The organism is Prevotella sp. AM34-19LB, assembly GCF_003468525.1.
Classification (GTDB): domain Bacteria; phylum Bacteroidota; class Bacteroidia; order Bacteroidales; family Bacteroidaceae; genus Prevotella.
Genome location: NZ_QSIG01000005.1, coordinates 1 through 57,671 on the forward strand (window position 1 = coordinate 1; position 57,671 = coordinate 57,671).

44 protein-coding genes and 4 pseudogenes are annotated in these 57,671 nt (G+C 48.2%); 29 read left to right on the forward strand and 19 right to left on the reverse strand.

The window, feature by feature from the left end; translation table 11 throughout:
* The first annotated feature begins 369 nt into the window (after nucleotides 1-369).
* The 21 genes from DW830_RS02460 (at nucleotide 370) to DW830_RS02565 (ending at nucleotide 27,959) form a co-directional block, all read left to right on the forward strand.
* Nucleotides 370-2,187 carry a site-specific DNA-methyltransferase gene (locus tag DW830_RS02460; RefSeq protein ID WP_119248739.1) on the forward strand — a complete coding sequence of 606 codons (1,818 nt, stop codon included), beginning with the start codon at nucleotides 370-372 and terminating at the stop codon, nucleotides 2,185-2,187.
* 4 nt (nucleotides 2,188-2,191) lie between these two features.
* Nucleotides 2,192-5,281, forward strand: a complete 3,090-nt coding sequence (locus DW830_RS02465; RefSeq protein ID WP_119248740.1) for a type III restriction-modification system endonuclease — start codon at nucleotides 2,192-2,194, stop codon at nucleotides 5,279-5,281.
* A 226-nt stretch (nucleotides 5,282-5,507) separates the two neighbouring features.
* A complete protein-coding gene (locus tag DW830_RS02470) occupies nucleotides 5,508-5,960 on the forward strand; it encodes a hypothetical protein (protein ID WP_158573414.1) in 453 nt (150 codons plus the stop codon).
* A gap of 340 nt (nucleotides 5,961-6,300) precedes the next feature.
* Nucleotides 6,301-6,843: a hypothetical protein gene (locus tag DW830_RS02475; RefSeq protein WP_147487180.1), complete on the forward strand. Its 543-nt coding sequence runs from the start codon at nucleotides 6,301-6,303 to the stop codon at nucleotides 6,841-6,843.
* Between the two features lie 394 nt (nucleotides 6,844-7,237).
* A complete protein-coding gene (locus DW830_RS02480) occupies nucleotides 7,238-8,347 on the forward strand; it encodes a phage antirepressor (protein ID WP_233544344.1) in 1,110 nt (369 codons plus the stop codon).
* Nucleotides 8,348-8,364: 17 nt separating this feature from the next.
* Nucleotides 8,365-10,830, forward strand: a complete 2,466-nt coding sequence (locus DW830_RS02485) for a hypothetical protein (protein ID WP_119248743.1) — start codon at nucleotides 8,365-8,367, stop codon at nucleotides 10,828-10,830.
* A gap of 57 nt (nucleotides 10,831-10,887) precedes the next feature.
* Nucleotides 10,888-11,466, forward strand: a complete 579-nt coding sequence (locus DW830_RS02490; RefSeq protein ID WP_233544345.1) for a DUF5675 family protein — start codon at nucleotides 10,888-10,890, stop codon at nucleotides 11,464-11,466.
* Between the two features lie 671 nt (nucleotides 11,467-12,137).
* Entirely contained in the window at nucleotides 12,138-12,599 is a 462-nt protein-coding gene (gene rplM, locus DW830_RS02500) for a 50S ribosomal protein L13 (RefSeq protein ID WP_119248745.1), read from the forward strand.
* Nucleotides 12,600-12,609: 10 nt separating this feature from the next.
* Nucleotides 12,610-12,996, forward strand: coding sequence for a 30S ribosomal protein S9 (gene rpsI / locus DW830_RS02505; RefSeq protein WP_089544421.1), 387 nt, complete (start codon nucleotides 12,610-12,612; stop codon nucleotides 12,994-12,996).
* Between the two features lie 156 nt (nucleotides 12,997-13,152).
* Nucleotides 13,153-13,923: a 30S ribosomal protein S2 gene (rpsB, locus tag DW830_RS02510; RefSeq protein ID WP_119248746.1), complete on the forward strand. Its 771-nt coding sequence runs from the start codon at nucleotides 13,153-13,155 to the stop codon at nucleotides 13,921-13,923.
* Between the two features lie 107 nt (nucleotides 13,924-14,030).
* Complete coding sequence (tsf, locus tag DW830_RS02515; protein ID WP_118312030.1) at nucleotides 14,031-15,026, forward strand: translation elongation factor Ts; 996 nt, start codon at nucleotides 14,031-14,033, stop codon at nucleotides 15,024-15,026.
* 123 nt (nucleotides 15,027-15,149) lie between these two features.
* Nucleotides 15,150-15,767: a fumarylacetoacetate hydrolase family protein gene (locus DW830_RS02520; RefSeq protein WP_089544418.1), complete on the forward strand. Its 618-nt coding sequence runs from the start codon at nucleotides 15,150-15,152 to the stop codon at nucleotides 15,765-15,767.
* A 15-nt stretch (nucleotides 15,768-15,782) separates the two neighbouring features.
* Nucleotides 15,783-19,397 (forward strand): type IX secretion system sortase PorU, encoded by a 3,615-nt coding sequence (gene porU / locus DW830_RS02525; protein WP_119248747.1) that lies wholly within the window; start codon nucleotides 15,783-15,785, stop codon nucleotides 19,395-19,397.
* A gap of 28 nt (nucleotides 19,398-19,425) precedes the next feature.
* Entirely contained in the window at nucleotides 19,426-20,616 is a 1,191-nt protein-coding gene (gene porV / locus DW830_RS02530; RefSeq protein ID WP_119248748.1) for a type IX secretion system outer membrane channel protein PorV, read from the forward strand.
* 86 nt (nucleotides 20,617-20,702) lie between these two features.
* Nucleotides 20,703-21,182: a 2-C-methyl-D-erythritol 2,4-cyclodiphosphate synthase gene (gene ispF, locus DW830_RS02535; RefSeq protein ID WP_119248749.1), complete on the forward strand. Its 480-nt coding sequence runs from the start codon at nucleotides 20,703-20,705 to the stop codon at nucleotides 21,180-21,182.
* 451 nt (nucleotides 21,183-21,633) lie between these two features.
* Nucleotides 21,634-22,821: a glycosyltransferase gene (locus tag DW830_RS02540; RefSeq protein WP_410524481.1), complete on the forward strand. Its 1,188-nt coding sequence runs from the start codon at nucleotides 21,634-21,636 to the stop codon at nucleotides 22,819-22,821.
* A gap of 82 nt (nucleotides 22,822-22,903) precedes the next feature.
* The gene (locus DW830_RS02545; RefSeq protein WP_119248750.1) at nucleotides 22,904-23,680 is read left to right on the forward strand and encodes a glycosyltransferase family 2 protein; all 777 of its coding nucleotides are present in this window, start codon (nucleotides 22,904-22,906) and stop codon (nucleotides 23,678-23,680) included.
* 34 nt (nucleotides 23,681-23,714) lie between these two features.
* The gene (locus tag DW830_RS02550) at nucleotides 23,715-25,160 is read left to right on the forward strand and encodes a lipopolysaccharide biosynthesis protein (protein WP_119248751.1); all 1,446 of its coding nucleotides are present in this window, start codon (nucleotides 23,715-23,717) and stop codon (nucleotides 25,158-25,160) included.
* A 36-nt stretch (nucleotides 25,161-25,196) separates the two neighbouring features.
* Nucleotides 25,197-26,156: a glycosyltransferase gene (locus DW830_RS02555; protein ID WP_119248752.1), complete on the forward strand. Its 960-nt coding sequence runs from the start codon at nucleotides 25,197-25,199 to the stop codon at nucleotides 26,154-26,156.
* A gap of 12 nt (nucleotides 26,157-26,168) precedes the next feature.
* On the forward strand, nucleotides 26,169-26,888 hold the full coding sequence (locus DW830_RS02560; protein WP_119248753.1) for a 2-C-methyl-D-erythritol 4-phosphate cytidylyltransferase: 720 nt from the start codon (nucleotides 26,169-26,171) through the stop codon (nucleotides 26,886-26,888).
* 42 nt (nucleotides 26,889-26,930) lie between these two features.
* Nucleotides 26,931-27,959 (forward strand): NAD-dependent epimerase/dehydratase family protein, encoded by a 1,029-nt coding sequence (locus tag DW830_RS02565; RefSeq protein ID WP_119248754.1) that lies wholly within the window; start codon nucleotides 26,931-26,933, stop codon nucleotides 27,957-27,959.
* A gap of 123 nt (nucleotides 27,960-28,082) precedes the next feature.
* On the opposite strand, the gene DW830_RS02570 is transcribed toward DW830_RS02565, so the two are convergent.
* Both DW830_RS02570 and DW830_RS02580 read right to left on the reverse strand, forming a co-directional pair.
* On the reverse strand, nucleotides 28,083-28,892 hold the full coding sequence (locus tag DW830_RS02570; protein ID WP_119248755.1) for a phosphorylcholine transferase LicD: 810 nt from the start codon (nucleotides 28,890-28,892) through the stop codon (nucleotides 28,083-28,085).
* Between the two features lie 48 nt (nucleotides 28,893-28,940).
* A pseudogene (locus DW830_RS02580) lies at nucleotides 28,941-30,385 on the reverse strand (DUF6080 domain-containing protein).
* An 87-nt stretch (nucleotides 30,386-30,472) separates the two neighbouring features.
* On the opposite strand from DW830_RS02580, the pseudogene DW830_RS02585 reads away from it, so the two are divergent.
* A pseudogene (locus DW830_RS02585) lies at nucleotides 30,473-31,497 on the forward strand (hemolysin activation protein).
* A gap of 7 nt (nucleotides 31,498-31,504) precedes the next feature.
* Here the strand turns inward: DW830_RS02585 and DW830_RS02590 are convergent.
* From DW830_RS02590 to DW830_RS02640, 11 genes and pseudogenes are all read right to left on the reverse strand, one after another.
* The gene (locus tag DW830_RS02590; protein WP_119248758.1) at nucleotides 31,505-33,013 is read right to left on the reverse strand and encodes a DUF6080 domain-containing protein; all 1,509 of its coding nucleotides are present in this window, start codon (nucleotides 33,011-33,013) and stop codon (nucleotides 31,505-31,507) included.
* Between the two features lie 90 nt (nucleotides 33,014-33,103).
* A complete protein-coding gene (locus tag DW830_RS02595; RefSeq protein ID WP_199656045.1) occupies nucleotides 33,104-33,541 on the reverse strand; it encodes a GtrA family protein in 438 nt (145 codons plus the stop codon).
* A gap of 86 nt (nucleotides 33,542-33,627) precedes the next feature.
* Entirely contained in the window at nucleotides 33,628-34,605 is a 978-nt protein-coding gene (locus tag DW830_RS02600; protein WP_119248759.1) for an acyltransferase family protein, read from the reverse strand.
* A gap of 26 nt (nucleotides 34,606-34,631) precedes the next feature.
* Nucleotides 34,632-35,240: an HAD family hydrolase gene (locus DW830_RS02605; RefSeq protein ID WP_119248760.1), complete on the reverse strand. Its 609-nt coding sequence runs from the start codon at nucleotides 35,238-35,240 to the stop codon at nucleotides 34,632-34,634.
* A 47-nt stretch (nucleotides 35,241-35,287) separates the two neighbouring features.
* Complete coding sequence (locus DW830_RS02610) at nucleotides 35,288-36,193, reverse strand: decaprenyl-phosphate phosphoribosyltransferase (protein ID WP_119248761.1); 906 nt, start codon at nucleotides 36,191-36,193, stop codon at nucleotides 35,288-35,290.
* Between the two features lie 35 nt (nucleotides 36,194-36,228).
* Nucleotides 36,229-37,237: pseudogene (locus DW830_RS02615) on the reverse strand (acyltransferase family protein).
* Between the two features lie 85 nt (nucleotides 37,238-37,322).
* Nucleotides 37,323-38,468, reverse strand: a complete 1,146-nt coding sequence (locus DW830_RS02620) for an acyltransferase family protein (RefSeq protein WP_119248762.1) — start codon at nucleotides 38,466-38,468, stop codon at nucleotides 37,323-37,325.
* Nucleotides 38,465-40,408 (reverse strand): phosphoethanolamine transferase, encoded by a 1,944-nt coding sequence (locus tag DW830_RS02625; RefSeq protein ID WP_119248763.1) that lies wholly within the window; start codon nucleotides 40,406-40,408, stop codon nucleotides 38,465-38,467. The genes DW830_RS02620 and DW830_RS02625 overlap by 4 nt, the downstream gene beginning before the upstream one ends.
* 62 nt (nucleotides 40,409-40,470) lie before the next feature.
* Nucleotides 40,471-41,043, reverse strand: coding sequence for a nicotinate (nicotinamide) nucleotide adenylyltransferase (gene nadD / locus DW830_RS02630; protein ID WP_119248764.1), 573 nt, complete (start codon nucleotides 41,041-41,043; stop codon nucleotides 40,471-40,473).
* A gap of 5 nt (nucleotides 41,044-41,048) precedes the next feature.
* Nucleotides 41,049-41,620, reverse strand: a pseudogene (gene gmk, locus DW830_RS02635) (guanylate kinase).
* 160 nt (nucleotides 41,621-41,780) lie between these two features.
* Nucleotides 41,781-42,659 carry a YicC/YloC family endoribonuclease gene (locus tag DW830_RS02640; protein WP_119248807.1) on the reverse strand — a complete coding sequence of 293 codons (879 nt, stop codon included), beginning with the start codon at nucleotides 42,657-42,659 and terminating at the stop codon, nucleotides 41,781-41,783.
* A 91-nt stretch (nucleotides 42,660-42,750) separates the two neighbouring features.
* Here DW830_RS02640 and tsaB point away from each other — a divergent pair, with 91 nt between their 5' ends.
* From tsaB to rseP, 6 genes are all read left to right on the forward strand, one after another.
* Nucleotides 42,751-43,443 carry a tRNA (adenosine(37)-N6)-threonylcarbamoyltransferase complex dimerization subunit type 1 TsaB gene (tsaB, locus tag DW830_RS02645; protein WP_089544395.1) on the forward strand — a complete coding sequence of 231 codons (693 nt, stop codon included), beginning with the start codon at nucleotides 42,751-42,753 and terminating at the stop codon, nucleotides 43,441-43,443.
* Nucleotides 43,444-43,522: 79 nt separating this feature from the next.
* A complete protein-coding gene (locus tag DW830_RS02650) occupies nucleotides 43,523-44,128 on the forward strand; it encodes a DUF4290 domain-containing protein (protein WP_119248765.1) in 606 nt (201 codons plus the stop codon).
* A gap of 49 nt (nucleotides 44,129-44,177) precedes the next feature.
* Nucleotides 44,178-45,488, forward strand: a complete 1,311-nt coding sequence (gene murA, locus DW830_RS02655; RefSeq protein WP_119248766.1) for a UDP-N-acetylglucosamine 1-carboxyvinyltransferase — start codon at nucleotides 44,178-44,180, stop codon at nucleotides 45,486-45,488.
* 85 nt (nucleotides 45,489-45,573) lie between these two features.
* Nucleotides 45,574-46,095 (forward strand): ribosome maturation factor RimM, encoded by a 522-nt coding sequence (rimM, locus tag DW830_RS02660; RefSeq protein WP_117662242.1) that lies wholly within the window; start codon nucleotides 45,574-45,576, stop codon nucleotides 46,093-46,095.
* Between the two features lie 39 nt (nucleotides 46,096-46,134).
* On the forward strand, nucleotides 46,135-47,298 hold the full coding sequence (locus DW830_RS02665) for a 1-deoxy-D-xylulose-5-phosphate reductoisomerase (RefSeq protein ID WP_119248767.1): 1,164 nt from the start codon (nucleotides 46,135-46,137) through the stop codon (nucleotides 47,296-47,298).
* A gap of 82 nt (nucleotides 47,299-47,380) precedes the next feature.
* A complete protein-coding gene (rseP, locus tag DW830_RS02670) occupies nucleotides 47,381-48,763 on the forward strand; it encodes an RIP metalloprotease RseP (protein ID WP_119248768.1) in 1,383 nt (460 codons plus the stop codon).
* A 140-nt stretch (nucleotides 48,764-48,903) separates the two neighbouring features.
* On the opposite strand, the gene DW830_RS02675 is transcribed toward rseP, so the two are convergent.
* The 5 genes from DW830_RS02675 to DW830_RS02695 form a co-directional block, all read right to left on the reverse strand.
* A complete protein-coding gene (locus DW830_RS02675; protein WP_119248769.1) occupies nucleotides 48,904-49,851 on the reverse strand; it encodes a peptidoglycan DD-metalloendopeptidase family protein in 948 nt (315 codons plus the stop codon).
* A 271-nt stretch (nucleotides 49,852-50,122) separates the two neighbouring features.
* On the reverse strand, nucleotides 50,123-50,476 hold the full coding sequence (locus DW830_RS02680) for a hypothetical protein (RefSeq protein WP_119248770.1): 354 nt from the start codon (nucleotides 50,474-50,476) through the stop codon (nucleotides 50,123-50,125).
* A gap of 82 nt (nucleotides 50,477-50,558) precedes the next feature.
* Nucleotides 50,559-52,655, reverse strand: a complete 2,097-nt coding sequence (recG, locus tag DW830_RS02685) for an ATP-dependent DNA helicase RecG (RefSeq protein ID WP_119248771.1) — start codon at nucleotides 52,653-52,655, stop codon at nucleotides 50,559-50,561.
* Between the two features lie 58 nt (nucleotides 52,656-52,713).
* A complete protein-coding gene (locus DW830_RS02690) occupies nucleotides 52,714-53,385 on the reverse strand; it encodes a 2-C-methyl-D-erythritol 4-phosphate cytidylyltransferase (RefSeq protein WP_119248772.1) in 672 nt (223 codons plus the stop codon).
* Between the two features lie 74 nt (nucleotides 53,386-53,459).
* Nucleotides 53,460-54,032 carry a DJ-1 family glyoxalase III gene (locus tag DW830_RS02695; protein ID WP_119248773.1) on the reverse strand — a complete coding sequence of 191 codons (573 nt, stop codon included), beginning with the start codon at nucleotides 54,030-54,032 and terminating at the stop codon, nucleotides 53,460-53,462.
* Nucleotides 54,033-54,119: 87 nt separating this feature from the next.
* Between DW830_RS02695 and DW830_RS02700 the strand changes: the two genes are divergently transcribed.
* The gene (locus tag DW830_RS02700; protein ID WP_119248774.1) at nucleotides 54,120-55,010 is read left to right on the forward strand and encodes an NAD kinase; all 891 of its coding nucleotides are present in this window, start codon (nucleotides 54,120-54,122) and stop codon (nucleotides 55,008-55,010) included.
* A 296-nt stretch (nucleotides 55,011-55,306) separates the two neighbouring features.
* On the opposite strand, the gene DW830_RS02705 is transcribed toward DW830_RS02700, so the two are convergent.
* Nucleotides 55,307-57,334: an alpha-amylase family glycosyl hydrolase gene (locus tag DW830_RS02705; RefSeq protein WP_119248775.1), complete on the reverse strand. Its 2,028-nt coding sequence runs from the start codon at nucleotides 57,332-57,334 to the stop codon at nucleotides 55,307-55,309.
* Between the last annotated feature and the right edge of the window lie 337 nt (nucleotides 57,335-57,671).

The window sequence follows — 57,671 nt, forward strand, 5'->3', positions numbered from 1 at the left end:
ATCTCTCAAAGGTGTACCTGCTTTGATTGCTTCTCTTGGATAATGACCTGTAGGGATCAATACCATCGAAAAACACGCTCTATTAGTGTTCATATCGGCCATTTTAAGCCCTTATGACGAATTGTTTAACATAAACTAAAATTTTAAGATGAAAAAAGATATGCCTTAGAGGGGCTTAGGTGGAGTCGTGATAGCGGTTCTGCCCTCTATGATACACCCCCAAACGGCCGTTCTCGGACGGGCTGGGGGGCAAAACGTGTAGTTAATTTTGACGTACTTCGCCAGCTTCTTGGTGACAACGCAGTAGAAGATGCTCCTGAGGCATACGAGTTCAACTGGGTTGGCAAGCAGGCAGCTCGTGCCGAAGTTTTGAAGCCTATTAAGAAGACGCTGCGTCCTGTAAAGGAGGATAGCGTGGATTGGGACAACACCCAAAACCTTTATATTGAGGGAGATAACCTCGAAGTGCTTAAACTTCTCCAGAAGTCTTATCTGGGTAAGGTAAAGATGATTTATATTGATCCGCCTTACAATACAGGTAGTGATTCTTTCTTATATCCTGATGATTATACTATATCTTCGAATGATTACTCGATTCTGTCTGGAGATATAGATGAATTTGGTAATCGTTTTAGAAAAAATCAAAATTCTAATGGAAGATTCCATTCGGATTGGTGTTCTATGATATATAGTAGACTTCTCGTTGCAAACTCATTGTTATCCCAAGATGGTGCTATATTCATTCATATAGATGAAAATGAAGTACATAATTTACTAAAAATATGTAATGAAGTTTTTGGTGAATCAAATTTCGTCAGTTTGGTTTCTGTAAAAACTAAAGTTGGTGGTGTCTCTGGTAGTTCGGAAGGAAAAACTTTGAGAGGAACTACCGAATATGTGTGTTTATATGCAAAGGATAAAACAAATTTTGTAATGAATCCTGTATTCATAAAAACGAAATTATTTTCTCGAATTAAAAGTTATGAGGAAGAAGGTAAAAGCTGGAAGTATACCTCTATTATATCAAAATTAGAAGATAAAGTGTTAATCAAAGAAGATTCTTCTAAAGGAATGAAATATTTTGGATACAAGTCTCTAGAGACAATGTCTATAACAGCGTTTGCTGAACAAAATCATATATCTGTAGAAGATGTTTATAATAAGTATGCTAATAAAATCTTCCAAACAACAAATGCCCAGAGTAGTATACGTAAAAGTGTTATGAATGAGACTATGGGATTAGATTATCCAATGGTTGGTTGTGAATATATTCCAATAAAAGGGAAAAATGAAGGTAAGCGTATCGAAATACTCTACAAAGGAGAACAAAGAAGAATGATGATGTTCTTGTCTGATTATGTTGAACGTATCGGAGATGAGTACTATTATTTAGATCGTGTTTCAAATTTGTGGGATGATATTGATTACAACAATCTTTCAAAAGAAGGGGGGATTGAGTTTTCTAATGGTAAAAAACCAATAAAGTTAATTCAAAGAATGATAAGTCTTACCACAACTCAAGACGATATCGTTATGGACTTCTTTTCTGGATCTGCTTCTACGGGACATGCAGTTATTCAGCAGAATGCCGAAAAAGAAAAGAACCTTAAATATATTATGGTTCAAATAGAGGAGCCAATTGATGAAACCTCTCAATCTTCTAATGAACATTTTTCAACAATCTGCGAATTAGGCAAAGAACGTCTTAGAAGATCTGGAAGAAAAGTTAAGGAGCAGTTTCCTTTAATGGCGCAGAATCTCGACACCGGCTTCCGTGTCTTCCGTCTCGACGAAGGCAATTACGAAGACGTAAAGCGTTCTCCAAAGGAATTCAAGCAAGACCAGCTCGATCTGTTCCTGAACAATATCAAGGCCGACCGAAACGACCTCGACCTGCTCTTTGGATGCATGCTCGACTGGGGTGTTCAGCTCTCTCTGCCTATGACTCAGGAGGTGGTGGATGGTAAGACCATCTATATCGTGAACGAGGGCGACCTGGTGGCCTGCTTTGCCGAGAACGTATCAGAAGACGTAGTAAAAGCGATGGCAGACAAGATGCCTTTGCGTGTCATTTTCCGTGATAGCTGCTTCGCTCAGGATGCCGACAAGATAAATATCTACGAGACCTTCAAGCAGAAGCTGGATTGGAGCGACCAGGAAGTAGTGAAGAATATTAGAGTGATTTAAGCCTATGAAACTCAGATATAAACATCAACGTTTCCAAACCGAAGCGGCGCTGGCTGTGGCTAATGCCTTTACTGGTCAGCCAAAAAGCGACGGACTGAGCGACCATATCGTGGACCAGGGAGTTAATCAAGACCTTTTTGTAGTAAAAGGCTTTGGCAACAAGAACGTTATCCTCGCCCCGGAAGCCGTCTGCGAGAATGTAAGAGCTATACAGACTGAGCAAGGGCTGAAACCGGTTGAGCAGCTGCAGCAGCTGCAAGGCGTAGGTACCGCCCTCACCATCGAAATGGAGACGGGTACGGGTAAGACCTATACCTACATCAAGACCATGTATGAACTGAATGCCCGCTATGGCTGGACCAAGTTTGTGGTGGTGGTGCCAAGCATCGCCATCCGAGAAGGCGTATTGAAGAGCTTTGAGAGCATGCAGGAGCATTTTGCTCAGGAATACGGAAAGCGCATGCAATACTTTATGTATAACTCCAAACAGCTCAGTAAGATAGATGCTTTTGCCAGCGATGCCGGTATGCACGTGATGATTATTAATACCCAGGCATTCAACGCATCTATGGATGAAGAGAAGTCAACCGATAAGATGGAGAAAGGCAAGTTGAAGAAAGCTGATAAGGCTGCCCGCATCATCTTCGAGCGCCGTGATGAGTTCGGCTCTCGCCGTCCTATCGACGTGCTGGCACAGACCCATCCTATCATGATTATCGATGAACCTCAGTCGGTATTGGGTGTGGACAAGAAGAACAAGACCCGTAAGGGTATTGCCATGTTCAAGCCGCTCTTTACCCTTCTGTATAGTGCCACCCACCGCAAGGGTGATATATATAATATGGTGTATAAGCTGGATGCCATCGATGCCTACAACCAGAAACTGGTGAAGAAGATTGAGGTGAAGGGTATCAGACAGATAGGCAGTACCGCCACCAACGGCTACGTCTATCTGGAGGAAATCGTCATCGGCAAGGGCAATCCGCAGGCTCGCATCAGCTTCGACATCAAGACGCAGACCGGTACGAAGCAGGTTAGCCGACTCGTGGATGAGCGATTCAACCTGAAGGAGCAGAGTGGCGGACTTGCCGAGTATGACAATAACTTCATCGTAGAACGCATAGACGGCAGGCAGGGCTTCGTCCGCTTTCTCAACGGTCTGACTCTGCATGAAGGCGATGCCGTGGGCAGTGTGAACGAAGACTATATCCGTCGTATTCAGATTCGTGAAACCATCCGCACCCATCTGGAGCGTGAGCGCCAGCTGTATGGTCAGCATATCAAGGTGCTCAGTCTGTTCTTCATCGACCATGTGGATAGCTACAAAGTCTATGATAGTGAGGACAGCAAGGGTAAGTATGCCAAGATGTTTGAGGAAGAATATACCCGAGTGCTTTCAGAAATGCTGCCATCATTTACGGATGAAGCCTATCTGCGCTATCTTTCAGACCCTCGCAATGCGGCATCCAAGGTGCATCAGGGCTACTTCTCCATGGATAAGAAGGGCAAGGCGGTGGAATCGAAGGAAAAGCAGGGAGAGAATGAAGAGCGTGCCTTCGACCTGATTATGAAGGATAAGGAGCGCCTGCTTTCGTTGAACGAGCCTGTCCGCTTCATCTTCTCGCACTCCGCCCTGAAGGAAGGTTGGGACAATCCTAACGTGTTCCAGATATGCACCTTGAAGAACTCGGATAATGAAACCAAGAAGCGCCAGGAAGTGGGTCGAGGTATGCGCCTTTGCGTGAATCAGAAGGGTGAACGCCAGGATGCGGATGTATTGGGCGACCATGTGTTTGATACCAATATCCTCACCGTGATAGCCAGCGAGAGCTATGATGATTTCGCCAAGAAACTGCAGACGGAAATGGCAGAAGACTGTGCCGACCGACCAATCATCATCACAGCCAACCTTTTCGAGGGCAGGTCTTATACAATGGCAGATGGAACCAATGGCAAGTTTGACGTCAATCAGGCAAGAGCTATCTATAATGCCCTCATCCGTAAAGATTATGTGGATGATAACGGTGTTTTGACTGCTCAGTATTTTGAGGATAAGCGCAATGACAGGCTCGACTTCGGTAAGGCTAATGATTGGAGGGAGGGCATTATTGCAGCCCTTGATACCGTCTTTGATCCTGCGGCTGTAAGACCGGAGAATGGTAGAAAGCCTAAGCTTGCCAAGTTGCAGAAGGACAATTTTGCCAAGAAGGAGTTCCAGAATCTCTGGAAGCGCATCAACCGCCGCACCTACTATCAGGTAAGCTTTGAAACTTCTGGTCTTGTGAAGAAAGCCATCGAGGAACTTGATGAAAAGTTGAGGGTTACGGAAATCCGCATCGTGGTAGAAGGCGGTTCGATGGATGAAATCAGAGACAAGGAGTCGCTTGAAGCGGGCGTGGCAATGAATCTGGGCGATGTGCGGACCATCCATGTAACGGAAGCTGTGGGCAAGGAAGTGACATACGACCTGATAGGTCAGCTGGTAACGGCTACGGGGTTGACAAGAAAGACCATCGTGGAAATCCTGAAGGGTATCAAGCCGGAAACATTCAGCATGTTCAAGATGAATCCGGAGGAATTCATCATCAAGGCTGGACTGATCATCAACGACTGCAAGGCTCTTGCCGTTATCCAGTGTATTACATACGAGAAACTGAATGATGAGTTCTCTACCGACATCTTTACGGTGGATGCTCTGCGAGGCAAGTTGGGTATCAATGCCATAGAGTCAAAGAAGTCGCTCTACGACCTCGTAGTGCTCGACAGTATGGGTGTAGAGAAGAACTTTGCTGAGTCTCTGGAGCGTCAGGATGACGTGGTGGTTTATACCAAACTGCCTCGTGGCTTCTACATCAACACGCCTATGGGCAAATACAATCCCGACTGGGCTGTGGCATTCCGTGATGGCAGCGTGAAGCATGTTTATTTTGTGGCAGAAACCAAGGGTAATGATATCCAGGGTTCACATCTGCGAGGCATCGAGGGAAGCAAGATAACGTGTGCCCGCAAGCATTTTGCAGCCATCAGCGAGAATGGTTACATTTACGATGTTGTCAAGGATTATCAGGAATTGTATAATGCCGTGACGAAATAGCTGTGGAAATGGTAATAGAATTACCTACCCATCCATAAAAGTCGAGGAGAGGAAGTGTAGTGCTAAAAATGCTCACTTTCTCTCTTTTTTTCTTTTATTTTGTAGTAAAATAAAAATAAAATATTAATCTTTCTGAAAAACGCTCACGCATATTATTCGTAGGTGTGACCTGCGTTTTACTAATTCAATTATTAGTTGTAAATTCGCATAAATTTACATTAAAATGTTGAATGTAGGAGAACATAGAAGAGTGTTAATGCGTGAAAATTTAGCTCAGCTAGATGATCGGATTGATTGGATACAAGAAGAGTGCATCATCTTGTATCTCAACTCTTTAATAGGTGAGAAAGGTGAACAGATATCAGCATATCAGTTTTCTAAAATCACTAATATCAGGCTTTCTACAGTAACCGGAATACTGAATAGAAAAGTAAGGTTCCGATCTTATCAGCAGAGAAGATGGTGCTGCTGTATCCTATATAATTGGGATAGAATCGTTGATGAATTGATCAAACGACATACGGCGGAAGGTAAGAAGTTTGACAAGAGTCAGTTTGAGAAGAATTTCAATGAAGCTTTTTCGCAGTGGATTACTTTTGCGAGAGACTTGAAGCAACTTAACAAATTGGAAGCACATATAGCAAAATACCAAAAGCTTTTTGTGCCTAAAAATAAATAATGAATAACAATAACATTTATCTAAAAAAATCAACATGAAACGAACTAATACACTTACCTAGGGAAGACTTGTCTACCGGCATCGAGGATGCCACCCTAAGAAGCTCTCCTTGGCTATTCTAGTCTAGCCCTCCGCGTACCAATTAGAGGACCATATCAAGTTTTAGTAATAATTTAAACTACTTAAGATATGGATAGAATATCATTTTTTAGAATTATCCGTTTTTTGTGTAAAAACGGTGGTGTTTGCTTGTACAAGAATGTTGTGTATGTACAGTCTAATAGCAAATATATAGAGAATAATTACGAGAATTCTGATGAAGACACAAAACCACATACTGATGAGTAGAAATTTCCATTTTGCAGGTTCCGTAACCTATATAGAGAACTATTATGAGAGTCATGAACATCAACATAAGGATTCCGATGATTCTTCTGAAATGAAGAATGATACCGATGAAGTTGTTTTTGAACAGAGTGTTAAGGTGAAGTGTGCTTCATCTTCTGCGGGAAGAAGTGCCGAGAATCTCTTTTCTACTCCTGAGGGTGAAAAGGATGTGGGGCTTACGGGGAAGATGGCGGATGCTTTTGTGAAATATCTCAAGCTGCATCATATTTCAGACAGTCAGCTTTCCACTTCCGATGGTTTGTTGAACAAGAGTGTGGTGGCGTTTTTCCAGCGTTGGTCTAATCAGGGCTATGTGAACGCTGGTGTTCCTAATGGTTCATCCATTACTCGTTTTCTGCACGATGATTGTCATCTGGAACTGGGTGTTACCCAAAAGTCGTATGGCAATTATATCAGAAAGAAGATCAATGACGGGAATGTAGATTATGAGGTAGAGGGTTTTGTGGAGGATTTCGCAAAGTCTCACAATATATAGAATCTTGCGCCGAATGATAGACTTCATTTGACGTAAAGAAAATAATTATATCTCTATAAAGTATTGATATAGAGGGGCAAGATGATGGTTTTGCCCCTTTCTTGTTTCCGCCGAATTCAATTTGGCGCATTCGGCGGATAAGGCGTAACGGAGTATTCTTTCTACTTTTGCCCCAGATTTCAGAACGATACCGGTTCTGAGGTCTGGGGCTTTTGCGTTTTCTATCGCCAGGATGCTGGGATAGGTTTCCTGCCATGTTGTAAGTGGCGCAGCGTATCAGCCCATCGGTCTTTGACAAGGTTGATACATTTTTTTATTGTGGAAACTTTTAGTGTTTTTTTAACGAAGGTATCCATCGGGTACCTTTTATATATTTACTTAATTTTTTTTGCTTATGATGAATTCAAAAATTCAGAAGGCAGAGGATGGCAAGAATGCCGGCTCTGCCAAGAAGAGTGTGCAGACTGGTAAGAAGGTGGCTGACAAGAAAGAAGCCAACAAGAAGCAGGCTGCACAGGTGGCTGTTTTTGAGAATCCGGAGTTCGGAACGGTAAGAACCGCTACTGATGAGAAGGGCGAGCCTTGGTTCTGTGCGAAGGATTTGTGTGATGTGCTGGGATATAAGAAATCGTCAGACTCTGTAAAACAGCATGTTAGGTATGATGATACCATGAAACGTGGTGTATGGGTAGAGGTGGGCAAGAAGAAGGATGGGACTCCTGCCAAACGTTTAACGCAGATGATCTTCGTAAACGAGAGCGGCTTCTATGCTCTGGTGCTGGGTTCGAAACTGGCTTCGGCGGTGAAGTTCAAGGATTGGGTTACCTCGGTGGTGCTGCCGCAGATTCGCAAGACGGGCGGTTATATCCCGGTGCACGAGGGGGAGAGCGAGGAGGAGACGATTCGCAATGCCGAAGAGATTCTCCGTGCCACCCTAAAGAAGAAGGAGGAACTGCTGGAGCAGCAGAAGAAGCTGCTGCATCAGCAGGAGGTACAGTTGGGGCTTGACAAGAAGCTCATCGGCGAGCAGGATGTGGAAATCAGACGTCTCAACGGCGTGCTGGATGAGCAAACGAGATGGGCTTCCATCCAGGGCGAGAACGTCATCAACCTGGAGAAGCAGGTGGATGGGCTGATGCCGAAGGCGATCTACTCGGATAATGTCTTGGATTCCGTTTCCTGCTTCACCACCACCCAGGTGGCGAAGGAGCTGGGGATTACGGCGCAGGAGCTGAACCGCTCGCTCTGTGCCCTGCATATCCAGTATTACCAGAGCGGGCAGTATATGCTCTATGCGGAGTATGCGCACATGGGACTGGCGAAGAGCCGCACCCGATACAATGCCTTCCTGGATCCGAAATGCGATGGCAGAAAGGAGAAGATGGGCAAGGCGGTTACGCATACCTATCTGGTATGGACCGAGAAGGGCAGGAAGTTTATCCATGATCTGGCCCACAGATTCTGGGAGCTTGCTGAACTGTATGAGGTGAAGAATTTGGGATAATCATTAAAAATGGAAATATGGCGATAAAGCAACAGGTAATGGCTTTAAATCCGGCACGCAAGGGCAATATGGGAAGATTGAATTCTTCCCAGCCCCTGTATGTCTATGACACCCTGATAGCACAGCCGTGGCTGAAGGGTGTGATTGCGCAGATACGTGGGGAGAAGGCTATCCCCGGCGTAGATGCTGGTGATGAAAAGGCGGTGAAGAAGGCACGCGAGGGGCTGAAAAGACAGCTGCCTATCCGTGCCATTCATTATTCCAAGTTCAGGAATAATCACCGCTCTAGTGAGGATGCGGTGCCTGAAAGCTTCCTCTTTCAGACTACCATCGATGTGGATGATGTGGATTATGTGGATGCTGCATTGGAGAAGGCTCGTGAGCTGAACTGCAGCAACACGATATGGAAGGGGAAGCTGCTGCATCTGGAGTATTCGGCTAGAAAGAAGCTGCATATCGATATCCGTATGCCGATGGGTATGACCATCGAGGAGACGCAGAAGGCGTATTGCGAGGCGGCTGGGATTCCCTACGACAAGAGCTGCATCACGCCGGAGAGAATCATCTTTATCACGGATAAGGACTCCGAGATTTATCGCTCGAAGGAGTGGTATGGGGTGCTGCCGGATGAGGAGATTCAAGCCCGCAGAGAGGCTTTCTTGAAGCGTGGGCTTACTATTGATGGAAAGGGGACTCCTTCTGGCGCTGCTATTCAGCCTGCCCAACCTGGTAATAGCCATCGTGCTGATGATGATTATATCAGCCATACTGGAGGTTCTCAGAAAGCTGGCGGACTGGCAGCCCAAGAAGCAGAAAGTGCCAGTGAGAAGAATCTCATAGCCTTCGACCTCTTCCAGGATTCCGCAGGCCTCAAGGGGATGAATATCGATACCATCGGGTCAAGGCATTCTTCCCTGCTCGCTATTATGAGTGCTGGCGCTTCTCGTGTGATGAGTGAGGAGGACCTGATGAAGGTGGTGGCGAGGAGAATGCCGAGCTATTATCAGGAGAATGATTGCCATCAGCTGATTCACGATTTCTATGCGAAATATGGGGATAGCTCCAAGCCGTTTTCGAGGGATGTGATTCGTATCAATGCTACGGCTGAGAAACAGGCTAGCGGAGCTAATCATACAGCTCAGGTTTCCATGTCGCGAGTTCAAGGTAGCAAAGATGAATATCCTGCTCCGCCACCCATGCCCAAGAAGCTTCCCAAGCTCGTGGAACTCCTTGTATCCAAGACTCCGGAGATTTATCAGCCGGCTGTGGCACACGCCATTTTCCCTCCGCTGGCTACCCATCTCTGGAATACCAGATTCAGATATATCGACAATGTGGAGCACGAAGCCACCCTGATGACCTGCCTCCTTGCAGGCACAGGTGCAGGTAAAAGTTGTGTGCAGATGCCGATTTCGATGATCATGGAGGATATCCGTAAGCGTGACCAGGAAAACCTGAAGCGTGAGAAGGACTGGAAAGAGGAGATGATGCGTAAGGGCGCCAACAAGGATAAGCGCAAGAGACCGGATAATCTCATTATACAGGAGATAGATGCGGATATGACCAACCCTGCCTTCGTGATGCGTACGGCAGAAGCCAAAGGCCACTTCCTCTATACTTCGCTCAACGAGATTGACCAGTTTGATGCCCTGAAAGGTATCGGCAACCAGCATTTCCGTATCATGTGCCTCGCCTTTGACCCGGGTAATCAATATGGACAAACACGAGTGGGAACCCAAAGTGTCACCGAGCGAGTAACCGTACGTTTCAACTGGAATGCCTCTACCACCATCCAGAAGGGACAGCGTTATTTCTCCAAGGTGCTGACCGACGGTCCGCTGAGCCGAATCAACTTCTGCACCATTCCCCAAAGAGAAATCGGCGATAAGATTCCAGTGTATGGCACCTACGACGATCAGTTTCGCAAGGAGCTGAAGCCCTATATCGAGAACCTCTGTATGGCTACCGGTTTGATAGATTGCCCCGAGGCTTACCGCTTGGCTGAGATTCTGAGTGAGGAGAATGCGGATTTTTCGCAGGTTACCCAGAACAGAATCTACGAGAACTTCACGTTCCGTGCCAACGTGATAGCCTATCTCAAGGCGTGCGTGCTCTATGTTGCCAACGGCTGCAGATGGGAGCCGGAAATAGAGGATTTCATCCGCTGGAGTGAGCGTTACGACCTGTGGTGCAAGATGCGTTTCTTCGAGGAGGACATCCAGAAGGCGAACAATGTGGGCGAGCATTCCAACAAGCGTGGTCCTTCCAATCTTCTCCAGTCGTTGCCGGATACGTTTACCGAGCAGCAGGTGGTGGAGGCTCGTGCAGCCCTGGGACTCTCGGAAGAGGGGACGGCGCATCTGCTTTCTACCTGGGTCTATAGAAAATACGTGAAACGTGGCAGCGATAACTGTCACAATAACAGTTATCACAGTTTTACGAAGCTGAAATACAGATGTGATGGGCAGGAATTGAGTCAGTAAACCGCCGATGCTTATGATTCACACATTTTAGTCATTCATTAAAATTCTGAATTACTTATGGAAATAGTTTTAGAGCGTATAGCTAAGAAGAATACTTATACCATCGGCCGACTTTATCTGTTGGCTGATGGTGATGTGAAGCGCAAGGTTCTTTCCGGCAAGACAGCCGGTGACAAGCGCAGTTTTGAGCATAGTTTCGATATGGAGAAGTTGTCTAGGGAGAGTTACTTCTGTGACACCCTGGAGCCAACCTGGCGCAACCTGAAGGGGATAGAGCTGAAGCCGGAGGAGGAGAATGCCCGTTTCAGCAGAGAGAGCGGCAAGGTGGCGAGAAAGATTCCGGGCCATACCGCCATCCCCGAGGGTTCGTATCGTGTACTTATCACCAAGTCGCGCCGATTCAAGAAGTGGCTGCCGTATGTGCAGGGTATTCCCGGTTTCGAGGGCATCCGCATCCATGCCGGCAACTATCCCGACGATACCCAGGGCTGCATTCTGGTGGGCGAGAACCGGGTAAAGGGAATGGTGGTGAACTCCCGCATCTGGCTCCATCGTCTGATGAATCGCATCATGCAGCGGAGAATCAAGGGGAAGGTATCTGGATTACCGTCATCTAATGAAGGGATAGTTTCATAGATATGGTAGTAATCGTATTTTTAAGTTCTTTTTCTTTAGATTTTGACCTTGAAAAAAGATGAGTTAGGTGGTAAAAATCGTTTAGGGAGGGGTAATTTTGGCTTAATATATGCTGAAAAAATAGATTTTGCCCCCATATATGATAAAAATTACCCCCTAGCATACGGTTTTTGTTGTACCTTTGCATCAGAAAAAATAAAACGGCGTTGTGAAACGCTTTCATCATCTTTTACTTATACAAGAATAACAATGGGGTTTCGATAGGGGTATCGAAATCCCATTGCTGTTTTTATGCCCTCATATACCTTATTATATATAGAGAACCAAATGGTTTTTAGAGAGAATATTTTGTTTATACTGTGGATGCCCCGGCAGAATGATGCTTGGGAAATGCAAAAAGCCATAAAAACGGATGGAAATAACAAAACACGACAAACTAAGTTAAATTATTATAAAAGATAGGGACTGCGGCTCGTAACTTACACATAATCAAATAAAAATGTGTAATTTTGCAGTCCGATTATTTCGGGGATACACTTAGAGTCCCCTGGGTATGGTGTGTTAATAGCACATCCTGTGGCCGGGATTTGCGGTTAGTGAATCACCTATCCGAAAATTAAGTGAGTAAGAAAAGATTAAAACGTTTTTTAGTAGTAAATTTAAATTTTAAAATGGACACATTAAGTTTCAAGACTATCTCTGTTAATAAGGAGACAGCTAAGAAAGAGTGGGTTGTAATCGATGCAACAGACCAGGTAGTAGGTCGCCTTTGCTCAAAGGTAGCTAAGTTGCTTCGTGGTAAGTACAAGCCAACTTTCACTCCGCACGTAGATTGTGGTGACAACGTAATCATTATCAACGCAGCTAAGGCTGTATTCTCTGGCAAGAAGGAGACTGATAAGGTTTACACACGTTACACTGGTTACCCTGGTGGTCAGCGCTTCAATACTCCAGCTGAGTTGCGCAAGCGTCCTGATGGAATGGACAAGATCCTCCGTCACGCAGTTAAGGGTATGTTGCCAAAGGGCCCTCTCGGTCGCTCTTTGATGGACAACCTCTTCATTTACGATGGCACAGAGCACAAGCATGAGACTCAGCAGCCAAAGGCAATTGATATTAACCAGTATAAATAATTAAGGTAGAATGGAAGTAATTAATGCAATTGGTCGCCGTAAGAGCGCTGTAGCTCGTGTATACCTCTCAGAGGGTACAGGTAAGATCACAATCAACAAGAAAGATATTGAGACATATTTCCCATCAGCAATCCTTCGCTATGTAGTAAAGCAGCCATTGCAGTTGCTCGAGGCTGAGGGTAAGTATGATATTAAGGCAAACCTCGACGGTGGTGGTTTCACCGGTCAGAGCCAGGCTCTCCGCCTCGCTATCGCTCGCGCGCTCGTTAAGATCGACGCTAACGATAAGAAGGCATTGAAGGATGCAGGCTTCATGACACGTGACTCACGTGCTGTAGAGCGTAAGAAGCCAGGTCAGCCAAAGGCTCGTCGTCGCTTCCAGTTCAGCAAGCGTTAATCTTATACATATTTTTATTATATATTCAGATTATTATAGCTGAGCTAACAAGTTTAGTATCTAAATCGGTGAGATTCCATTAATCGGGGACTACTCATCGACTGATTCTAGCTAGAATTCAAAAGAAAGTAAACAACATTTAAACAAGAAAAGACAATGTCAAGAACAAATTTTGACCAGTTACTTCAGGCAGGTTGCCACTTCGGACACCTCCGTCGCAAGTGGAATCCAGCAATGGCTCCTTACATCTTCATGGAGCGTAACGGTATTCATATTATCGACCTCAACAAGACTGTTGCTAAGGTTGACGAGGCTGCTGAGGCCCTCAAGGAAATCGCCAAGACAGGTAAGAAGATCCTGTTTGTCGCTACTAAAAAACAAGCTAAGGATGCAGTTGCCGAGAAGGCAGCTTCTATCAATATGCCATACGTAAACGAGCGTTGGGCTGGTGGTATGCTTACCAACTTCCCTACAATCCGTAAGGCAGTTAAGAAAATGACAAACATCGACAAGCTGTTGAACGATGGTACATTCTCTAACCTCTCAAAGCGCGAGTTGCTGCAGATCAGCCGCCAGCGTGCTAAGTTGGAGAAGAACCTCGGTTCTATCGCTGACTTGACCCGTCTCCCAAGCGCACTCTTCGTTATCGACGTAATGAAGGAGCACATCGCTGTTAAGGAGGCTAACCGTCTTGGTATCCCTGTGTTCGGTATCGTTGATACCAACTCAGATCCAAAGAATATCGACTACGTTATCCCAGCTAACGATGACGCTAAGGACTCAGTAGAGGCTATCCTCTCTGCAGTTTGCGGTGCTATCGCTGAGGGTCTTGAGGAGCGTAAGGCTGAGAAGGCTGACGACAAGGCTGCTGCAGAGCAGAAGGATCAGCCTAAGAAGAAGGCTGCTCGCAAGGACGAGGCTGAGTAATTAGGCAAACGAAAATATACTGGAGCCATTGATTCTGTTTTATGATTCGATGGCTTTAGTACTTTTAAACCAAAGATTATTATTAACTTTTAATATTAGAAAATATTATGGCTGTTTCAATTGAAGATATCAAGAAACTTCGCGCTATGACTGGTGCTGGTCTTGCTGACGTTAAGAAGGCACTCACAGAGGCTGAAGGTGATTTCGATAAGGCAAAGGAGTTGCTCCGTGAGCGTGGTCTCGCTATCGCTGCAAAGCGTTCTGACCGTGAGACTTCTAACGGTTGCGTTCTCGTTAAGAAGGTTAACGATTTCGCTGCTATCATCGCTCTGAAGTGTGAGACTGACTTCGTAGCTAACGGTGCAGACTTCATCAAGTTGACATCTGACATCCTCGACGCTGCTATCGCTGCAAAGGCTCAGACTCTCGACGAGGTGAAGGCTTTGAAGATCGGCGACTCTGATGCTCAGGCTGCTGTTACACAGCGTTCTGGTATCACCGGTGAGAAGATGGAGCTCGACGGCTACTGCGTTCTCGAGGGTGAGAACATCGAGGTTTACGACCACATGGGCAAGCACACTCTCTGTACTATGGTTCAGCTCAACGAGAACAACGAGGAGGCTGGTCACAAGGTAGCTATGCAGGTAGCTGCTATGCGCCCTGTAGCTCTCGACGAGTCTTCTGTTTCTGAGGAGACTAAGAAGACTGAGCTCGAGGTGGCTGTTGCCAAGACTAAGGAGGAGCTCGTAGAGAAGGCTGTTAACGCAGCTTTGAAGAAGGCTGGCATCAACCCAGCTCACGTTGACTCTGAGGATCACATCGAGAGCAACACCAAGAAGGGTTGGTTGACTCCTGAGCAGGCTGAGGAGGCTCGCAACATCAAGAAGACTGTAGGTGAGGAGAAGGCTGCTTCTTTGAACCCAACTATGATCCAGAACATCGCTAACGGTCGTCTGGCTAAGTTCTTCAAGGAGAACTGCCTCGTTGACCAGGAGTTCCAGTTCGGTGATGGTGACAAGCAGACTGTTGCTCAGTACCTCGCTTCTCAGAGCAAGGATCTCAAGATCACTGCTTACAAGCGCTTCACACTCGTTGCTGAGTAATCATTTTGCTCATCGCAACCATTAATTTGACTTATAGTTAAATTAGAATATCCGGGAGTTATGGAGTTAAAGCATTGCTTTGCTTCTAACTCCCATTTCTTTTTTATATATATTTTTGGGGTTATGAAGATATTTGCTATCGGTATGAACTATACCGAACACAATAAATCGCTGCATGGTACGTTATCTAAACCAGAGCGTCCTGTTATTTTTACCAAGGCTGATTCTGCGCTGCTCAACAACGGCAAGCCTTTCTTCATCCCGGATCATCTGGGAAGAATAGAGTATGAGACCGAACTGGTGGTGCGCATCTGCAAGTTGGGCAAGACCATTCCGCAGCGTTTCGCCCACCGCTATTATGATGCGGTGACCGTGGGCATCGACTTTACCGCCCGCGAGATGCAGAAGAAGCTGAGAGAGGCGGGGCAGCCATGGGAGCTTGCCAAGGGATTCGACGGTTCTGCCGCTATCGGAGAATGGGTGGATATCCAGAAGTTCCGCGACATCCAGGCTATCCACTTCCATCTCAACATCAACGGCGAGAATGTGCAGGAAGGCTGTTCGAGCGATATGCTCTACAAGGTGGATGAAATCATCTCCTACATCAGCCAGTATTTTACGCTCAAGACAGGAGACCTGCTCTATACGGGTTGTCCTACAGGATGCGGTCCGGTGAAGATCGACGACCATCTGGAGGGCTATCTCGAAGATAGAAAGGTGCTCGACTTTATGTGCAAATAAAGAATAAAAGAATATATGAATAAGAGTAGAATATGGCAATACCTTTGTCTCGTGGCTGTGCTGGTGCTGATGGCGCTGCCTGCTGCGGCACAGAGATTCTTCAACCTTACCTCGCAGGAGGTGAAGGTGGACTCCATATTGCCTCAATTCGTATATTCTTTGCCTTTGCAGGGTGATTATCAGGATTCTATCTATACGGTAACAGTGAAATATCCGGAGTATGTGGATATGCCTGCTACCGATATTTCTCATTACAACCTACTTTCGGGCGCTGCTCTCCCTGAGCAGGTGGTCATCTGCCAGCAGGTAACCGAATGCCGGAAACAAGGCTTGCTGGTGATTTCCTTTTCTCCTCTCGTCTTCAGGGAGCACAGATATCAGGCGCTGGTGAGCTTCATGCTCGATATCCAGGCGAAGCCGCTGGTGCGTTCGCAGAGCCAGTCGCATCTGCTGAAACGTTCGCAGCAGGAAGCCCGACTGCAGACCCGCAGCGGGGAGGATTCTTCTCCCGCCTATGCCGACCATTCTGTGCTGGCAAGCGGAAAATGGGCCAAGATCAGGGTGAGCGAAACGGGTATTCATCAGTTGACTGCCGATGTGGTGCGCCGTGCCGGTTTTTCGGATATCAGCAAGGTGAAGATCTACGGTTATGGAGGAAATCTCCAGAACGAAGCGCTCTATGCCCAGGATATCCGGGAGACTGACGACCTGAAGGAGGTGCCGCAATATGTAGTGGATGGCAGACATTATTTCTATGCCCGCGGGGCGGTGAGCTGGAGCAGTCCGACGGCTATGGTGCGCACCCGCAATCCCTATTCAGACTATGGCTATTATTTCATCACCCAGAGCGATGAGTCGCCGAGTCTCTGGGCAGATTCAGCCTCTTTCGTCTCTTCCTGCCATCCGATGCCGGAAGATTATCATTCTCTTTATGAAGTAGATGGGTTCAGCTGGATGCAGGGTGGAAGGAATCTCTTCCATCCTACAGCCGTCAGGGTGGGCGATACCCAGAAGGTGGTCATCACCAATCCTACCGGATGCAGCCGGGGAAAGCTGGTGGTGGCTGTTACCGCCGGCACCAACACCAGGGTGCAGATCAGGAAGAACCGGCAGGAACTGGGAACCATAAGCCTCCAATTGCCTACCAATACCAGTAGCAGTGCCTATACGGTAGGCGTGGAAAGGAGCGCCACCTATCCGCTCCAGGATTTCAGAGAGAAGGATACCATCGAGATACAGCCACTCAGCGGTGGACCGGTTCATCTGGATTATGTAGCCGTAACCTGGGAGAAGCCTGCGCCGTTTGCCGGTTTCGGAAGTCAGGTTCCTGCAGCCGAGTATGTGTATGGCATCACTCCGCAGGACCACCATGCCGACGGGGCTGCTGATATGGTGATCATCATCCCAACCTCGCAGAAACTGCTCAGGCAGGCACAGCGGCTCAAGGAATTTCACGAAACCCACGACGGGCTGCGGGTGAACATCGTGCCCGCCGATGAACTCTATAATGAATTCTCCAGCGGTACCCCCGATGCCAATGCCTACCGCCGCTATCTGCGGATGCTGAGCGACAGGGCGGCTACGGCTGCCGACATGCCCAAATATCTCCTGCTCTTCGGCGACTGTGTATGGGACAACCGCATGCTCATGCCAGATTGCAGACTGCTGAATCCGGATGATTACCTGCTCTGCCATGAGAGCGATGACTCGTTCAGCAAGACCACCTGCTACGTGAGCGACAGCTGGCTGGGAATCATCGGCGAAGGAAAGGGAGCCGATCCGAAAACCGAACTGCAGGATGTGGCGGTAGGACGATTCCCGGTGACCACGGCGCAGGAAGCCAAGATACTGGTGGACAAGACCATCAGCTACAAGAAGAACGCCAATGCCGGAGCCTGGCAGAACACCCTGATGTTCATGGGAGATGACGGCAACGAGAATCTCCACATGGCGGATGCCAACGAGGTGGCAGACGATATCGCCTCGCTCTATCCGGGCTATCTCATCAGAAAGGTGATGTGGGATGCCTATACCCGACAGACCTCCTCAACGGGAAATACCTATCCCGAAGTTGCCAGTATCATCAGACAGCAGCAGATGGCGGGTGCCCTGGTGATGGATTATGCCGGACATGGCAGCGAGACCCAGATTTCGCATGAAAACGTGCTCAAGATCACGGATTTCGAATCGTTCAGAAACGAAAACCTGCCACTGTGGGTGACGGCATCCTGCGACATCATGCCTTATGACGGTACGAAATCTACCATCGGCGAGGCTGCCCTGCTGAATGAAAAAGGTGGAGCTGTGGCATTCTACGGTACCACGCGTACCGTGTTTGCCCAGCAGAACAAGTATATGAACCGTGCCTTCCTGCGCAGGGTGCTGAGCCGGGAAGACGGCAAGCCGCTGGCGATAGGCGAGGCACACCGGCTGGCTCAGAACGACGTGATGCTGGGCAATGTGATGGCGGGCGAGATAGACCGCTCGGAAAACCATCTGCAGTATGCCCTGCTCGGAGATCCTGCCCTCTCGCTCAACCTGCCGATGATGAAGGTAGTGGTGGATTCCATCAACGGCATCTCCTGCCAGCGCACCGATACGGTTCCGCTGCTGAGAGCCGGAGACATAGCCAGAATTGCGGGACATGTGGAGACGGATGTGGATTTCCAGGGGGTGGTGACGGCTACGGTAAGGGATTCCAGGGAACTGGTTACCTGCAAGCTGAATGATGCCACTGCCGACGGTGCCTCTTCCGCCTTCCAGTATTACGACCGCCAGAAGACGCTCTATCAGGGGGCTGACAGCGTATCCGGCGGAAAGTTTGCCTTCTGCTTTGCCGTACCTAAGGATATCAACTATTCGGGTGATGCCGGACTGATGAATCTCTATGCCGTCAGCAACGACAAGGGGCTGCGGGCGAATGGAGAAAGCGCACGGTTCAAGGTGGGCGGCAGCGTGGTGGCAGAAAATGACTCCATCGGTCCGTCGGTATTCTGCTATCTGAACTCGCCAACCTTCGTGGATGGCGGCAATGTGAATACCACCCCTTATTTCGTGGCAAGGATATCAGACAAGGACGGAATCAATGCCGCAGGAAGCGGACTCGGCCATGACCTGAAGCTGGTGATAGACGGAGAACTGTCGAAGACCTACAATCTCAACGATTATTTCTCGTATGATTTCGGAACCTATACCAGCGGTTCCACCTGCTACAGTATTCCGGAACTCCCGGCAGGCAGGCATCAGCTTACCTTCACGGCATGGGATATCCAGAACAACAGTTCTACCACCACCCTCCACTTCAATGTGGTAAGCGGTCTGGCTCCATCGCTCTTCGATGTGGGCGTGACGGAGAATCCTGCCCGCAGCACCACCACTTTCATCGTTTCTCACGACAGGACGGAGAGCCGGATGGATGTGGTGATTGAACTCTATGATACTTCGGGCAGACAGCTCTGGCGCCATGCCGAGAGCGGAGTACCGGCTTCTGAGGTCTATACCGTGAAGTGGGATTTATCGGTAGATGGCGGTCGCCCTCTGGGTACGGGCATCTATCTGTATCGGGTCAAGGTTTCATCGGATGGCAGCAGCTATGCCTCCAAGACCCGGAAACTGATCATTATAAAATAGAAAATATCATCATATAAAATAATGTAGTATGAATAGAATCGTCAAGATATTCGCAACCGGTTTCCTCTCGGTATGGGCGCTGACGGCATCGGCGCAGAACGGAGAGGGAGATACCAAGGAGAGTCTTTTCAATCCGGTAAACTATGCCGTCATCTCTCAGACCATAGCGCCCGATGCCCGTGGCGGAGGTCTGGGTGATGTGGGTGCGGCAACCGATCCGGATGTCAACTCCCAGTATTGGAATCCGGCAAAGTATCCTTTCAACATCTCCAGGGCGGGCGTGGCACTGAATTTCACTCCATGGCTCCGCTCGCTGGTCAACGACATGAATCTCGCCTATCTCTCGGGCTATTACCGCATAGGCGATTACAGTGCCGTATCAGCTTCGCTCCGTTACTTCAACATGGGTGAGGTGTTTCTTTCTGAGCCGGGAGAAAACGACAACGCGATGACCATCAATCCCTATGAGATGTCGATTGATGTGGCTTACTCTCTGATGCTCAGCGAGAAATTCTCCCTGGCGGCAGCCATCCGCTGGATCTATTCCGACCTGCGCTTCGACTATCAGGAGGAAAATTCGCCAGCCTCGGCTTTTGCGGCGGATATCGCAGCCTATTATCAGAACTATGTCAATATCGGACCGCGAGAGTGCCAGTTGGGTATAGGTCTGAACATTTCGAATATCGGTAGCAAGATTACCTTCAGCGGTCAGGAGTATGGCGAGTTCCTGCCTACCAATCTGCGTTTAGGCGCCTCACTGATGATTCCTATCGACGAGTACAACCGCTTTACCATCGCCGCAGATGCCAACAAGTATCTCGTGCCTACGGTTCCTGCTCAGAAGGAGGGAGAGGACAACTCGGAGTATGAAGACCGTGTGCATCGCGAATACAACGATATTTCGGGCATCAGCGGCATCTTCAAGAGCTTCAGCGATGCCCCAGGCGGATTCAAGGAAGAGCTGGAGGAAATCAACTATGGCGTAGGTGCCGAGTATGTATATAATGACAAGTTTGCCCTGCGTGCCGGCTATCATCACGAGAGCCAGAGCAAGGGCAACCGCAAGTACTTCACGGTGGGAGCCGGCTTCAAGATGAATGTCTTCTCGCTCGATGCTTCCTATGTGGTAGCCACCGCCAAGAGCAATCCGCTCGACCAGACCCTGCGCTTTACGCTGGCATTCGATATGGACGGATTGAAAGACCTGTTCAAGCGATAGGCAGGCGGAATAGGCAGAGCCTTGCTGGAAGATAATAAATAGAAAATATAAACATATTATTAACTTTAATCATAAAGAATAGAATTATGAATATTCGTGTAGGATTTGGATACGATGTTCACAAGCTGGTAGAGAACCGTGACTTGTGGCTGGGTGGTATCAAGATAGATTATGAGTTGGGTTTGCTCGGTCATAGTGATGCCGACGTGTTGATTCACGCCATTTGCGATGCCCTGCTGGGTGCAGCCAATATGCGTGATATCGGTTATCATTTCCCTGATACGGCAGCAGAGACCCTCAATGTGGATTCCAAGATTCTGCTCAAGAAGACGATGGACCTGATTGCCACCAAGGGATATACCCTGGGCAACATCGATGCAACGGTCTGTGCAGAGCGTCCGAAGCTCAATCCGCATGTTCCTGCCATGAAGGAATGCCTGGCAAAAGTGATGGGGGTAGAGGAAGACCAAATCTCCATCAAGGCTACAACCACAGAGAAGTTGGGCTTTACCGGAAGAATGGAAGGAATCTCAGCTTACGCTACAGTATTGATAGAAAAGGCTTAATGAGGGTTAAAAACTCGTTAGTTTTTGATGAATTTTCTAATAATTCGTTGATTTATATCAAAAAATCTCAAAAATAATACTTTTCTTGCCGAATTATTTGGAGATTTGTAGAAAAAGTACTATCTTTGCAGCGTCAAAAGGTTAATAGATTGTTTAGGTTAGTAGTAATAGATTTAGGTTTTTAGTTATTAGGTTTTAAGGTAGATTGTTTAACAGATAATTGAGAAGGTCGTGAGACTATTTTGATTAGAAATTTTTAAGTTAAACATAGTGCATGCCACAGCTCGTTGAGAGTTGTGGCATGTTTTATTTATATCCATTCTTATCATTTCATTATATCCATTCTCATCAATTTCATAAAAACATTCTCTTTATCTCAGAAAAGTCTTTCTTTTTCTTCGCTAACTCAAATTTTTACATTATCTTTGCAAGCAGAATAAAAAGGATAATCATGAGAGTACTCATAGTAAATACAAGTGAGAAGGCGGGTGGTGCTGCTGTAGCTGCCAACCGCCTGATGGATGCCCTTAACAACAATGGTGTTAAGGCTAAGATGCTGGTGCGCGATAAGGTAACCGATGATATTACCGTGGTAGGGTTGCCACGCTCGCTCAGGATGCAGTGGAATTTCCTGTGGGAGCGCTGGTGCATCTTCTACCGCCTTCATTTTTCCAAGAAGAATCTCTTTGCACTCGATATCGCCAATGCGGGATACGACATCACTTCCTTGCCAGAGTTCAAGGAGGCTGACATCATCCATCTGCACTGGATCAACCAGGGTATGCTTTCGCTGAAGACCATCCGGAAGATCATCAGCAGCGGAAAACCGGTGGTATGGACCATGCACGACATCTGGCCGGCTTCATCCATCTGTCATCTTACCCTGGGTTGCCATCATTACAACAATGGCTGCGGCAACTGCAAGTATCTGCCGGGAAACGGGGGAAAGAACGATCTGTCGGCTAAGATATGGAAGAAGAAGCAGAAGGTGTATAACAGTGGGGCTCTTTCCTTTGTTACCTGCAGCAGATGGCTGGCAGCGGAAGCCCGGTTGAGCGGACTCCTGGCGGGTCATCGCATCGAGACGATTCCCAATCCGATAGATACCCATGTATATTGTCCGCAGGACAAGCTGGAATCCCGTCTGCGCACGCAGCTGCCGAAGGACAAGCGCATCATCCTCTTCATCGCCCAGAGAGCCACCAATCCTTATAAGGGCATGGATTATCTGATAGAGGCGTGCCGGCTGATGGCTGAGCAGCATCCCGAGATGAGGGAGAACACCTGCGTGGCTATCCTGGGTGGACACAGCGAGGAGTTTGAAGGCAAGCTTTCGTTCCCGATCGTTTCGCTCGGTTATGTGAGCGATGACAAGTGCATCGCAGATATTTACAATGCTGCCGATGTCTTCGTGCTTCCTTCCCTGTCGGAGAATCTGCCGAATACCATCATGGAGGCGATGGCTTGCGGCGTGCCTAGCGTAGGATTCAAGGTGGGCGGCATACCGGAGATGATCGATCATCAGAAAACGGATATGTGGCAAACTATCGTGATGCCAAGAATCTGGCGGATGGTATCCACTGGGTGCTGGAAGAAGCCGATCAGGAGAATCTGGAGAAGGCGTGCCTGCAGAAGGTGATGCATAACTATTCGCAGCATGCGGTGGCGCTGAAATATGTTGAGGTGTATAATCAGGCGATGGCCTTTAAAAACTACCATATATGATTAAGTTTACTGTCGTAACCTGTACCTACAATGCCGAGAGCGTGTTGCAGCGTACGTTGGATAGTGTCAATAAGCAGACTTACTGCAATATCGAGCACCTGATCATAGATGGTGTTTCGAAGGACAATACCCTGGCTATGGTACGGGCATACCAGAACAGGGCAAAGGCTGGAGAGAATGCCCACGAAATCGTGGTCTATTCGGAACCTGACAAGGGACTCTATGACGCTATGAACAAGGGTATAGACCGTGCTACGGGCGACTATCTCGTGTTTCTGAATGCGGGAGATGTCTTTCCTTCCGACGATACCCTGGAGTATGTGGAGGGATGCGTAGGCGAGGGCGAGAACCTGCCGGGCGTGCTCTATGGAGATACCGATATCGTGAATGACGAAGGAAGATTCCTGCGCCATCGCCGTCTTTCGCCTCCCAAGAAGCTGAACTGGCGCTCGTTCAAGTGGGGGATGCTCGTCTGTCATCAGTCGTTTTATGCCCGCACGGATATTGCCCGCCAGATTCATTACGATCTTCACTATCGCCTTTCGGCGGATGTGGATTGGTGCATCCGCATCATGAAGGCGGCTCAGCAGCGCCATCTTCCGTTGCGCAATGTCCATGCTGTCATCACCAACTATCTGGATGGCGGCATGTCTGTGCAGAATCACAAGGCTTCTCTCAAGGAGCGTTTCGAGGTGATGCGCAGCAACTATGGCTTTGTCACCACGGTTCTGGTGCATACCTGGTTTGTGGTGAGAAGTCTCTTCAAGCGCTAGTTCGCATGGTTTTAGCAAGAAAAAATAAATTTAAATGGCAGAAACATTAAAGGAAAAAACAGCAAAGGGTCTCTTCTGGGGAGCCATGAACAATGGGGCGATGCAGGTTATCGGTTTGGTATTCGGCATCGTCCTGGGCAGACTGTTGTCGCCAAGCGATTATGGTATGATCGCCATGATTACTGTTTTTTCTCTGATAGCCAACGCCTTGCAGAATTCGGGCTTCATCACAGCTATCACGAATATCAAGGAACCTACAGATAATGACTATAACTCCGTATTCTGGTTTAATATCTCTGTAGGTGGTTTTCTATACTTGGTACTTTTTCTCTGTGCCCCTCTGATAGCGGGCTATTATCATACTCCGGCACTGGTTCCTCTTTGCCGGTATGCATTCCTGTCGCTTTTATTCTCCAGCCTCTGTACGGCTCAGTCGGCTTATCTCTTCAAGCACATGATGGTGAAGCAGAGGGCTCAGTCGGGCATCATCGCCACGCTCTTTTCGAGTGTGGTAGGAGTGATCATGGCGTTTTGCGGCATGTCTTATTGGGCTTTGGCCACCCAGACCATCGTTTACAGCATCGTGAATACGGCGCTGTTCTGGCATTATTCTCCGTGGCGCCCGAGTCTGCGGTTTGATTTCGAACCTATCCGTAGGATGTTCAAGTTCAGCTGCAAACTGCTGGCTTCCACCATCACCACCCATATCAACAACAATGTGCTGAATATCCTGCTGGGTCATTACTTCACGGCGCATGATACGGGTAATTACAACCAGGCTTCGCAGTGGAACTTCAAGGCTTACAGTGTGATACAGGGAATGGTGGATTCGGTGGCCCAGCCTGTGCTGGTAGATCTTCGTGAGCAGCCGGGACGCCAGTTGGAAGCCTTGCGCAAGCTGATCCGCTTCACGGCATTCATCTCCTTCCCGCTGATGCTGGGGTTTGGAATGGTGGCTAGGGAGTTCATCGTCCTGGCCATCACCGAAAAATGGCTGGCGAGTGCCTTTCTGCTGCAGATTCTCTGCGTGAGTGGTGCCATCATTCCGATGAGCCAGCTCATGTCGAGTCTGGTGGTGAGCAACGGCAAGTCGGGTACTTATTTTGGGGTGACCTTTGCCCTGGGTGTGGTTCAGATTCTGACGATGATTCTGATATGGCATTGGGGCATCCACACGATGGTCATCGCCTACGTGCTGCTGAACATCATCTGGCTGTTCGTATGGCAGTATTTCTCCCGTCGCCTGATAGGCTATCGGGTATGGATGTTCCTGAAAGATATCCTGCCGTTTGCGCTGGCAGCCCTGGCGGTGATGACGGCTACCTATTTCGCCACGCAGTCTATCCACAATCTGTGGCTGCTCCTGCTTTGCCGCATTCTGATGGCTGTGGTGCTGTACTATCTGGTGATGCGTATTGCCGGTGCTGCCATTCTGAAGGAGTGTATGGCTTTCGTGAAGAAGAAAATGGGAAAGAAGTAACCTTGATGGGTTCATATGAATAAATCAGAATGAAGGATGAATACAAATAAGACAGTTTCAATCATCATGGGCACCTACAATGGTGCCGAATATATCAGAGAGCAGTTGGATTCCATACTCTCGCAGACCTATCCCCTGAAGGAGATCATCATCCAGGATGATGGTTCTACGGATGATACGGTGGCGATTTGCACAGCCTATGCCGAGAAGTTTCCTATCATACATTTCTCGCGCAATGCCAGCAATCTGGGATTCAATCAGAACTTCAAGTCGGCTGCGATGAAGGCAACGGGCGATTTTGTGGCTTTCAGCGATCAGGATGATGTCTGGTTTCCAACCAAGATAGAGAAGCAGGTGGCTGCCATCGGCAATCATGACATCTGTTTTTCTACCCATCTGCGTGGTGCCGACAGGGAGCATACGCATCTTGTGAATCCTCAGTACAGCCTGGAGGCGCTGCTCTTCTGCGGATTTGCCGGACATACCATGCTGCTCCGCCGGGAGTTTATCCAGACAAGTGAATACTGGCTGCCGAATATCATGTACGATTGGAGTCTTGCCATCTGCGCCCAGTTGCACGGCGGTATCGTGATGGTAGATGAACCACTGAACTGGCATCGCACGAATCTGGCTTCTGCCTGTCATGAGGAACTGAAGCAGGCAGGCAAGAAGGTGGATGCCCGCCCTACCTATCAGCCTTACCTTTATGGTATCGCCAATTATCGCAGATTGCAGCAGCAGCCCAACTGGCAGATGCTCTATACCTATATATATGAGCATACCCGGGAGCCGAAGTTTGCGCTGGCACATCGCATGAGCTATTATATGCTGCATCACAATCTGCTGGCACTCTTCTGCCTCTGCTTCCTCTGTCTGAAGCATGGTGACAAGATATACTACAGCAAGCATCAGCGGGGCTTGATGGCAAAGATACGTGCCTTCTGCTATCCGTTGATCTTCTCATATAATAACATTCAATATAATAGACAATCTTAAAATACGAACTTTATGAATATTGCATTATTAACTGCAGGCGGTGTTGGTAACCGTATGGGACAGGATATCCCAAAGCAATTCATGACGATTGATAACATACCTGTTATCATCTATACCATGCAGGCTTTCCAGAGCCATCCTCAGATAGACGCCATCTGTGTGGTGTGCCTCAAGGGATGGGAAGTGGTACTGCAGGCGTATGCCAACCAGTTTAACATCACCAAGCTGAAGTGGATTTTCGAGGGTGGTGACAGCAATCAGCACTCCATCCGCAATGGATTGTGGGGCTTGCGCGATGCCGGATGTACAGAGGATGATATCATATTGGTACACGATGGTGTGCGCCCGCTGGTGGCAGAGCGAATCATTACCGAGAATATCGAGAAGTGCAGAAAGTATGGTTATGCCATTACGGGTATGATCTGCAAGGAGGCTATCATGCAGAAGGAGGATGACTGTGTGAAGAATATCGACATCCCACGCGAGCGGCTGGTTCGCACCCAGACTCCTCATACCTATCCTCTCGGCACTTTGCTGAAGGCGCACGCCGAGGCTGATGCCAAGGGTATTGACGGCACGGTGGCATCCTGTACCTTGATGGCTGAGCTGGGAGTGGATAACCAGCACCTGGTGATGGGATCAGAGAAAAACGGATTGAAGCTTACCCAGACGGAGGATGTGGAGCTGTTTAAGGCATTGAAGCATACCACCAAGGATGAGTGGCTGAAATAGATAATAGGATGAAACAGATAATAGAAGAAAATTGATAGTAGGATGAAACAGACAAATCTATATAATGAAGATGTAAAGGCGGCTTTGGCAGCATTTGAGCTGCCATGGCAACAGCTTTCGGGCAAGAATATCCTGGTGCTGGGCGCTACTGGATTGATTGGTGGCTGTCTGGTAGATATGCTGATGCAGCATGAGGGGCTGGATTATCAGGTTTATGCTGCGGGTCGTAACGAAGAGCGGGCTAACAGGCGCTTTTCGGCATATCTTGCTTCCGGACATTATCATTTTCTTCCTTTTGATGTTACGGCTCCCTTGTCGGTGGATCTCTCTTTCGATTATATCGTGGATGCTGCTGGCGGTGCCTGTCCACAGCTTTATAGCGAGGATCCTGTGGGAGTGATGAAGTCTAATATCTTCGGCGTGGATAATCTGTTGCGCTTTGGACTGCAGCACGGCTTGAAGAAATTGGTCTATGTATCTTCCGGAGAAGTCTATGGCGAGGGCGACGGTCGTGTCTTTGAAGAAAGCTATAGCGGGTATATCGATCCTACTACGGTGAGGGCGTGCTATCCTTCGGCAAAGCGTGCTTCCGAGACGCTTTGTATCTGCTATGCCCATCAGTATGGCATTGAGGTGTCCATCGCCCGTCCGAGTCATATCTACGGTCCGTTCTTTACAGAGAACGATAATCGTGTTTATGCCCAGTTTATCCGCAATGTATTGCGTGGCGAGGATATCGTGCTGAAGAGTAAGGGAGAGGCGTTCCGTTCGTGGACTTATGTGGTGGATTGTGCGATGGCGCTGCTTTGTATCCTGCTGAAGGGCGGGAACGGCGAGGCATATAATATTGCCAACGAGGAGTCGAATGTAAGCATCAGAACCTTGGCTGAAACTGTTGCTGATCTGGCTGGCAGAAAGGTGGTCTTTGATATTCCCGATGATGCCAGTCATGGCAATACCACTCCTATTACCAAGGCTGTTTTTGCTACGGATAAGTTGGAAACTCTGGGCTGGAAGCCGATTACATTATTAAAGGATGGTCTGGCTCATACCATCCAGGCTTTGCAGTAAATGATAGAACTTTCGCATGTGGAGAAGTTAAGGGAAGTCAGGGAGTTTAAGGAAGTTAAGGGACAAATGTTCTACGTTTTACGAAAGAAGACTATTGTCTTAACTCCTTAACTCCTTAACTCCTTACCTCCTTAGTTCTGGCAGGATGAATATCGAATGGAACTCTCGCTTTTCTACTGGTGGAATCTTCATATAATCGCCATAGAGGTCCGTGAGGTAGGAATCGGGATTGCATGGTGCAGGGAATTCCTTGCCCTCAAACTTGATGGTACCCAATGGCTTGACTGCCTTCTTGTCGAATGAGATGCCTCGGCCATTCAGGAAAGGAACATCAGAATAACGGGTCTTCTTTCCGAACAAGCCTACTACCTTCCATAATGCACTGCACAGACAATACTTGCCTCCGAAATAGAAGAACTCAGCAAAGGAACGCAGCGAGTAAGTGTGTCGGTGGTTCAGGATAGAATAACTCTTGGAGATACCCTTTGTCAAGGTCTTGATCCACGAACGGGGAATGTCTGGATAATCCACAAAAGGGAAGATATCCACAAAGATTCCCTTTACATAAGGCTGGCAGAAATCGTCGCCCTGTTCGATATAGAGAGAGTTGCAGTCGCGGATCTTCGTGATAGGCTCCTTGCTTCCCGGATCCGATTTGGGGGTCTGCAGATAGAGCCAGTCGGGCAGTTCCTTGGGGGCAATCTCCTCGAATCGTTTTTCATCTTCCAGCGACATACCGATATCGATATCGTCATCCCAAGGTATGAAACCGCCATGGCGTACGGCTCCGAGCAGGGTGCCGCCATCCAACCAGTATTCTATCTTGTGGCGCTTGCAGATTTTGTCTATTTCTTCCAGAATAGCCAGCTGCTTGAGTTGGCATGCCCGCAGATTCTGCTGGCTATATTCTTTGATTTCTTTGTAAAAGTCCATATTCTTTATATTTTTATCGGGAAGACCCGTATGGGATCTCTATCCGGGTTATAAGAAATGCGTGATGATTAATGTGGCATTGTATCCCCAGAAGTAGATGGCGAGGAAGAGAGTGACTCCTCTCATCGCATTAGCCAGTTTGGGTTGAGCCTCTCTGAATGCATAACCCATGGTGAATGGGATGACGAACATCCAGTGGGCTGCCATGATATATACCTCGTTGAGTCCGAAACCGAGCACCAGGTGAAGGAAGGCATCGAATGCCGCACAGCTCAGGCACATCCACATCAGACGGGAGTGTCTGCTGTAGAAAACACCGGCAGCAAAGAGCAGGAAAACGAATGCTTCGAAGAGGTAGCTGATGGCCCAATCGTATCGGATAAAGGTTGGGCGCGATACGCTCAGGTCTTTGAGCAGTTCCTTCTGATGCAGCTGGATGCCCTCTCCAAAGAGGTTTCTACGATGGATTCCATTCGTGGGGTAGAAACATCGGTCCATTTCAGGAATGGCATATCGGATACCGATTTGCCTCGATGAGCATCCATCCACGCATCGTGAACGGCATTCTTCCGGGCAATATCGGGTCTTTTCGGCATCAGCTTTCTTTCTATCTCCTTGCCTTTTTCCTGCTGAGGCTTGACGATGTATTCGTTCTGATAGTAAAAGCTGCCGCCCATGATGAGGAGCGGGAGGATGAAGGCGATGGCAAAGAATCGGGGTGAGAACACCTTTCTGCCATTGCAGAAAAGCGACATGATGCCGGTCTTTACGCCATTGCTCAGCGATACTCCTGCCGTGGTAAGGAACAGCAGACTAGCCTGCCATGCCTTGAGCTGTTTGCCCTGCGCCATACAGGTTCCCACCATATAGATGCTGACCAGCAGACAGAGCATGGAAAAGCAGAAATGATCGGGTACCATCGTGGTGAGCATGATGGAGGCAAAGGAGAAAAAGAATGCCGTGAGAATGTAGGCATCCAACCGGCATAGCTGGATGAGCTCCCGGCAGATGCGGAAGAAGAATACGGCAGAGAAAGTGGCGCTGATGACGAGCATCACTGCCATGATGAAGGTGGCACAGTTGTGATGAGTCCAGCCCATCAGCCAGTCGTTGAGACAGGCTCCGGGATAGAGTAGGGCGCCAAAGAGCGGATGGCGTGACAACTCAAAGTATATCTTTTCGTTGGAAAGAAAGATATACGAGTAGGCATCGAAACCGGATACCGTGAAATGCTTGTAGAAAATACTCCAAAATCCCAGTTTGCCAGCCTTGAAAAAGCTTGTAGGATAGGAATGGATCAGCACGGTATTCAAGCTGGCGAATACCAGCATCGAAACAAGTGCAAGAATCCTTTCTTCTTTCTTGATTTTAAAAATATTCTTCATCGTTTTATTCTTATTTGGCTGCAAAGTTAGTGTAAAAAATTGATTGTGGGAAGAAAAATGAGGAAATATTTCATTCCGGCTGTTTTTTTGTGGCGGTTTATTTGGCATTGTCTGCTTTTTGGGTTATCTTTGTCTCCCAAAAAACGGATGATGACAGATTCCGACAATTGTGTATAGTTAACGAATATCATAGATATGAAACAGCCAGCTAAGATTGATGTCGCCGTATTGATGCTTTTCTTCAATCGTCCCGACAATTTCCAGAAAGTGTTTGACGAGGTGAAGAAGGCTCGTCCTGCCCAGTTGTTCCTCTATCAGGATGGAGCAAGAGGTGAGCGGGATGTGCCTGGTATCGAGGCGTGCCGGCAAATAGCATCAGATGAGAATATTGATTGGGAGTGTGAGGTGCACAGATCTTATCAGACCAAGAACCAGGGATGCGATCCATCTGAGTATCTCTCACAGAAATGGGCTTTCTCGATTGTGGATAAGTGTATCGTGCTGGAAGATGACGATGTGCCTTCGCAATCTTTCTTCCCTTTCTGCAAGGAGATGCTCGACCGTTATGAGCACGACGAACGTATTGCCATGATTGCCGGATTCAATGAAGATGAGGTGACACCCGACTGCGAGGACAGCTATTTCTTTACTTCAGTCTTCTCTATCTGGGGATGGGCTTCGTGGCGCCGTGTGGTGGACAAATGGGAGGGTGACTATGCCTTTCTGCACGATAAGCAGGCGATGCGACAGTTGGAATCGGTGGTTCGCCAGCGTGGGCTCCGTAAGGACTTCATCCCGATGTGCAGGGATCATGCCCATAGTGGAAAGGAGTTTTATGAAAGCATCTTCTGGCTTCGATGCTGTTGAATTCCAGTCTTGCCATCATGCCATGCAGGAATCTGATCAATAATCTGGGTCTCTCTGATGACTCCACTCATTTCTCCGGAAGCATGAAGACGACTCCCAAGGCTTATCGCAGAATCTTCACCATGAAGCGCCATGAACTGGAGTTTCCGCTGAAACATCCTAAATATGTAGTGGAAAACGTAGATTTCAAGGAGCGGGTGTACAGAATCAATGCCTGGGGCCACCCATTCATCAAGATGTCACGCTCCCTGGAAGAACTCTTTCTGAATCTGAGATATGGTAATTTCTCCAGTATCTTCAAGGCGATGGCTCGCAGATGGCGCAAGATGATTGGAAGAGATAAGCACGCTTGATCTCTTCCTAGCAGAAATATCCGATAATCAGAATACCATTGTATATCAGCAGTGCCAGACCCAGGACGAGCAATACGCCTTTTAGGCAGCGGCTGTAGAGCTGCTGTCGGAGTTGCAGTTCTTGGTTTGGCTGCTGTCGTTTTTGCTTCAGAAGGAAGCCGATGGCTATCGGAATGGCGTATATCCAGTGACCCGCCATGATATATACCTCGTTGAGACCGAAGCCGAGTCCGATATGCAGCATTATATCTAGACCGAAATACGACATCACCAGCCAGAGATACTTGCTCTTTCTGCCCGCCCAGATGCCGGCAACAAACAGCAGCATGATGACTGCCTCTACCACATAATTGATGGCGTATCGGTATTTCACGAACATCGGGCGATGACGCAATTCGTCCTCCAGCACATAATCCTGATGCAGCTGGATAGATTCGCCCATCAGATTTTCGATGATCGACTGTGTGCGGGAGCTTGTTGCATCCGTCCAGTTCATGAATTCACCTTTCATGATAGGGGCACCTTGCTTAGGTCCCCTTTTCTTTTTGGCTTCTTTCTTAGCCAGTTCCTTTGCCTTCCGGATGCTGTCGTTCTTGGCTCTCTGGGCTATCTCCTGAGCAGAGATAATCTTCAAGCCTCTTTTGATAGAGTCGTTTGTCAGCGAATCACGGGTATGCTTGATCTGTGCCATACGCTCCTGTCTGGCTTTCTTCTCAGCCGCTTTCTTGGCTTTCAGTTCCTTGCGTGCCATCTCGTTAGGCCATACGAAGACGCGGTATTCCCATCTGCAGAATCCCCACAGCAGGGCTGCTGGCAGAATGACTGCCAGGAGAAGATGCTTAGGGCGGAAGAATCCCTTTCCGTTTACGAAGAATGCAGAAAAGAAAATCTTCAATCCGTTATTGAGCGATGTGCCGGCTGTAAGGATGAAATATACCACGCTCTGCCATATCTTGAGCGGATGGTGATGTTTCATTCTGAGACCGGATACGTAGAGTGCCAGGATGAGCAGCATCATGGAGATGACGAAATGGTCGGGCACGATGCAGGTAACCATCACATATCCGAAGGAGAAGAACAGTAGGGTAAGGATATGAGATGCCGTCTTGTCGAGATCCATTACCTCCCGGAAGATTCTCTTCAGGAAGAGGGTGGCATAGAATCCGCAGAATATCTGGATGATTACTGCGATGAAAAGGGCACAGTTGTAGCCTGTGAGTTTCATCAGACCCATATTGATGAGGTAAGGAATATACATATAGAAGGCGAGCAGCGGATGGCGATATACATTGTATGCTGCATTCCAGTCGCTCAATACCCAGTAGGTAAGCGGGTCGAAGCCCGATACGCAGAAGTGGCGGATGAAATTCTTGTAATAATCATCCGTGATGAGGGTGAAATGACTGGCATAGCGGGCTATCACTACACCATTCAGAACGGCAAGTGCCAGAAAAATGCCCAGGGCGAGCCATCTTTCTTCTTTCTTGATCGTGAAAATATCGAATATCTTTTTCATATCTTTCTATTTCTTTCTCTTTCAAGTTTTGAGAGGAATCTTCTCTTAGTCTTTCTCTTAGTCTTTCTCTTTCGAGTTTTGAAGATTCTTTTATTTCTTCAGGAAGAATCTTACTAATAGGAAATTAACGGGGATACAGATACAGAGGGTAGGAATCATCGCCCACTGTTTGGCGAGCCCCAGACCAACGAAGAGGTTGAGGCAGACGGTTTGCATCGTATAGTTTACCACATGTGAGAGGGTGAAGCCGGCACCTCGCTTGGCGTTTGCCTTCACCTTGAAGGTGTATCGGGTGCTGGCGATGAAATTGAAGATGAAGCTCACGATGTAGGCGATGGTGTTGGCTGTGGTAGCCAGACTGTGATCACCCATTCGTGGAATGAAATGGTTCAGCACCGGCATCATAGCCAGATAGATGCCATATTGCAGCACCGTAGCCAGTCCGCCTACGATTCCGAATCTGATGACTTCGCCCAGCTTTTCCCGTCTGGCATCATCCATATTATTAATCTTGTTCTTGATATTCATTGTTTTATCTTTTACGGCGTGCAAAAATACGCCTTTTTCCTGTTTCTAGCAAATATTCTTTCTACAAAATATGAATCTGCCTGGATTTATCTTAATAGTTTCCCTTTTCCAAAGAGATAAGCCAGTTTGGTCTTCTCCATCATCTTGGCAATGAGCAGGCTGCCTGTAATGGCAAGGATGATGGTGACGGCAGCAAACGAGATCTCGCTCGGATCCCAGCTGAAAAGGGGATGATAGAACTTCGCAGCCATCGTAAAGATGGGATGGAAGAGATAGATAGGCAGCGTATTGCGCCCTATATATAATAAGGTGTTGTCTATCTTTTGAATGTAGATTTTGCCTTGAATGCGAGTGATGAGGCTATGTATCCACATCAATGACGAAATGCAGCACCAGCAGGAGAAGATTACAGCCAGGCATCCCCAGTCGTACCATTCCTCTAAGCCCAGCAAGTTGAGCCAGAGCAGTAAGGCTGCAGGGGAAGGATGGAATATCTTGCCAAACTCTATATGGCATTGGCGAATTGCTGTACCGATGAAATAATAGGCAGCAGCACTGGGCGAAAGAGCGGGTGTCTTGGATGCCAGCAAGAGTAGGGTGGCGAAGATGAAGAGGCTTGTAGTGGTATTCATCGTCGTTTTTCCTTGTTTGAGGGTTTCCCATGTAGCCCCCTTGAAACTGATATAATAAAGAAAGCCACAGATGATCATCGTCTGGATAAACCAATAAGGACCTATGGATGTGACAAATATCTTCTCGCAAATCTGTGAGAAGGATAATTCCGTGATGCCATCTCTTACGGGCATGAAATAGGAAAGTACAGAGAAACCGGATACCATGATAACGTAGGGTAGGGCGAGACACATCAGGTATATTCCCATTTGCTTGGGACTTTTCTCGATATTGACAAGATAACCCGTGATGATGAGAAAGGTAGGCATCATAAACGAGAGAATGCCTGCCTTCAGATGTGGATATGCATTGCCGAAGTTCACAATATGAATCAATATCATGAGAATGATGAGGATGGCTCGTATCAAGTCGAGGTCTGTATTTCTTTTCATGTTATTTTCTGTAAAATTGAAATTTGTTATTCTCGGAATGGTTTGAAATGTCCCTTGTCGGCGAAGGCAAGCATCTCTTTGTCTCCACGGCTATCTCCAAAGGCTTCTATCTCATATTCTGAACGTTCGAAAGGTTTAAGTGCCTCTGCGATGCGATGCACCTTCTCCTTTCCGTAGCAATTGTTTGACTTGAAGTTGCCTGTCAGCTTGCCGTCTTCTACTTCTATCTGGGTGCCGAGTACCTGAACACCTTTCAGGTTGCGGATATCAAAGAAAGGGCGAACCCAGTTGTCAATGCTGGCGCTTACGATAAAAACCTGGGCTCCTGCCACCAGTGCTTCGTGCATCAGGGTGATGCCTTTCGGGCGGAGCAGATGCTGGCTTTCTTCTGCAAAACCACGGCAGAGAGCATCAAACTTTTCGATGCGCATGCCGGCAAAGAGGTGGGCAAAGATCTGCTGTTTTGCCTTCCAGTTGGGATAAAGATGCAGTTTCATCAATACCAGCAGTGGGCTGTACTTCAGGAAAACCATCAGGAAACGACTGGTTCCCTTGGCATATTTGATGAATTCCAGTAAGGTATCGCTCGTTGTCAGTGTTCCGTCGAAATCGAAACAGTATATTTTCTTCTTCATTTTTTGTTCTTCTTCATTTCTTGTTCTTCTTTTGGATTAACTCTTTCTTATACGATATAGATAAGGATGAGGAAGGAGAGCAGCCAGGCAAGAACGATAAACTGCGTGATTCTGTCGCGCAGGATAATTTTCGTAGGGTCGCCGCTCTGCTGGTCAACCACTGCAATCTGGATGTATCTCAGCAAACCTACCAATACAAATACGCTGGTAAGATAGAGGTATTCGGTATGGAAATTCTCTATCACTTCAGGGCTCACCGTGTACATGATGTAGCAAACCAGGGTAACTGATGCCGTAATGGTGATAGCCTGATTGATGAAGGTGAGGTTGTATCGGCTCGTATTCTTTCGGGGAGCCTCGCCCGTCTTTTCCATTCGCAGCACGTCATCGCGGCGCTTGGCAAAACTCATGAAGAGGGTGATGAGGAAGGTCATCAGCACAATCCATTTACTGAGCATGATGTGCGTAGCGACGCCACCCGCCAGCAAGCGGAGCACAAATCCGAATGCCACGATGCACACATCGATGATGGCATACTGCTTGAGCTTGGCGCAATAGCAGAGGTTCATGATCCAATAGAAGGCGATGATTCCCATCGTCTCCCACGAATCGAGCAGACAGCATACCCCCATCGAGAGGATGAGCATCAGAAACATCAAAGCGTAAGCCTGCCTGATGCTTACGGCTCCTGAAGCGATAGGGCGGTGACATTTCACCGAATGGCGGCGGTCTGCCTCCACATCATGGATATCGTTGAAGCAATAGATGCTCGATGCGGCAAAGCTGTAGGCAAAGAAAGCAATCAGACCCGCCAGCAGGGCATCTGTATGAAACAAGGCACCACCAAAGAAGAGGGGCACGAAGATAAACATATTCTTAATCCACTGTTTCGGGCGGATCAGGCGCATCAAGGCAGCGAAGCCCCGGCTATCTTTTATTTCATTCTCGTTCATATAAATTTCTTTTATTTAATCTAAGATGATTCTTTTTATTTAATAATCTGAGATAATTCCTTGGAAATCCATTCTGCAATCTTGCTCAATATCCAGGAGAGTGGCAGGGTGATGGCAATGCAGAGGATGAAGGTTGGCCAGTATCCCAAGTGATGAGGCTCGATATAATGGAGCACGAAGTGGATGTGGATGAGATAGCATTCCAGACTCAAAGCTCCTACCAGCATGAAGCTGCGGTTAAACCATCCTGGGGTACGGCGGAAGATGCGGTTCAGGAGCAGGATGCTCGTGATGGTTAGCGGGATGTAGAGCATACGCTCCAGGAAGAGCGGAAACATACCGTGTTTCTCCTGTTCCAGGAAGATGCTTGCGAGCAGCGTCATCAGGAACATCAGCCATATCATCCAGATGCTGGCACCATCAAGTGTCTGCTTCTGGCGCACCATCTCACCCATATTGATGCCGATGAAGAAGATAGGTACTCGGCTCCAGAAGATTTCCAGATGGCCTACAGCCTGATGAATCGGTGTGACGTATTGCACCAGGATGCACCACATGATCATCACCACCGGCAGCCATTTGTAGATGGGATGGCGCTTGATGAGTTCCATATAGGCTGGGGCGAAGAGATAGAGCATCATGGTGGCTGGGATGTACCAGAAGGTAAGCTCGTCGTATCGCCAGAAATTCCAGTTGATGGTAATCTCGCCTATCAGGTTGATCCACGCCTCGAGGTCTCCTCCTGGAATCGGGGAATGTAGTAGAGACAGGCGATGATGAGCACGCCGGGTAGATGCGCAGGTAACGGCGGATGAAGAAATGCTTGGCAGAAGGATTCTTCATCCAGGAAAACCACAGACCGATGCCGCTGAGAAACAGAAACATATCTACTCCTATATTGCCCATGCGGCGCAATCCGAAGAAAGCGTTCTCTCTAGGCAGTGCTACATGAAAGAGAATGATGAAGAGCATGGCGGCTCCCATCAATTCACCGCGATATCTACTGATATTCGCCAGTTCTATGTCTTTTATCTTCCACTTCATCTGATATATCTTTTTTGTTATTATTTTTAGGGGGGCTTTTGACAGGCGATGGAATCGCCTGGAACGGGGGGAGGCTCTCTAATACTTAGCTCTTCGGGTTGGGTATCTTCTTCATCAGTTGTGTAAAGAGCCATGCAATGCCGATGCTGGCAATGATGTAGAGCAGCAGTCCGGCATAGATGTCTCCATGACGGCTGATGGGGATGAATATCTTGCGGGTGATAGGATGGGTGACGAAGAGGGCGGCTGAGATGACGCCCATCCATTCCAGAACCTTGTAGATGCCCGACAGCCAACTTACTTCCTGCAGCAGGTCGGCTACAAGCACACAGAGCAGACAGATGAAGAATGGCACGAAGGTCCATCCTATCATATTGAGACTCAGACTGTAGATCAGCGAGAGGCAGAATACGCAGCCGAAGATATTGGTTACAGGAGAATGGAAGGTCATCAGAATCTTCTCGCCATACCGGGCATAGAGAATGCCCAGACCGAATGGCAGCATACCGCCCATGAAATTATAGCGGTAGCGGTTCATCGCCTCGCTCTCGGGATTGTCAAAGCCCAGCAGCAGCTGGATGCCGATGCAGAGAAGCATCAATCCTACCGTCCATCCCCAATGGCGGCGATAGAGCAGCAGTCGATATACGATGTAAAGCTGCAGCATCAGACCGAAAAACCAGTAAGGTCCTGGCCAGATGATGTTGTCTGGGTTTGGCAATACATTGTTAAACATACCCAGCATCGATACGATGCCCAGCACCTCGTAATGGCGTGGACCCGGAGTGATGTAGTCTATCATCGTGAAAGCGATGAAACCCACGATCATCATCTTGAAGAGCTTCAGATAGTGATAGCGGATGAAGCGAAGAGGTTCGCGCCAGCTGATGCTCCAGGATTGCTTCCTGCCCGAAATGCTGTACATCTGAGCCTGCTGGTCGGCAGAAAGATGAGGCTTGGCTTCATACTTCATCACCAGTCCGTATGCACTCAGGAAGAGGAATACGGGCACTCCGTAATGACCGAAGAACGACAGCAGATGGATTGGCAGGTTGATGTCGGGATTCGCCATCACCTGCAGCAGCCAGTCGGCGTTGTGTTGGAAGAACTGGTATTCATTCTCCTTGACAATCGGACCTAGCCAATGGCAATAGTTATGTAGGAAGATGCCGATGATGGCAAGTCCTCTCAATGCATTGCATGCACTTCTGGAAAGTATGTTCTGATTCATTTCCTGGCTCCTTTCTTTGTTTGTTTCTTACCTTGTTTCTTATCTTTTTTCTTGTCTTGCTTCTTTTCTTCCTGCTTAGCCTGCGTCTTGAGATATTCATCCCTCAGCTTGTCGTAGTCGGCAGAGTTCTTCAGGATGCGGGGGCGCATCTCGTTGTATTTCGGACTCAGGATATTGTTCTCCTCCTTGTAGGTTGGAGTTTCGATGCCGGCAAGATACAGCAGCAGGTGCGGCAGGGCATCCGTCATCATCCGCTTGTCCTTGGCGGCACGTATCTGCCGGTAGATGGTGCGGTGTTTCTGGATGTATTTCTTCGAGCAGTAGATCCAGAACGGAATCTCAAACTCATAGTGTGCCAGCTTCCAGTCGATGTTGGCAGAGTGGTTGCGGCAGATGAAGCCACGGTTTTCCTCGTAGCACTCCTCACCATGGTCGGGCACATAGATGATGATGGCATCTTCCTTCTGGAATCGCTTCACGATTTCTGCCACGATGGAGTCGTTGTAAAGGGTGGCGTTGTCGTAATGGCTCAATACCTTGCGCTGGGCATCGGTCAGTTCTGGGCGCTTGTCTTCGTAGCTGCTTGCCCAGAACTTAGCCTGGTTCTGGCGATAGCGCAGCTTGTAGTTCACGTGCTGACCCATCAGATGGAAAATGGTGAGATTATGGTCGGTCTTGAATTGTTTCAGACTGTCATCATAATCTTTAAGCAGTCCATCGTCCAGCGCATGCAGCTCGGTGTTTCTGTGGTCGAACTGCAGCTTGCTCAGTTCCGGATTGTTCAGGAAGAAGCCACCGCTGAAGTCATATACCGCCTCTTTAGCCTGAGGCAGGAATTCGTTGGTGATGAAGGTTACGTTGTAGCCTGCCTTGCGGAATACCTCCGGGAAGAGCGGATAGTCGCACCATTCTCCCTTGTCGCCTACCACATAGGTAGAGAGCATGTGCTTGAATACGAAGCTGGTGAGGTTCCAGCAGGTCACGACATCTGTAAACTTGGTGAGTTTCTTCGATTTCTCCAGTGCCGATTGCTTTGGGGTGGTTTTCATGAAGTAGCCATATTGCTGTGAATGATGGCGACCGTAGCTTTCGCCGATGATCAGCACGATATTTGGCGAGCGGAAGCTGCAGCTATCAACCTTCACCTCGTGGGCTGCATGAATCAGTTGGGTAATCTGATGCGCTGCCAGCTGGTTGGCATAGATGCTGAAGTGGAGTCGGTAGATAGGCAGATAGAGTACGGCAGGATCTTTCTCTGTGAGGGTGTGCTCTACCTCTCCGATGGTTCTTCCTGACATCAGCTTATGGTAAGCCTCCTTGTTGTGCCAGGAGGTGCAGATGGAAGTGATGAGGATGACCAGGCAGAGGATACCGAAGGTGGCTGGCATGGCTGCCGTCATTCGCGGAATAGCCATCAGTCGTTTCTTGAGCGAAGCCAGTTCGAGTACGGTAACGAGGAAGACGTAGATCTTGATGAGCCGTTTTCGGAAGATGACGATGAGTATCTGCAGGAGCGCCAGGAGCAGAATCCAGCCCACACTGCTGAAGAGCACTTCGGCAGAGATGAGGGCAGAGAGGAAGCTGCTTGCCTCGGAACTGTTGGTCTCTCCCACCAGCATCAGCATAGAAGGATTGAGTGTGGAACCGAAATTCACGAAGCAGTAGGTATCAGCGGCTGCCGTGACATATAATATAATGTATAATATGACACGCAGGCCCCTGCGCACCTTCTTCGGGAAGACGGCGAGGATGGCGCTCACGATGTAGAGGTCCAGAAACAGCTCCAGGAACATGTTCTCGTAGAGCGTTCCGTTCTTCGGAATCGTGATGAGTGAACTTACCATGCCCAGGATGTACATGGACACAAAGAAGTTGGCATTGCGCCTGATAGGGGCTGATGCCAGACTAAGACAGTTCTTGATGATTTCTTTCCAACTCATAGCTTTCTATTGATGATGTTTGCTATTTTTAGAGAATAGATTTTTATGGCACTCTTTTAGACTTAGAGTGCCTGATAGTTTTTGATGGCGAGGTTCTCGATGCATTCGGGAACCATACCTTCGATGCTTTTTCCAGTCTTGATACATTCGCGTATCTCCGTGCTGCTGATGTTGAGCAGCGGGGTTTCTACGATGGTCACGCCGGCAGGCACTTCGCCCATGCAGGAGCCTTGGCGGGGATAGACTACAATAGGGTAGTGGGCAAGGATATCGTCGTGATGATACCACTTGTCGAATGCTGCCCAGTTGTCGCCGCCTATTAATAATGTAAACTCACATTCTGGATAATCCTTGCTGATGGCCTGCAGGGTGTGCCAGGTATAGGAAGGCTTGGGCAGGCGGAACTCATAGTCGCATGCCTTCAGCTGGGGTTCTTTCTCCAGTGCCTTTTCTACCATCTCCAGGCGCAGGTGGTCATCGAGCAGGTCGGTAGCAGCTTTCTTGAATGGGTTCATGGGGGAGACCATGAACCACACTTCATCCAGCCCCGCCTTCTCGCAGAGGCTTTTCGCCAATGCGATGTGGCCGGTATGGATGGGGTTGAAGCTGCCTCCAAAGATTCCTACCTTTTTCATTTCTATTATTCGCTCAAAAAGTCCTTTACTAGCTGATAAACCTCCTGCTGGGCTTTCTCCAGGTCATCATTTACGACTACGTGGTCGAACTGAGGAGCGAAGGTCAACTCATAGCTAGCCTTGGCAAGGCGCTGTTCGATTACCTCTGGGGCATCTGTGTTGCGGCCTACCAGACGGCGGCGCAGTTCCTCTACCGAAGGAGGTTGCACGAAGATGCTCAGGCACGTTCGCCATAGAACTTCTTGATATTGACGCCACCCTTTACATCTACGTCGAAAATTACCGACTCGCCCTTGGCGAGCTGGTTTTCTACCTGCGACTTCAAGGTGCCGTAGAATCTATCCTGGTAAACTTCCTCATACTCCAGGAACTCATCTGCCTCAATCTTGGACTTGAATTCTTCTGGAGACAGGAAGAAATACTCTACACCATTCTGCTCTGTGCCGCGAGGGGCACGAGAGGTACAACTGATAGAGAAAGCCAACTTCAACTCTGGGTGCTCTTTCATCAACCAGTTGACGATGGTACTCTTGCCGCTGCCCGAAGGGGCGCTGAAAATCAACAATCCGTTCTTCATTTTACTTTGAACTTTGAATATTGAACTTTGAATATTGAACTTTGAATTTTGAACATTGAACTTTGAATTTTGAACATTGAACTTTGAATTTTGAACATTGAACTTTATGATTCGTAAAGCAAATGAATTCTTCACTCTTCACTCTTCGTTCTTCACTTTTTTAAAGTGCATTCAGCACCTGTTCCTTAATCTGTTCCAACTCGTCTTTCATCTTCACCACGATGTTCTGCATTTCAGCCTGATTGCTCTTTGAACCGGTGGTGTTGATTTCGCGGCCCATTTCCTGGGCGATGAATCCGAGCTTCTTGCCCACACCATGACCTTCCTCATTCATGGTCTCGCGGAAATATTTCAGGTGGTTGGCAAGGCGCTGCTTCTCCTCGCTGATGTCGAGCTTCTCGATGTAGTAGATAAGTTCCTGCTCCAGGCGGTTCTTGTCATAATCCACATTCGGAATCTGCTGCAGACCGTTTACGATGTTCTGGCGGATTTTCTCCACGCGTGCCTTCTCGTATGGTTCAATGCTGGCAAGGAGAGCCTGGATATTATCAACTTTCTCAGTGAATTTCTTCTGCAGGGCAGCTCCTTCCTGCTTGCGGAAGTCGCTCAGATGGCCGATAGCCTCGCAAATTGCATTTTTTGCCACTGCCCACTCCTCGTCGGTCAATTCTTCCACATCAGTTTTGGTTGTTACATCAGGAAGACGCAACAAAGTGCTGTACCAATCAGTAGGCTCAGGAATACCTGTTTCTGCAGAAATTTTCTTGATCTGCTGGTAATAATTCAGAACAAGCGCACTATTGATAGGTGTAGCATCTGTAGCTGCATCCTTCTCAATCCAGATAGAGAAGTCAATCTTGCCTCTTTCCAGGCTCTTAGCTATATACTGACGAATCTCCATCTCCTTCTCTCTGTAGAGAGGAGCGATACGTGTAGAGAGGTCAAGATTTTTGCTGTTTAATGACTTTATCTCTACATTAATCTTCTTTGTTTTGTAGGCCGCGGTAGCTTTTCCGAAGCCTGTCATTGACTGTATCATATAATCTTTCACGTTAAATTTCTGCAAAAGTACAAAAAAAAGCGAGAAAATGCGTATATTTGCAACTTATTTAAGAATATATTTTTAAATTATGTCGTGTATTTTAAATATTGAGACGAGTACGGACGTGTGCTCAGTGGCAATTAGTGATAGTGGACAGGTGATTTTCAACCAGGAAGATCACACAGGTCCTAACCATGCTGTTAAGTTGGGTGTGTTTGTTGATGAGGCTCTTGATTTCCTCGATTCCCATGGTCTTCCATTAGAGGCTGTGGCTGTAAGTTGTGGTCCTGGTTCCTATACCGGATTGCGTATCGGTGTGAGTATGGCTAAGGGCATCTGCTATGGTCGCGGGGTGAAGCTCATAGCAGTACCAACCCTCGAATTGATGGCTGTGCCAGTATTGCTTGGCGAACATCCTGAGCAGGAAGACGCCCTCATCGTACCTATGCTCGACGCACGCCGCATGGAGGTGTATGCCGAAGTGCTCGACCGCTCCCTGAAGGTGGTTCGCCCTATCCAGGCAGATATCGTCGATGCAGAAACCTACAAGGAATATCTGGACGGGCATCATGTATATTTCTTCGGAAACGGTGCTGCCAAGTGTATGGAGACCATCAACCATCCTCATGCGCATCTCGTGGAGGGTATCGAGCCGCTTGCCAAGAATATGGCACCGCTTGCCGAGAAGAGATTCGTAGAGGGCAAGTTTGAGGATGTGGCTTATTTCGTACCTTTCTATCTCAAGGATTTCGTGGCTAAGATGCCTAAGAAGCTTATCTAGGAGAGATAGAGGGCGGAGCATCCGCAGATTTGAATAGTGGGGTTATCCTCTGAATAATAAAAGAAACTAGCAAGAAAATATGGATAAAGTAGGATTAGACTATAATACAACGCGAGAAAAGCTCGTGCTGCCTGAATACGGACGTGAGATTCAGCAGATGGTGGATTACTGTGTAGAGTTGGAAGACCGTAAGGAGCGCCAGCGCTGTGCCGAGTCTATCATCAAGATCATGGATCGCATGTTTTCGGAAAACAGAGGTTTGGAGAACCATGAGCAGAAACTCTGGGATCATCTCGCCATCATGAGCGATTTCCAGCTCGACATCGATTATCCTTTCGATGTAAGCAATGCTGCAAAGATTGCCAAGAAGCCCGAAACCGTGGAATATCCTAACCAGCGTATTCCTGTGCGCCATTATGGTGCCATGCTTTTCGAAATCTTCGAGAAGCTGAAGCACATGGAGCCGGGCAAGGAAAGAGATGAACTGGTGAAGCTGACAGCCAACCAGATGCATCGTAACCTGATGCAGTGGAGCCATGGTTCCTGCGATGAGCAGAAGGTGGCTGCCGATCTGGCGAGATTTACGGATGGAAATATCAAGCTCGATCTCAAGCATTTCGTCTTCGAGAAAGTCAAGGAGACCCCAGCTCGCAGCAATAACAATAATAATAAGAAGAAAAAGTAATCACTTTTTTATAATTTAGATAATCAGATTATAATAATTAGACAAGCTTATGGAGTCTTTCATCATAGAGGGCGGTCATCCGCTCCAAGGTACCATCACCCCGCAGGGTGCCAAGAACGAGGCGCTGCAGGTGATTTGTACCACCATTCTTACCGATGAGCCCGTGCGCATTACCAATGTGCCGGACATCCTGGATGTGAACAACCTGATCAAGTTGCTCCAGGAAATCGGTGTGAAGGTAACCCGAAACAGCCGTCACGATTATACCTTCCAGAGTGATGAACTGAAACTGGATTATCTCGACAGTCTGGAGTTCGTGAAGAAGTGTTCTTCGCTGCGTGGCAGTGTACTGATGTTCGGACCATTGCTCGGCAGATTCGGCAAGGCTACCATCGCCAAGCCGGGTGGCGATAAGATTGGCCGCCGCCGTCTTGATACCCATTTCCTGGGATTCAAGTATCTGGGTGCCGATTTCGTGCACGATGAGGAGCGCAATGTATATCAGATACAGGCCAAGAAGCTGAAGGGATGCTATATGCTGCTCGATGAGGCTTCGGTTACCGGTACTGCCAACATCATCATGGCAGCGGTTCTTGCCAAGGGAACCACCACTATCTATAATGCAGCCTGCGAACCATACATCCAGCAGCTCTGTCACCTGCTCAATTCTATGGGTGCCCAGATCAGTGGCATTGCCAGCAATCTGCTCACCATCGTGGGTGTAGAGAAGCTGCATGGCGCCGAGCATCGCATCCTGCCTGATATGATCGAGGTGGGTTCCTTCATCGGTATGGCTGCCATGTGTGGAGCCGGCATCCGCATCAAGGATGTGTCGGTGAAGGACCTGGGTATTATTCCTGATGCCTTCCGCCGACTCGGTGTGAAAGTGAAGGTAGAGGGCGACGACCTCTTCATTCCGGAACAGAAGCATTATGTGATCGACTCGTTCATTGATGGTACCATTATGACACTGGCAGATGCACCATGGCCAGGACTCACGCCAGACCTCCTGTCGGTGCTCCTCGTGGTGGCAACCCAGGCTCGCGGCAGTGTGCTTTTCCATCAGAAGATGTTCGAGAGCCGTCTTTTCTTCGTGGATAAACTGATAGATATGGGTGCGCAGATTATCCTCTGCGATCCTCACCGTGCAGTGGTGGTAGGTCATGATCACAAGCTGAAGCTGCGTGCGGGCAGAATGACGAGTCCGGATATCCGTGCCGGTATCGCCCTGCTGATTGCTGCGATGAGCGCCAACGGCACCAGCCGTATTGCCAATATCGCCCAGATAGACCGTGGCTACGAGGATATCGAGCAGCGCCTGAACCAGTTGGGTGCCAAGATTACCCGTGTCAGCGATTAAATAAGTAAAGAACGAAGAGTGAAGAATTCATTTGCTTTACTAATCATAAAGTTCAAAGTTCAAAATTCAAAGTTCAAAGTAAAATATGATAAGACGTGACGAAGTATATAAGATAGGTAAGTTGGGCAAGCCTCATGGAGTGAAGGGCGAGATAACCTTCGCCATCACCGATGATGTCTTCGACCGTGTGGATGCAGAATATCTTGTTCTTGATATCGATGGCATCCTGGTGCCTTTCTATCTGGAGGAGTATCGCTTCAAGAACGATGAGAATGTGCTCGTGAAGTTCGAGGATATCGATACGCAGGAGCAGGCGCGCAACTATACCGGATGTGAGGTCTTTTTCCCTCGCCACCTCTCGGATAGCGATGGAGAGAACATGACCTGGGCAGAGATCATCGGCTTCCAGCTGGTGGATGCCGTAACCGGAAAGGTGGTGGGAACCCTGGATCGTGTAGATGATTCCACGCTCAATCTCCTTTTCGAGGTGACAACCCCCGAAGGTGATGACCTGCTGATTCCTGCCAGCAACGACCTGATAGAAGAGGTGAGTGCTGAAAGAAAGGAAATCAGGATGGCAATCCCAGAGGGTCTGCTCGATTTGTAAGTTAAGTGAAGAAGTTCAAATTTCAAAGTTCTAAATAAAATGAAACAACAGATATGTATTCTCGGTTCTACGGGAAGTATTGGCACACAGGCGCTGGATGTCATCGAGCAGCACAGCGACCTTTACGAGGTATATTGCCTTACCGCCAATAACAGAGTGAAGGAGCTTGCCGAGCAGGCGCATAAGTTCCATCCTGCTGCTGTAGTGGTTGCCAATGAGGCGCATTACGACGAGTTGAAGAATCTGCTCAGTGATGAACCTGATATCAAGGTTTATGCCGGTGCCCAGGCGCTCTGCGATATCGTGCAGGCAGAGCCAATCGATATGGTGCTTGCATCCATGGTAGGTTTTTCCGGTCTGGAGCCAACCATCCATGCCATCAAGGCTCGCAAGAAGATCTGTCTTGCCAACAAGGAGACCCTGGTGGTGGCAGGTGAGCTGATCTGCAATCTTGCCCAGGAATACCATGTGCCTATCCTTCCTGTGGATAGCGAGCACAGTGCCATCTTCCAGAGTCTGGTGGGCGAGGGCGATAACGAGGTAGAGAAACTCCTTCTTACCTGCTCTGGCGGTCCTTTCCGCAACTTTACCCACGAGCAGTTGGAGAAGGTTACCGCTGCCGATGCGCTGAAGCATCCTACCTGGGATATGGGCGCCAAGATCACCATCGATTCTGCATCGCTGATGAACAAGGGCTTCGAGGTGACAGAGGCTAAGTGGCTCTTCGGCGTTCCTGCCGAGAAGATTGAGGTGCTGATTCATCCGCAGAGCATCGTACACAGTGCCGTACAGTTTGCTGATGGTGCCGTGAAGGCTCAGTTGGGCGTGCCAGATATGCGTCTGCCTATCCAGTATGCCTTCTCCTTCCCAAAGCGCCTGCATCTTGACGGCGAGCGCCTCGACCTCTTCAAGGCGCAGGATCTGCAATTCTTCGAGCCTGATTACAAGAAGTTCAAGTGCTTGCAGCTGTCGTTTGATGCGATTAAGAAAGGTGGAAACATGTCGTGCATCGTGAATGCTGCCAATGAGATTGTGAATGCCGGCTTCCGCAAGGGCGAATGTGGCTTCCTGCAGATGGCGGACATCATCGAGGAGACGATGGCAAAGGCCACTTTCGACAGCAATCCTGATCTCGATGTCTATCTGCAGACTGATGCCGAGGCGCGCCGTATTGCCACTGAGTTGATGAAAGTTAATGGTTAATAATTAATAGTTAAAAATGAACGTAGGATATAGGACTAATCATCAAGTTCAAAGTTCAAGGTTCACAGTTCAAAGTAAATAAATGGAAGTATTTTTGATCAAAGCGTTGCAGTTGATGCTATCGCTTTCCATCCTGGTGCTGCTCCATGAGGGCGGACACTTTTTCTTCTCCAAGCTCTTTGGCGTAAGAGTGGAGAAGTTCTATCTGTTCTTCGACCCATGGTTCCACCTCTTCGAGTTCAAGCCAAAGAACTCTGATACCACTTATGGTTTGGGATGGCTGCCATTGGGCGGATATTGCAAGATTTCGGGTATGATAGACGAGAGTTTCGATACCGAGCAGCTCAAGCAGCCTATGCAGCCATACGAGTTCCGAAGCAAACCTGCCTGGCAGCGAATGCTGATCATGATAGGTGGTGTGCTGGTCAACTTTCTGCTGGCGCTCTTTATCTATTCCATGATTCTTTTCCATTGGGGTGACGACTATGTGGCTACCAAGCACATGACCCAGGGAATGAAGTTCAATACAGAGGCCAAGGCATTGGGCTTCCAGGATCATGACATCCTGGTTGGTACCGACAAGGGCGAGTTCAAGACCTATGATGGCGATATGTATCGCGATCTCTCTACAGCCACCCGTGTGGATATCATCCGTGGCGGCAAGCCGATGAGCTTGAATCTGCCTGGCGATCTCGATATGCTGAGTATGATCAAGGAGAGCCCTCGATTCGTAGAGGTGTATATCCCATTGCAGATTGACAGTGTGATGAAGGATTCGCCTGCCAGCAAACTGGGATTGGTGAAGGGTGATAAGATTCTGACCGTGAACGGCAAGAAAGTGGAGTCTTTCAACGATTTCCAGTTGGAGATGGGTCGTGTGAACGATGTGCTCACCGCCGCTACCTCTCATCAGGACAGCGTAAAGGCACTTACAGCCAGTGTTGAGTATGTGAAGGCTTCTGGCGATACCCTGAAGAACAGCGTATTGCTTCAGGCAGGCGATGAGGGTGTGAAGTTCGGCTTCTACAATCATCCTGTGATGCGCGATTACAAGGTTACCCATATCAGCTATGGTTTCTTCCAGAGTTTCCCGGCTGGTGTGAAGTATGGCTGGAATGTGCTATCGGGCTATGTAGGCGATATGAAATATGTATTCACCAAGGAGGGCGCCAAGAGTCTGGGTGGTTTCGGAGCCCTGGGCAGTCTCTTCCCTTCTATGTGGGATTGGCATGCTTTCTGGATGATGACAGCATTCCTGAGCATTATCCTGGCATTCATGAATATCCTTCCTATCCCGGCATTGGATGGCGGTCATGTATTCTTCCTCCTCTACGAGGTAATTACGGGTCGTAAGCCTGGCGATAAGTTCATGGAGCGTGCAGAGTACGTGGGATTCGGAATCCTGCTGCTGCTGCTTGTTGTAGCGAATCTGAATGATGTTTTGCGATTCTTCGGCTTGATGTAACTGAAGATTGAAATATAGCATGAATAATTGAAAAGAGATAAGCACCTTGATGGTGTTATAAAAAAAGTGCCGATAGGAAATCCTACCGGCACTTTTTATTATCTGTTGATTTGATATTCTATCTTCGTGAATATTCAGTATTAAGAGTATCGGATAATCTGTCCTGGAGACAGCTTCTTATCCTTGCGATAGCCATTGAGACGGCAGATCTGCTCTACGCTAACGCCACGTTTTTCAGCAATGCTCATCAATGTCTCGCCAGCCTTTACCTTGTGGTAAAGCTTCTCGCCAGAAGCGCTTGTGGTATATCTGCCCACTTCGCCACCATTTACCTGCTCTCGGGTATAGCCGCCGTTGCCAATCTTGCCACGGGCTGCATTTGCCTCAGCATACTCACTCTCGTAAGTATCACGATTGAAATTGTAGAAGTCGCCGGTAACATCCTGGTTGCGGAAGTCAAAGAACAGGGCTGGGTTCAGGGCTACACCGCAGAGACGAGTCTCGAAGTGGAGGTGAGAACCAGTACTTCTACCGGTATTACCACCTAAGCCGATTACTTCTCCGGCTCTTACCTCCTGGTTCTCTGAAACGAGCTGCTCAGAGAGGTGTCCATAGATGGTCTCCAAACCATTGTTGTGACGGATTACGATGTACTTTCCATAACCACCACGGTCGTATCTTACTATGCGAACTTTGCCTGCGAAGGCTGCGTGGATTGAGTCGCCAATATAAACCTTGATGTCCATACCTTTATGTTGGCGGCCAAAGCTAGCACGGTAACCGAAGTTACTTGTGACAACACGACTAGAAGTTGGCATACAGAAGTGACGGAGGTCGATACGGAAATGCTCAGGCAATGTGGTTGCCTTGTGGGCATACTTGTTGGAGAAATCCTCATACAGTTCTGCAGAAGGGTTTTCTCGATCTTCCATCAGTCGGTAATGCGATACTGCGAGAGTATCCAATGATTTCATTCGATGGTCAACTGGAGCTTGTCTGACTAATAAGTCCTGACCGCAAACGGGTACAGTTGTTAGCGCCAACAACGCCACGACCGAAATTTTCTTTATTTGCTTTCTAAAACTCATACTACTTTTAAATTCTATTTTCTTTTTTAGGTCCATTGTGTCAATAAGTGCAGAACGTAATATAGCAAAAAATCCTGCCAAAACCACTAAAGCAAGTGCCTTAAGATGTGATTTTGTTATATAGACGTTGCAAATATAACAAGAATATTCCAAAAAACCAAGGTTGTTAACGCTATCAGCTTGATATTTAACGCTGTCTTTTTGTTTTTTAACTTTTATTAGTAACTTCTTTTTCGTATTCTTGACAAATAGGGCTTTACAGGGTATTTTTTCATTCCTTTTCTTCTTCGTGGAAAGATTCTGTATCAACCGGTTGCCGGTTTTGCAGTCTTCTGAGCAGCGCCACGGCGGGTGAATGGCCCATGAAGATGTACTTCTTGACTTCGGGGCTTGTAAAGCGCAGGCACTCGTTGTAGGCACGGAAAAGATCATCGAGATTGATGGTGAATTCCTTGCCTGATGCTTCGCGGATACCTATAATCATCTTGGCGGTAACGTGGAGCTTAATGTAGCGGATGCCCGTTACGCTTTCTATTTCCCTTAGGGATGTGAGATAGGATCTCATCTCCTCCATGGTGAGGTGGGGACGAGGCTCCCGGATGGCAGGTTTGCGTCTTTTATCCATTTACTTTGACTTTGAACTTTGATATTTGAACTTTATGATTACTTTGAACTTTGATATTTGAACTTTATGATTACTCTTAACTCTAGCTGATGGCTGCCCAATTGATATGGGTTTTCTTGAGCTCCCGGAGCCGGTTCCAGAGGAGAGAGTTCTGAGGATGCTCGCATTGCGGATCGGCATCGATGATGGCCTGGGCCTCGGTACGGGCTAGCTGCACCAGCTGGCCGTCTCGGGCTATATTCGCTATTTTCAGGTCGAAGGCCATTCCGCTCTGCTGGGTGCCCTCCAGGTCGCCCGGACCACGGAGCTTCAGGTCGGCTTCGGCTATGCGGAATCCATCGTTGGTATCACACATGATGTCTATTCGCTTGCGGGTTTCTTCTGAAAGCTTGTAGCTGGTTACCAGGATGCAGTAGCTCTGGTCGCAGCCACGTCCCACTCGACCTCTGAGCTGATGCAGCTGCGAGAGTCCGAAGCGTTGGGCATCCAGGATTACCATCACCGAGGCGTTCGGCACATTCACGCCTACCTCTATCACGGTGGTGGCAACGAGAATCTGGGTCTCTCCCTTCACAAACTGCTCCATCTCAGCCTCTTTTTCGGCAGATTTCATCCTGCCGTGAATCTTGCTCAGGCGGAACTCCGGAAAAGCCTGTTTCAGCGTCTCATAACCTTCTTCCAGATTCTTTAGGTCCATCTTTTCGCTCTCCTTGATCAGCGGGAAGACGATATAGACCTGTCTGCCCAGATTAATTTGCCGGCGGATGCTCTGATAGAGACTGGTGAGCTGATTATCAAACTTATGCAGTGTCTGAATCGGTTTTCTGCCAGGCGGCAACTCGTCTATTACGCTCACGTCCAGATCGCCATAGATGGTCATCGCCAGCGTGCGGGGGATAGGGGTGGCGGTCATCACCAGCACATGGGGCGGATTCTCGCTCTTCGCCCAGAGCTTGGCTCTCTGCGCCACTCCAAACCGGTGCTGCTCGTCGATTACCGCTACGCCAAGGCGATGGAAAGCCACAGGGTCTTCTATCACGGCATGCGTGCCTATCAGTATCTGGATATCGCCAGTGGTAAGTCCGTCGAGTATCTCCTTCCGTTTCTTGCCCTTGACGATGCCGGTGAGGAGTTCTACCCGGATGTCCATGCCCTGCAGGAAATCGCGGATGGTCTGCAGATGCTGCTCTGCGAGGATTTCGGTAGGTGCCATCAGACAGGCTTGATAGCCGTTGTCCAGAGCGATGAGCATAGTCATCAGGGCTACGAGCGTCTTGCCCGAGCCTACGTCGCCCTGAAGGAGCCGGTTCATCTGTCTGCCGCTGCACATATCTGCCCTGATCTCGTGCATCACCCGTTTTTGGGCACCCGTGAGTTCGAACGGAAGATGATGGGCGTAGAAACCGTTGAAGATGTCGGCGATGCGGTTGAAGATGTAGCCGCGGTATTTGCGTCGCTGGTCGCTCGCGTACCTTAATATATTAAGCTGCACGTAGAACAGCTCCTCGAACTTCAGTCTTACCTGTGCCTTCTGCATTTCCTGGTGGGAATGAGGATAGTGGATCATCCGGAGGGCCGCATCGCGGGATACGAGATGCAGGCGGTTGACGATGAAGTCGGGGAGCGTTTCGGGCAGTGGAGGGAGAATGCTGACCAGGCTTCGGGTTATCCTTTCGATGCTTCGTGAGGTATAACCGCGCTTCTTCATGTTTTCTGTCAACCCGTAGAAGGGCTGCATTCCCATCTCAGAAATCTGCAGCTTGCTTGCATCATCTATGTCGGGATGGGCAAACCGGAATCTGCCGTTGTAGGCGGATGGCTTGCCGAAGACGATGTACTCGGTTCCTACCTTGTAGCTCTTGATGATGTACTGGGCGCTGCGAAACCATACCAGATCTACCACACCGTAGCCATCGGAGAAATGTGCCACGAGCATCTTGTTACGCTTGCCTATATCGACTTCCTCGTAGCTCAGGATCTTGCCCTTAAGCTGGACGAAGGGCATATCCGATGTTAACTCGCTGATATGAAAGATCTTTGAGCGATCTACGTATTTGTAAGGGTAGTATTCCAGCAGGTCACCATACGAGCGGATGCCGAGCTCTTTGCTCAGAATCTCTTTCGTCTTGGTGCCTATGCCAGGTAGGAATTGGATGTCTTGATCTAGAATACTGCTCATGTTTGTGATGGTTTTGATATGGGGGACAGGCGATGGAATCGCCCGGAACGGGGGAGGGCTATTGATTCAGGAGGGCTTCGGCAATCTTGATGTCGAAGGGAGTGGTAATCTTGATGTTCTCACGATTGCCATCTACCATTGCCACCTGGCAGCCGAGGCTCTCTACTACTGATGCATCATCGGTGAACTGCTCCTTATACTCCTGGTTGAATGCCTGTTTTGCCAGACCAATGTCGAAGGTCTGGGGAGTCTGAACCACACGGTAGTCGCTGCGGAGTACGTTCTTACCGCCTCCGTGCTGGTCGATGTAACGCAGGGTATCGGTAACGGCATATACCGGGATGGCTGCATACTCCTCGCGTGCCGTCTCGTAGCATTCATCGATTACTTCTGTAGATACGAAAGGGCGCACGCCATCGTGGAAACCTACCACGCCGTCTTCGGTATCTGGAACCAGCGCCAGTCCGTTCTTGGATGACTGGAAGCGGGTATCGCCGCCGTTGGCTATCTGGTGCTTGATGTCGAAATGATGCTCCTTGCAGAGCTGGTGCCAGTATTCCTGCTGACTCTCTGGGAGAACCAGGATGATGTTCAACTCTGGGTTGTACTCGTGGAAGCGCTCGATGGTGCGCATCAGGATAGGCTTGCCTGCTACTGGCAGAAACTGCTTGGGGATTTCACTTCCCATGCGGAGGCCCTTGCCTCCGGCTACTATGATTACATAATCCATTTTTTAAGTGAAGAGTTAAAAGTGAAGAGTGAAGAATGAAGAATGCTAATCCTGCCTTTCTTCACTCATTGTTGTTATTTGCTTTTCATGAGATGATCATACATCATGCCATCCTGCAAGGCTGCAACGGTTTCCTTGCTCACGAAGTAGCTCAATATCTTGTAGGCGTATGGAAGGGTTGCTGCCGGACCTTCGCCTGTTATCACGTTGCCATCCTCCTGGAAGAGGGTAGCGGTATATTCGGTGCTGTCGCTGAAATACTGCTCGAATCCAGGATAGCAGGTTGCCTTCTTGCCTTCCAGGATACCTGTACTTGCCAGAACCATAGGGGCTGCGCAGATGGCACCGATTCGCTTGCCTGCCTTGTGCTGGGCGATGAGAGCCTGGCGTACACCCTCGTGCTCGTTGAGATGACTGCTGCCAGGCATTCCGCCAGGCAGGAGGAGCATATCGGCATCCTCGAAACTTTGGATGTCCTCAAACTTGAGGTCAGCCTTGATGGTGATGCCGTGGGAAGTCTCTACCCATTCAGTTCCGGTGATGCTTACAGTCTTGATATCCACGCCACCTCTGCGCAGGATGTCAACAGGAGCCAATCCTTCGATTTCCTCGAAGCCGTTGGCAAGAAATTCATATACCTTAGCCATAATTTTATCTTTTTTATTGCGTAATTCAATAATTAATGCTATTTTTGCAACTGCAAATGTAAGAATAATAATTGAAATAACAAAATAATGGCACAACAACATTTGAAATTTGCTATATTTGGCAATGAATATCAGGCCAAAAAGAGTGCTTCCATCATGCGAATCCTCTCTTATCTGGAGAAAAGAGAGGCAGAAGTGTATATTGAAAGTCTCTTCTACGACTTTCTTACCAAGGTGGAGCACCTTGAAGTGCAGGCAGCAGGTGTATTTGAGGATTACAATTTTGATGTAGATTATGTTATTTCGATGGGTGGTGACGGTACCTTCCTGAAGGCGGCGAGCCGTGTGGGAGCCAAGGGAACGCCTATCCTCGGCGTGAATATGGGCCGATTGGGTTTCCTTGCCGATGTGCTGCCTAGCGAGATAGATTCAGCGCTGGATAGTCTCTATGCCGGCGAATGCAAGATAGAGGAGCATGCCATCATCGAGGTGAAGGCAGAGGGCGGCATTCTGGCGGGCTATCCTTTTGCCCTGAATGACATCGCCGTGCTGAAGCGTGATGATGCTTCGATGATTTCCATCCGTACGCAGGTGGATGGCGAGTTTCTGGTTACCTATCAGGCGGATGGGCTTATCGTGACTACTCCTACAGGATCTACGGCCTATAATCTCTCTAATGGCGGACCTATCATCATTCCGCAGAGTGGCAGTCTCTGTCTTACTCCCGTGGCGCCTCACAGTCTGAATATCCGTCCTATTGTCATCAATGATACGGCAGAGATCGTGCTGGATGTGGAGAGCCGCAGCCATAATTATCTCGTGGCGATTGATGGCAGAAGCGAACGCATGACCGAGCAGACCCGCCTGATTATCCGCAAGGCGCCGCACTCTATCAAGATTGTGAAGCAGCGCAACCAGCGATATTTCTCTACGCTGAGAGAAAAGCTGATGTGGGGAGCAGATCAGAGGCAGAGATAGGATAAGGAAGAGGACTTATAAAAAGAAGAACGCCTGATGTAGCTTTTTTGATTTGCTACACCAGCGTTTCTGCTTGATCTTTACCCTGAAAACCTAAATCTAGTTTTTAAATAATCCTAAACCTTGTTTTCAACAATCTTAAACCTTATTCAAACTAAACCCTATACCTTACAATCTTTTACCTTATTCAAACTAAACCCTACATCTATTCAATCAACAATCTTAAACCTTTTCTTAATAAATCTAAACCTTTTTGAAACCTATATCTTATATTTTAGTAAACGTCTTGAAAGACTTTATTTGATAACGATCTTCTTGCCCTGATGAATATAGATGCCAGTTTGCTGTGGCTTCTGATTCATCTTCATTCCATCCAGGGTGTACCAGGCATTGTTGGTGCTTGTTTCCTTGTCGATGGTAGGAGCTGTGGTGATGCCTGTAGTTGGCATATCAGCCGTAACATCCTTGATCTTATAGTGACCTTCATTGTTCTTCTCATTCAGAACCTCCAGATAGGTATCCTTGTTGATATCCGTAAAATCTACGGTCTGTGGAGTTCCAGTACCTGTACTGAATACGAATGAAACCTTATAGTCTTTGCTCTTGATTTTGTAAGTCTGATAATACCATTTCTTACCTTCTATTTCCTTGCACTGGGTAACCTTATCGCCAGGCCATTTGTTAGTGGCGGTCAGATTCTCATCAGGTTTCTCGCACCAAGCCCAGAAGTTGAAGCCATCTGTCCATCCTACCTGGTCTGCATTGGCATATACGGTGATATCGTATGGCTCGAAGTCAACTGGCTTTGTAATCTGATAAGTGCGGGTAATCACGCTGCTTACAGCGCCATCTACCAGCAAACCTACCTTGAGCGTAGTCTCTCCGATAGGGAGTTCGATTTCCTCGCCGCTCTCTGCCTTCTTGCTGCTGGCAGTAGGTTCGGTGCCATCGGTGGTATAAACCAGCTGTGCATTATCCTTGTTGCTTACTGCCACGAGCTTTGCCTTCTGTGCACCCTCGTATTCGCCTGAAGCCAGATTTACCCAAGCCACGTTTGCCTTCTTGGACATGAAATAGCGATAGTGATAGCCGTTGAGAATTTCAGCGTATGCGTTAGACACTTCAAACTTGTTGGCGTTAGGACCCACGATGGCAAGGAGTGAAGTCTTTGTGCCGGTGGTCAAGATGCCATTATATCCATCGCCCTTGTAGGCATTGAAGGTGGTATTGCTGGTATTGGTGATGCCAGCCATCTGACGGGCATTGATCATCGCCTTGATATCCTGCTTGCAGTCAATCCAGTGCTTGTAGAATACGCATGGGGTACCGCAAGATGCCAGGATGTATGCATTGGCAGCCAGGGTATCCTTGCGGATAGGATCCTGCTGTTCGCTGGCTGAGCGATATTCTGTATCGTGATTCTCTACGAAGGTGATGGCATACTGCTTGTAAGCTGGGTCGTTGGCCAGACCATCAGTCTTTACGTTTGACCATTTGCCATTGATGGCATCGCGCACCACGTAGCGGATAGGGAAGTCGAAGGCAGCACTGGTAATCTCTTCGCTCACCTTGGTGCTCTCGAGCCAATTCTTCACCTTGCTGACATCACCATCCAAATATTCTCCTACAGAATAGGTAGGCTTGGCAGCAGTATTGTAGATACCTGTAAACTTTCCGCTGTATCCTTTCACCATATCATAGCGGAATCCGGCATAGCCGAAGTCGTTGAGGAGCATATCGAGATAAGCCTTTACGATGCTCTGCACATTCTCGCTGCTGTGGTCGAGGTCGCGCATTCCGCTCCAGTCTGTTCCGGTATCATTGTTGCTGCTGAGCTTATAGCCGTTTTCGTCAGCCCATTCTTTGGTTTTGCCTCCGTCATCGTTGGCGCAGATGTCGGTGGATTTCATCTCGTAAGTTACGCCCTTGTAGGTTTCCACAGGGAAATCCACCCAGTTGGATACATTTTTGCGATGGTTGATAACCACGTCGGCGATGGTTCCGATGCCGTTATTCTTGAAGGTCTTGATGAGAGAGCGGAGTTCGCTTTCACTTCCGAAAGAACTTTCGTAGTTGGAAAACCAGTAGAGGTCGTCGTAACCCATAGACTTGTTGCCGCAGTAGGCGCTCTGTGGAATCCATACGAGGTTGAAGTACTGCCCCAGTTCCGGAGCCTGTGCTTCTAGCTTGCTCCATTTGGATTCGCTGAAGGAATCCCAGTAGAATCCCTGCAGCATCACACCGCTATAGTTGGTAGGCCAACCTTGTGCGAACATATTGATGGTTGCCAGTAGGGCAACGAGTGTTAAGTAGATTTTCTTCATATTTATCCAGTTAGAGTTGTTGCTTTGATAACTGTTGCAAAGTTACGACGAAAATCGTTGAGTTGTTTCTCCAACTGGTGTAAATTGAGCAAAAGAAATGCGCAAACGTTTGCATCTGTGACGATTTTTCTTTATCTTTCCTTTGCTGAGATTTTAGTATTTTCAACTGATTCTTATTTGTTTATGAATATTGAAAATATGAGGTGTGATGTGAATGTGTTGAAAATCAGACGGTTATGTTTTTGCCCTTCAAGGGCGTTTTTTGAGATTTCTATAGTTGTACGACAATAACCCCTATAGTTGTACGACTATAGCTCTATGGTTGTACAACTATAGC

Bases quoted from the DNA above. Each gene is read 5' to 3' on its own strand.
- rseP (WP_119248768.1), top strand. From the start codon at position 47,381: ATGGAAGTATTTTTGATCAAAGCGTTGCAGTTGATGCTATCGCTTTCC.
- DW830_RS02570 (WP_119248755.1), bottom strand. From the start codon at position 28,892: ATGGACTTTTACAAAGAAATCAAAGAATATAGCCAGCAGAATCTGCGG.
- recG (WP_119248771.1), bottom strand. From the start codon at position 52,655: ATGAGCAGTATTCTAGATCAAGACATCCAATTCCTACCTGGCATAGGC.
- DW830_RS02700 (WP_119248774.1), top strand. From the start codon at position 54,120: ATGGCACAACAACATTTGAAATTTGCTATATTTGGCAATGAATATCAG.
- DW830_RS02480 (WP_233544344.1), top strand. From the start codon at position 7,238: ATGATGAATTCAAAAATTCAGAAGGCAGAGGATGGCAAGAATGCCGGC.
- DW830_RS02665 (WP_119248767.1), top strand. From the start codon at position 46,135: ATGAAACAACAGATATGTATTCTCGGTTCTACGGGAAGTATTGGCACA.
- DW830_RS02485 (WP_119248743.1), top strand. From the start codon at position 8,365: ATGGCGATAAAGCAACAGGTAATGGCTTTAAATCCGGCACGCAAGGGC.
- DW830_RS02565 (WP_119248754.1), top strand. From the start codon at position 26,931: ATGAAACAGACAAATCTATATAATGAAGATGTAAAGGCGGCTTTGGCA.
- DW830_RS02520 (WP_089544418.1), top strand. From the start codon at position 15,150: ATGAAGATATTTGCTATCGGTATGAACTATACCGAACACAATAAATCG.
- DW830_RS02605 (WP_119248760.1), bottom strand. From the start codon at position 35,240: ATGAAGAAGAAAATATACTGTTTCGATTTCGACGGAACACTGACAACG.
- DW830_RS02705 (WP_119248775.1), bottom strand. From the start codon at position 57,334: ATGAAGAAAATCTACTTAACACTCGTTGCCCTACTGGCAACCATCAAT.
- DW830_RS02610 (WP_119248761.1), bottom strand. From the start codon at position 36,193: ATGAACGAGAATGAAATAAAAGATAGCCGGGGCTTCGCTGCCTTGATG.
- DW830_RS02690 (WP_119248772.1), bottom strand. From the start codon at position 53,385: ATGGATTATGTAATCATAGTAGCCGGAGGCAAGGGCCTCCGCATGGGA.
- DW830_RS02620 (WP_119248762.1), bottom strand. From the start codon at position 38,468: ATGAATCAGAACATACTTTCCAGAAGTGCATGCAATGCATTGAGAGGA.
- DW830_RS02590 (WP_119248758.1), bottom strand. From the start codon at position 33,013: ATGAAAAAGATATTCGATATTTTCACGATCAAGAAAGAAGAAAGATGG.
- DW830_RS02560 (WP_119248753.1), top strand. From the start codon at position 26,169: ATGAATATTGCATTATTAACTGCAGGCGGTGTTGGTAACCGTATGGGA.
- porU (WP_119248747.1), top strand. From the start codon at position 15,783: ATGAATAAGAGTAGAATATGGCAATACCTTTGTCTCGTGGCTGTGCTG.
- DW830_RS02595 (WP_199656045.1), bottom strand. From the start codon at position 33,541: ATGAATATCAAGAACAAGATTAATAATATGGATGATGCCAGACGGGAA.
- DW830_RS02625 (WP_119248763.1), bottom strand. From the start codon at position 40,408: ATGAGTTGGAAAGAAATCATCAAGAACTGTCTTAGTCTGGCATCAGCC.
- DW830_RS02545 (WP_119248750.1), top strand. From the start codon at position 22,904: ATGATTAAGTTTACTGTCGTAACCTGTACCTACAATGCCGAGAGCGTG.
- DW830_RS02550 (WP_119248751.1), top strand. From the start codon at position 23,715: ATGGCAGAAACATTAAAGGAAAAAACAGCAAAGGGTCTCTTCTGGGGA.
- DW830_RS02555 (WP_119248752.1), top strand. From the start codon at position 25,197: ATGAATACAAATAAGACAGTTTCAATCATCATGGGCACCTACAATGGT.
- rpsI (WP_089544421.1), top strand. From the start codon at position 12,610: ATGGAAGTAATTAATGCAATTGGTCGCCGTAAGAGCGCTGTAGCTCGT.
- DW830_RS02640 (WP_119248807.1), bottom strand. From the start codon at position 42,659: ATGATACAGTCAATGACAGGCTTCGGAAAAGCTACCGCGGCCTACAAA.
- tsaB (WP_089544395.1), top strand. From the start codon at position 42,751: ATGTCGTGTATTTTAAATATTGAGACGAGTACGGACGTGTGCTCAGTG.
- porV (WP_119248748.1), top strand. From the start codon at position 19,426: ATGAATAGAATCGTCAAGATATTCGCAACCGGTTTCCTCTCGGTATGG.
- DW830_RS02650 (WP_119248765.1), top strand. From the start codon at position 43,523: ATGGATAAAGTAGGATTAGACTATAATACAACGCGAGAAAAGCTCGTG.
- DW830_RS02540 (WP_410524481.1), top strand. From the start codon at position 21,634: ATGAGAGTACTCATAGTAAATACAAGTGAGAAGGCGGGTGGTGCTGCT.
- DW830_RS02675 (WP_119248769.1), bottom strand. From the start codon at position 49,851: ATGAGTTTTAGAAAGCAAATAAAGAAAATTTCGGTCGTGGCGTTGTTG.
- DW830_RS02600 (WP_119248759.1), bottom strand. From the start codon at position 34,605: ATGAAAAGAAATACAGACCTCGACTTGATACGAGCCATCCTCATCATT.
- DW830_RS02465 (WP_119248740.1), top strand. From the start codon at position 2,192: ATGAAACTCAGATATAAACATCAACGTTTCCAAACCGAAGCGGCGCTG.
- rpsB (WP_119248746.1), top strand. From the start codon at position 13,153: ATGTCAAGAACAAATTTTGACCAGTTACTTCAGGCAGGTTGCCACTTC.
- rimM (WP_117662242.1), top strand. From the start codon at position 45,574: ATGATAAGACGTGACGAAGTATATAAGATAGGTAAGTTGGGCAAGCCT.
- nadD (WP_119248764.1), bottom strand. From the start codon at position 41,043: ATGAAAAAGGTAGGAATCTTTGGAGGCAGCTTCAACCCCATCCATACC.
- DW830_RS02475 (WP_147487180.1), top strand. From the start codon at position 6,301: ATGAGTAGAAATTTCCATTTTGCAGGTTCCGTAACCTATATAGAGAAC.
- DW830_RS02680 (WP_119248770.1), bottom strand. From the start codon at position 50,476: ATGGATAAAAGACGCAAACCTGCCATCCGGGAGCCTCGTCCCCACCTC.
- murA (WP_119248766.1), top strand. From the start codon at position 44,178: ATGGAGTCTTTCATCATAGAGGGCGGTCATCCGCTCCAAGGTACCATC.
- ispF (WP_119248749.1), top strand. From the start codon at position 20,703: ATGAATATTCGTGTAGGATTTGGATACGATGTTCACAAGCTGGTAGAG.
- rplM (WP_119248745.1), top strand. From the start codon at position 12,138: ATGGACACATTAAGTTTCAAGACTATCTCTGTTAATAAGGAGACAGCT.
- DW830_RS02695 (WP_119248773.1), bottom strand. From the start codon at position 54,032: ATGGCTAAGGTATATGAATTTCTTGCCAACGGCTTCGAGGAAATCGAA.
- tsf (WP_118312030.1), top strand. From the start codon at position 14,031: ATGGCTGTTTCAATTGAAGATATCAAGAAACTTCGCGCTATGACTGGT.
- DW830_RS02490 (WP_233544345.1), top strand. From the start codon at position 10,888: ATGGAAATAGTTTTAGAGCGTATAGCTAAGAAGAATACTTATACCATC.